We start from the raw sequence: 57,671 nt of genomic DNA, 5'->3' as shown, positions 1-57,671 counted from the left end.
ACCAGCTAAAATTGAATTACCTAATGATAAGGCTTGAATATTCATACCTCTAACAAAGATTGTCAATCCAAGTAATCCGAAAACTACAGAAGGTACACCAGCTAAATTAGAAATACAAACTTTAATAAAATCTGTAAATGGATTTTTCTTAGCATACTCCTCTAGATAAATTGCTGTTCCTACTCCTAAAATAATTGAAAATGGTATGATGGTTAACATGAGCCATAATGTACCAACCAGAGCCCCTTTTATACCCGCTTGAGAGGGTGTTGATGATGAAAAATTAGTAAAGAATGAAGGCGTTAGATGACCCACACCTTTAATTAAGGTATCAATAAGTAATGCTGCTAAAAAAAGCAACCCAATCAACGTACATGCTAAAAATAAAAATTTATTGATTTTATTTTTAGTCATGCGTGTACTAATATTTTTTTCAACTTTAGACTGATCTACTAAAGCTTTTTTGTGTATATTTGTTGATGATGACATATTAATACTCCTCTCTAAAGCGCTTAGAAATCCATTGAGAAAGCAGGTTCATTAGTAACGTAAATATAAATAATGTAAATCCAACAGCATAAATACTGTAATAAACATCTGAGCCATATGTTGCATCCCCAGTCGCAACTTGAACTATATAACCTGTCATTGTTTGAATGGAACCTGTTAAATCTAAGGAAGCAGTTGGTGTACTACCCGCCGCTAGTGAGACAATCATTGTTTCACCAATAGCTCTTGAAATCGCCAAAACGATTGAAGCCAATACACCTGAAATAGCTGCTGGTAACACTACTTTCGTCGCTACTTCAAACTTAGTAGCTCCAAGCCCCAGTGCACCTTCTCGAATTTTATTCGGAACAGACGACATTGCATCTTCACTCATACTCGTAATTAACGGTATAATCATCACACCAACAACCAATCCTGGACTAATTGAATTAAAGCTTCCTAATTCTGGAAAAATAGATCTTAAAATTGGTGTAATGAATGTTAATGCGAAGAAACCAAAAACGATTGTCGGAATCCCAGCTAAAATTTCTAATATTGGCTTAATAATACGTCGCGTTCTATCACTTGCGTATTCACTTAAATAAATGGCTGCACCCAATCCAATAGGTACTGCAAATATTGCTGCGATAAGCGTAATTTTTAACGTCCCTATAACTAAAGCCCAAATGCCATATTTAGGACTAGATGAAAATGGTGCCCATTCTGTAGTGAAAAGAAATTCAGTAATGGATACCCTAGTGAAAAATGTAATTGTTTCTGTTAATAATGTAACTAATATGCCAATCGTAACTAATATAGATATAAATGAAATAACAGCTAGAATCATAGGTACGATTTTATCGCTTTTACCGCCCTTTTTTGCGTTATTCTTGGCAATCAATTCCCTAACATTTGTATTTGAAGCCATACCATACACACTCCGTTTTCTCCCAATTATTAAAAAAGTGGATTGGGAATAGATTCGGTTTAACTCTGAGTTAATCAGTGATGCACGCGTCAATTAACTCATGTTCAACCTACATAAGTGAGTATACGTATTTCATTACGTTTCTATCACTTATTTTATTCCCAACCCAGTTCTATTGATTTATTTATTATTTATCTTTCTTGTCTTTTTTATCTTTATCTTTTTTATCATCTTTTTTGCCATTTTTGTCGATGAATTTATCTAATTGCTTTTGTTCTTTTTTGTAATCATCTTTTGGCAATGCTACATAACCTGCATCTTCTGCAGATTTACCTTCATCTTTAAGAACGAATTTCATAAATTCTTGGAAGCCTTTATTTTCTTCTAATGATTTTTCTTTTGCATAGATGAATAATGGTCTACTTAAAGCGTATGAATTATCTTGTATTGTTTTTTTAGTTGGTTTTGTATCTTTGCCTTTATCGTCTTTAATTTTTACTTCTTTCAATTTATCTTTATTTTGTTGATAGAAGTTATAGCCAAAGTAACCAATACCTTCTTTATTTTTCTCTACAGATTGAACGATAACATTCGTATCTGCATTTTTCTCAGCTTTAATATCACCTTTATCCATTACTTCTTCACTGAAGAAATCATAAGTACCATGTGATTGGTCTGGTGAAAATGCTTTGATTTTTTTATTTGGCCAACTTGAATTTACATCTTTCCAAGTTTTAGCTTCTCCAGAGTAGATTTTTTTCAATTGATCTTTTGATAAAGAATCAACAAAATCGTTATCTTTGTTTACCGTTACTGTTACGCCGTCTTGAGCAATTTTGTATTCTTTATATTTGATATTTTTGTCTTCTAATTTTTTCTTTTCTTCATCTTTAATCGGTCTTGAAGCATTTGAGAAATCTGTTTCTCCAGCGATGAATTTTTCGAAGCCACCGCCAGTACCAGAAGTACCAGATGATACTGTTACATCAGGATAATCTTTAGCAAATTTTTCGTTTAGTTTTTCAACGATAGGACCTACTGTGGATGATCCGTCACCTTTAACTTCTCCGCTAACATCTTTACCATTACCTGAGCCATTTCCGCCACAAGCTCCTAATAAAACCGAAGCGCCCAATACAGTAGTACCAACTAATTGCCACTTTTTCATTAATATATCCTCCTAATATAAATAACCCAAATGTTATATGTATTTCTTACACTTCTAATACTACAGACCCTTTGTTAAATTAAAATAGAGTGAATGTAAATGTTTTGTTAAGTTTAAAACTGCTGATAAATCAAGCTTATATAATCTGTTTTAATGAAGTTTGTATTTAAAAAGAAAATGGTAGCTAGACAAATATAAGTTCAACTTATTGCCTACTACCATTTTTAAATACTGTATTTAGTTATAATCTATGTGGCTAAATTTAATCCTCAACACGGCTCCAGCCTTTTTTCGTCAAAGAAATTTTTCCCGTTTCAATATTAATGATTTTTTGTTTGTATAAATGACCAATAGCTCGTTTAAAAGAACCTTTACTCATATTAAAAACTTCTTTAATGGCTTCTGGACTTGATTTATCCCAAAAAGGAAGTTCACCATTATATTCAACTAATAAATCAAAAATGATTTGTCCATCATCATCTAAGCGTTCATGTGCAAGTGGTAAGAATGACGCATTAAGCTCTCCTTTGTCGTTATGACCAATGACGCGTACATTAACTTTTTCTCCTAGACGCGGCTCTGATTTGCGTTCAGACTCATGTACAAATATTTTGTATCCCTCTTTAGATAGTAAGAAACTACCTACTCTTAATAAACGATATGGTCTTGCTTCTATAATTTCATTTAACATATCATCATCTTGCACTGGCGTGTACATTTTTTCGACAATTGTTTCACTAGCGAGACGAGCAAACATGTGATTGTCACGATCGATACGCAAAGTAACGAGTAAATAATCCCCTGCTACGGGCCATATATCTTTAACTTTTGGTAAATCTTCCCAAGGCACTAGCACTTCTCTAGGTAAACCGATGTCTACATGCGCACCATCACGGTCCGTTTTTAATACTTTAGCAAAATCATATTTATCTTTTGTTATATCAGGCATGTTTTGCGTTGCAAATAAATCCCCAGATCTATTGGGATATATAAAGAAACTATATTCCTCTCCTATTTCTAACTCATCATCATCACTTATTTCAGATTGATTCAATTTAACTTGTTCACCATTCGGGCCTTTTAACAAATAAGTAGAACCTTGTTTGCCTTCGACTTTTAGAAATTCAATTGAACCTACTATATCTTTATCTAATGCCATATTGTTCTCCTTCGAGTAATGTATTCCTATTTATTATAACATGTCTAATGTTTTCTACCATAACAACAATTATTCAGTCGAAAGTCAAGATATTATATGATATAATTCATCCGTTAGAAAAACGTAAAAAAGGAGCAAATGAATGTTACAAGTTACTGATGTTAGTTTACGTTTTGGTGATCGTAAACTATTTGAAGATGTTAATATTAAATTCACTGAAGGTAATTGTTATGGTCTTATTGGTGCTAATGGCGCTGGTAAGTCAACGTTTTTGAAAATTTTATCAGGTGAATTAGACTCACAAACTGGTCACGTTGTCTTAGGCAAAAACGAACGTCTCGCCGTATTAAAACAAGATCACTTTGCCTATGAAGATGAACGTGTACTTGATGTTGTTATTAAAGGACATGAACGTTTATTCGAAGTAATGAAAGAAAAAGATGCCATATATATGAAACCAGATTTTAGCGATGAAGACGGTATTCGCGCTGCCGAACTTGAAGGTGAATTTGCTGAGATGAATGGTTGGAATGCTGAAGCAGATGCTGCTTCTTTACTATCAGGATTAGGTATTTCTACTGATTTACACGACAAAAAAATGGCTGAATTGGAAAATAATCAAAAAGTAAAAGTCTTATTAGCACAAAGTTTATTTGGCGACCCTGATGTATTACTACTTGACGAACCTACCAATGGTCTAGATATTCCAGCAATTAGCTGGTTGGAAGACTTTTTAATTAACTTTGATAATACTGTTATTGTTGTGTCTCATGATCGCCACTTTTTAAATAACGTTTGTACCCATATTGCTGATTTAGATTTTGGAAAAATTAAATTATATGTTGGGAACTATGATTTCTGGTATCAATCAAGTCAATTAGCACAAAAGATGGCTCAGGAACAAAATAAGAAAAAAGAAGAGAAAATGAAAGAGTTACAAGATTTCATCGCACGATTCTCTGCTAATGCTTCTAAATCTAAACAAGCTACAAGTCGAAAGAAACAGTTGGAAAAAATTGAATTAGATGATATTCAACCATCTTCAAGACGTTATCCTTTTGTGAAATTTACACCAGAGCGTGAAATTGGTAACGATTTGTTAGCAGTTGAAAATATCTCTAAAACAATCGATGGTGAAAAAGTCTTAGATAACATTTCTTTTACTATGAATCCTAATGATAAAGCAATTCTAATTGGTGACAGTGAAATTGCCAAAACAACATTATTAAAAATCCTTGCAGGAGAAATGGAACCAGATGAAGGTACTGTTAAGTGGGGAGTTACGACATCATTAAGTTATTTCCCTAAAGATAACTCAGAGTTCTTTGAGGGTGTGAATATGAATTTAGTTGATTGGTTGCGTCAATATGCACCTGAAGATGAGCAAACAGAAACATTTTTACGTGGTTTCTTAGGCCGCATGCTATTCAGTGGTGAAGAAGTTAAGAAAAAAGCCAGCGTTCTTTCAGGTGGAGAAAAAGTCCGTTGTATGTTAAGTAAAATGATGCTTTCAAGTGCCAATGTTCTGTTACTCGATGAACCTACAAATCATCTTGACTTAGAAAGTATCACTGCTGTAAACGATGGTTTGAAGTCATTTAAAGGTTCAATTATCTTTACGTCATATGATTTTGAATTCATCAATACCATTGCCAACCGTGTCATTGATTTAAATCAAGCTGGTGGATTATCAAAAGAATTACCATATGAAGAATATCTAAAAGAAACTGGCGTTCTCTCATAATCTCCCCATCGATTTCTAAACAAACAGGTACATTAAATATAGTTTGCCCTGTTCTCTCAAGTATGTCTTCATCATGCTTCGCACTTAAAAGAACTGTATTTAATCTTAATGTCATTTATTATAAAAATCATTCAGAGCCTAAGACGTAATTATGTTTTAGGCTCTAAAGTATATATTGGCATTGGCAGCAGTCGACTGAATAGAAAAATATGCTTATATCAAGCTTTTTTTCGATTTTAGTCATACATGCCGGTAAGAAATACAAATTCAAAATGAATACTGTCGCGCTTCCTTTCACTTGTCAGAGAGCGTGATGTCTAAACTTATATTTAAATAAACCTGTTTATTATTTTTAAAAATGCATAGCAGCGATATTACTTTTTACATTAACTATGATTAATTAGTCAATTACAGCATTATGAAACCTTTAATTGTCAGTAAATTTTTAAAAATCTAAATTCTTAGTTTACAGATGCTAACCCACCATGTATAATGAAAAACATATCAATTGAATAAGATTTTGATGAGGCGCATCAATCATTAGTAAGAAATAGAGTACTGTCTGCTAACAGCTATTTCTGAAAGGGTGCGATGCCGAAATAATGCAACTAGCAGGTTCGCTTTATTGGACTTTATGGTTAAAAGCCAAAAGTTTGTCATTATTTTTTAATAATGGAGTGCATCACTTGTTATAAAAATCCCGAGCAAGTTCGCGCATTCCGAACTTGCTCTTTTTTAGTAGCATGTGTCTCCTTTAATATTGGAGGTTTAACAATTTGAAACGACGCGTTTTAAAATTTGGCGGTTCATCAGTCGCTGATTTTACAAAAATAAAAAATATCGCAGCGATGCTTAAGCGTCGTGTCGATGAAGGTGAACAATTAATTGTAGTAGTAAGTGCTATGGGTAAAACAACGGACCTGTTAATGGAAAAAGTACAATCATTAACAACAACACCTAGAGATCAAGAACTTGCCCTACTGTTAACTACCGGAGAACAACAAACTGTTTCTTATTTATCAATGGTTCTCAATGATATAGGTGTTGCTTCCCGTTCAATGACAGGTTATCAAGCTGGCATTAAAACAATAGGTCATCATTTGAAAAGCAAAATTGCTGAAATCAATCCTGCAGTATTTGATCAAGCATTTGAGACGTATGATGTTATTGTTGTGGCAGGTTTCCAAGGTATAAATGATAACTATGAATTAACCACGCTTGGTCGTGGGGGTTCAGATACTACAGCCGTTGCACTTGCCGCTAGTAATGCAACCCCATGTGAAATCTACACAGATGTCGATGGTGTTTATGCAACAGACCCTCGTATTTTGAGTCGAGCTAAGAGATTAGATGTCGTCTCTTATGAAGAGATGATGGAAATGAGTGCATTAGGCGCAGGCGTATTAGAGACTCGAAGTGTTGAGTTAGCCAAAAATTATGATATTCCTATCTATTTAGGTCGTACTTTATCAAATGTGAAAGGAACATGGATTATGCCCAATAGTGAAATATTAGAGAAAAAAGCTGTCACTGGTGTAACTTTAGATAAACACATGATGCATATCACAATTAGCTATCCTTTATCTGATGACCGTTTGCTTACACAACTATTTACCGCTTTAGATAAAGGCGCAATTAATGTAGATATGATATCTCAAATTGTCAATCTTGAAGGATTACAATTATCATTTTCTATCAAAGATAGTGATATTCATCAAATCTCAGATATATTAGAAAATCTATCCGTATCTTTTAGTGCATTAGATTATAAGATTAATGAAACATATGTCAAAATTTCACTAATTGGTTCAGGCATGCGCGATATGTCAGGCGTAGCTTCTAAAGCATTTATCACATTGATAAATGCCAAAATCCCTTTTTACCAGACAACCACTTCTGAAATTAGCATTTCTTATGTCATTGATGCACAGAATGGTGACCGAGCCGTACAAACATTGTATGATGCATTTGAAATATAGAATATGTTTCTGGGACATAGCTATATTTTAGGCTCTGAGCCCTATATTGGTAGTATTGACTGGATTGAAAATACGCTGATACAAAGCTTTTTTTCAATCTTAGTCAATCTTTCCGGGGCGGGACTACAAATTCATATTGAATTCTGTCCCAATCCCATAGATACATTTTAAAGATTTTCAAAATTTCAAATAGAATGAATAATGGAGTGACAGACTTATGACAAGATTAGCAGTAGTTGGAGCAACAGGATTAGTTGGAACAAAAATGTTAGAAACTTTAGATAGAAAAGGCATTCCTTTTGATGAATTAGTGCTTTTTTCTTCAGCGCGCTCAGCTGGCAAGAAAATTGATTTCCAAGATCAAATATATATAGTACAAGAATTAACAGAAGCAGCAGCAAGTGAACATTTTGACTATGTCTTAATGAGTGCTGGTGGTGGTACAAGTAAACAATTTGCTCCTATTTTCGAACAAGCAGGTGCAATTGTAATTGATAACTCAAGCCAATGGCGTATGAATAAAGATATAGACTTAGTCGTTCCAGAAGTAAATGAACCCCATTTTAAACGCGGCATTATTGCCAATCCAAACTGCTCAACTATTCAATCAGTAGTTCCACTAAGAGTTTTGCAAGAAAAATTTGGTTTAAAACGTGTTGCATATACAACATATCAAGCCGTTTCAGGTTCTGGTATTAAAGGAAAAAGAGATTTAGCTGAAGGTGCAAATGGTAAAGCACCAGAAGCATATCCTCACCCTATTTATAATAATGTTCTACCTCACATCGATATCTTTTTAGAAGATGGCTATACTAAAGAAGAACAAAAAATGATTGATGAAACACGTAAAATATTAAACGAACCAGACTTACGTGTAACGGCAACATGTGCACGCGTACCAGTACAAGATAGTCATAGCGTTGAAATCGATGTTACGCTTATTGAAGAAGCAACAACTGAAGAAATCAAAGCTTTATTTGACAAAGATCCTCGTGTTGTTCTCATAGATAATCCAGCCAATAATGAATATCCATTAGCCATTAATTCTACGGGCAAAGATGAGGTATTTGTTGGACGTATTAGACGTGATGACTCACTAGACAATACATTCCATGTTTGGTGTACTTCTGATAACTTACTAAAAGGCGCCGCATTAAATGCCGTTCAAGTATTAGAGCAAGTCATTAAATTAAAAGGAGCTAGATAATTATGGCACATTTATTCGAAGGTGTTGGTGTAGCTCTAGCTACCCCATTTACTAATAATGAAGTTGACTATCAAGCACTTGAAAGACATGTAGATTTTTTACTTAAAAATAATGTTAAAGCAATTATTGTCAACGGTACTACTGCAGAAAGCCCTACGCTAACTGACAACGAAAAAGCACAGGTACTCGAAGCCGTTATTAAACAAGTCAATCATCGTGTAACGATCATTGCTGGAACTGGCACAAATAATACTGCAAAATCTATACAGGCATCATTGCGTGCAAAAGAACTAGGCGCTGATGCAATCATGTTAATCACACCTTATTATAATAAAACAAACCAACGCGGCTTAATTAAGCATTTTGAAACGATTGCAAACGAGGTTAAATTGCCTGTAGTACTTTATAATGTACCTTCTCGTACTAATATGACGATTAATCCAGAAACAGTCGAAACGCTAAGTCATAATGATTATATTATAGCTATCAAAGATGCCACTAATGACTTTGCATATTATGAAGAAGTAAAAAAACGTATTAACCAATCGGAGTTTGCATTATATAGTGGTAATGATGACAACGTCGTTGAATTTTATAATCGAGGCGGCAATGGGGTCATTTCAGTCATTGCAAATGTGATACCTCAAGAATTTCAAGCTTTATATGATGCTAAACAAAGAGGAGAAAATATTACAAAAAGTTTCGAACCAATAAGTAAACTATTATCAACTTTATCATGTGATGTAAATCCAATTCCTATTAAAGCTTTAACAAGTCATTTAGGTTTTGGTAATTATGAACTACGTTTACCACTTCTACCGTTAGAAGCTGCAGAAACTAAAGTATTAATTAACGCTTACGAGCAATTTAAAGCAGGTGAACTTTAATGAAGATATTATTAATTGGTTATGGCGCAATGAATCAACGTGTTGCACGACTAGCTGAAGAAAAAGGTCATCAAATCGTTGGTGTCATTGATCGCGAAAATAGCCCAAGCACACCTTACCCACGTTTTTACCATATCAAGGATGCACAAAATGAGGCAGATGTAGCCATTGATTTTTCAAATCCCAAATTATTATTACCATTGCTCGATGAAGACTTTGAATTGCCATTAGTCATTGCTACAACTGGTGAAAAAGAGCAACTTACAGCTAAACTTAAACAACTTAGTAAACGCATGCCAGTTTTCTTCAGTGCAAATATGAGTTATGGTGTTCATGCATTAACTAAAATTTTAGAAGTAGCTGTTCCCCTATTACAAGATTTTGACATCGAATTAACAGAAGCACATCATAACAAAAAAGTCGACGCACCGAGTGGAACACTTGTCAAACTTTATGACGTAATTAAAGAATTACGTGAGAATGTGACACCCGTTTACGATAGACATGAACGTAATGAAAAACGCACTAAAGATGAAATTGGTATCCACGCAGTACGTGGCGGAACGATTGTTGGAGAACATGATATCTTGTTTGCTGGCACTGATGAAACAATAACAATTTCACATAAAGCACAATCAAAAGATATTTTTGCAAATGGTGCCATAGGAGCTGCAACGAAACTCGTTCATAAGAAAAATGGTTTTTATACTTTTGACAATTTATAATTTAAGGAGAGACATCAATTATGGTTCAACATTTATCAGCGCAAGAAATAATTCAATTCATTAGTGATGCAAAAAAATCTACACCACTAAAAATATATATCAACGGGGATTTTAGTAATATATCATTTCCTGATTCATTCAAAGTCTTTGGATCAAATAACTCTAAAATTATTTTCTGTGAAGCAGATGATTGGAAGCCTTTCTATGAGCAATATCAATCTAGTTTAACTGATTTAGAAATTGAAATGGATCGAAGAAATTCAGCTATCCCGCTCAAAGATTTAACAAATACTAATGCGCGTATTGAGCCTGGTGCTTTTATTCGTGAAGGTGCCACAATAGAAGATGGAGCTGTCGTTATGATGGGCGCCACAATTAATATTGGTGCAGTCGTTGGTGAAGGTACAATGATTGATATGAATGCAACTTTAGGCGGACGTGCAACAACTGGAAAAAATGTGCATGTGGGTGCTGGTTCAGTATTAGCAGGCGTTATTGAACCACCAAGTGCGCAACCAGTGGTAATTGAAGATAATGTCTTAATCGGTGCGAATGCTGTTATTCTTGAAGGCGTTCACGTTGGTAAAGGTGCCATTGTAGCTGCAGGTGCCATTGTCACTCAAGATGTACCAGCAGGTGCCGTCGTTGCAGGTACACCTGCAAAGGTTATAAAACAAACATCTGAAGTAGAAGACTCAAAACATGAAATTGTCTCTGCTTTAAGAAAACTAAATGATTAATTACTTTGTTCAATTAAATTAAAGTACTTCGGAGGTTGAGATGTTGCAATTGCTTATCATTTCACCTCCTTAGTTATACTTTTTACAAGCGGTATACTACAAATATTTAAGTTACAATAGATGTATGTATTATATTGATAAAAGAGGATGATAGCATGAATGAATTAGAATTTGTAACAACACATAGACGTCACTTACATCAGCATCCAGAACTTAGCTTACATGAATTCGAAACAACCAAATATATTACTGCGTTTTTAGATGATATCGGTGTATCTTATGAAAGACCCCTTGAAACAGGCGCAATCGCTTATTTAGAAGGCAACAGTGACCATACTATAGCTTTTAGAGCAGATATTGATGCTTTGCCTATTTTTGAGGAAAATGATATCGATTATCGTAGTCAAGTTGATAATGTTATGCATGCCTGTGGTCATGATGGACACACAACTGCATTGATGTTATTCGTAAAACGTTGTAAAGACCAAGCGGATAAAGGACTATTGCCACATAATGTCGTATTTATTTTCCAACCAGCTGAAGAAACTGGTGGCGGCGCCAATCGTTTAATCAAAGCAGGTGCATTTAATAACTACCCTATTGAAGCCATTTTTGGAGTTCATGTAAATCCTTTTGCAGAAGAAGGACAAATCGTTATTCGTGATAATGAGATTACTGCTAGTGCAACTGAATACCGTTTTTATCTGCAAGGATTATCTAGCCATGTTGCCGATAAAGAGCAAGGTCATTCTTGTGGAGAAGCATTGCAACACGTGCTTGCTCAAGTGGGAATGATCCAACAGTTTCATCTTAATGGCTTGAAGCGAAATATTGTCCATATGGGCCACTTTGAAGCTGGAGAAGCTATTAACACAGTGCCAAGCCACGGTTATTTAGAAGGTACAATTCGTACTTATGATGCAAATGATTTAAATAGCGTTAAAACACAGATGCAAAAAATTGCTAAAAGTGTGAGCTTACTTTTCAACGTTGATTGTCAAGTTAAATTTGAAGAAGGCTATCCTGCAACGATGAATAGCCCACAATTACGTAACACAGTTGAACAGGCCATTGTCAATGCTGGCTTAGAAGTTGTTGAGAAACCTTTACCTTTTTTATTTGGAGAAGATTTTAGTTTCTATGGTCAACAACTTGCCCCAGCTTATTTTGCATTTGTTGGAACGCGTAACGAAGCCAAAAATTATATTACTGGATTACACACATCCCATTTAAATTTCGATGAGCGTGTATTAATTTATGTAGCTGATTACTATGAAAATTTATTAAAACAATACGGGGAGGCATAACATAGTGACTGCAACATGGTCCGTAAATTCAGACATATTTTTCAACAATGTCGTAACTGTTAAAAATAACCAACCTATTATGGCTGTAGTAAAAAACAATGCCTATCACTATGGATTAGAGTATGCTGTAAATATGTTTTTAAAGGCAGGTATAAATACTTTTAGCACGACTTCTCTTAAAGAAGCCGTTCGCATTAGAAAACTTGCGCCTAAAGCTACTATCTTTTTAATGAATGCTGTTTATGACTTCGATATTGTGCGTCATAACCGTATTCACATGACGTTGCCATCACTGCAATATTATTATGCTAATAAATCCAATTTGTATGACATTAATGTGCATTTAGAATATGAAAACTTATTACATCGCTCAGGGTTTAAAAATCTTAGCGAACTACGCGAAGTATTAAAAGATCATGAGCAAAATAATCAAACTCATAAAATGCATATCACAGGTTTATGGACTCATTTTGGTTATGCTGATGAGTTTGATGTGCCAGAATACGATACTGAAAAACGTGCTTGGTTAAAGGTTTTAAATACACTATTAGCAGAAGGTTATACTTTTGACATGATTCATGCTCAAAATAGTGCAAGCTTTTATCGTGAGCAACATCAAGTACTTTCCAATCACACACATGCTCGAGTTGGTATTGCATTGTATGGTTCACGCCCATATAGTTCGTTAAAACCTTCTGAAATCAAACAGGCTTTAACCGTTAAAGCAAATGTGATTCAAGTAAGAGAAGTAAATAAAGGGGATTATTGTGGGTACAGCTTTGCATATGAATGTAAGAATCATCATACCCGCCTTGCGGTCGTAGATATAGGCTATGGTGATGGAATTTTAAAATCCAGAGCACAACATGATGTAATCATCAACGGAAAACGTTATCCGATTCGTGCACTAATGATGAGTCATATGTTTGTTGAAGTGGATGAGCTTGTTCATGCAAGAGACGAAGTTGTATTATATAATAATGATATACGCATAGATGAATTTACATTTAAAGGCGTAGGAGCAAATTCAGAACAGCTCAGTGCAATGAACCATGATTCTTTAATAAAGGAGTACAAATAAATGACTGTTAAATATAATGATTATGGTGAACTAACTATGGGAGGTACTAGTCTTAAAACATTAGCTTTAAGCTTTGGTACCCCCACCATCGTATATGATGAAGATCAAATTCGTCATCAAATGAGACGTTATCATTCCGCTTTTAAACAAAGTGGTTTAACATATAATATTTCATATGCTTCAAAAGCCTTTACGTGTTTGCAAATGGTCAAACTTGTTCAAGAAGAAGGTTTACAATTAGATGTTGTATCGGAAGGAGAGTTATATACCGCCCTATCAGCAGGTTTTGATCCACAACAAATTCACTTCCACGGTAATAATAAAACAAAACGTGAGATTCAATATGGATTAGAAAATGGAATTGGCTATTTTGTGGTAGATGCTTTAGAAGAAATAGAATTAATTGATAAATATGCAAGTGATACGGTAAATGTTGTATTACGAGTTAATCCTGGTGTTGAAGCACATACTCATGAGTTTATTCAAACAGGTCAAGAAGATAGTAAATTTGGATTATCAATTAAATATGGTCTAGCACTGGAAGCAATTAATAAAATTAAAGCTTCCAAGCATTTGTATTTAAAAGGTATTCATTTCCATGTTGGCTCACAAATTGAAGGTACAGAAGCCATGATTGAAACAGCAAAAATTGTCTTAAATTGGTTATCTGAACAACAAATTCAAGTCGAGTTGCTAAATTTAGGCGGTGGGTTTGGCATTAAATATGTCGAAGGTGATACAAGCTTTCCAATTGAAGAAGGCATTGCAGAAATCACAACTGCTATCAAAGATATAACAAAAGAATTAAACTACTCAGTTCCTGAGATTGGTATTGAACCAGGACGTTCAATTGTTGGAGAAGCAGGTATAACACTTTATGAAGTAGGTACAATTAAAGACATACCTGGAGTTAACAAGTATGTATCAATTGATGGTGGTATGAGTGACCATATACGAACAGCACTTTATGATGCACAATATGAAGCATTACTTGTTAATCGTCATGAATCCGCAGATGAAACAGTTACAATCTCTGGAAAACTATGTGAATCCGGAGATATAATCATTAGAAATGCCAAATTACCATCATCAGTTCATCGCGGAGATATTTTGGCTATCCTCTCAACTGGAGCTTATCACTATTCAATGTCATCGAATTACAATCAAATGCAAAAACCGTCAGTCTTCTTTTTAAAAGATGGTAAAGCGAGAGAAGTAATTAAACGACAATCACTACGACAACTTATTATTAATGATACAAAATAATTAAAGTACCCCACTAGCGGCTTAATATAATAGGAAGATCTTAGAAAATAGCGAGCCTGGGACATAAATCTTAGAAAATAGCACTCATATGAATTGAATTCAATTTCATATGAGTGCCTCATTTTATTCAATACTTCGCATTGTTGGCTCGCTTTCTTAGGGGACAGCTTTAGCCACCCCAACTTGCTTTGCCAGACGAAATGCTTTTCGCATTTCTCTTTGTTGGGGTCCCGTTTGTCCTGTTCTCTCAAGAGTCTCGCCAAAATATGGCACTTTCGTATAATTTAATAAACACAACTAAACTAAATTAACGAAGTGCCTTATGTATAAAGAATATAACATGACTTAACTTACGCTACCAATGGAAACTTCAGTTCTTATCCCCACACATGACATGTCACGATATGTTAATAACATTATCGAAACAATCCCAGATAATAAATTCGAGGAATTCAAATATCATCGTGGTGCTACATCATATCACCCTAAAATAACGAAGAAAATAGTAATTTCTATCTTTATTTCGCTAGAAATTACCATTTTCTCTTTAATCCGAGATATTTATGTCTCATACTGTCCCTTTTTCATTATTTTTCTTATATTAAGACAAAACCAACTTCTCTTCTAACTTTGTTTGTTATATTTAGATTAGAAAATTTATATTATCACTTAAATAAAATTTAATCATTAGTTCTTTTATTTATCATAATTTGTATATATAACCCTAGAAAAACTTCATCAGGATAATCTAATTCAGAAGTGTTATCTATTTGAATTGTATGTCTTTCACCCCTACTTTTTGTATATTGAATCTTATTTAAATCGAAGAAACTTCTGTGAGCATCAAATATCACTTTGTCATCCTTTACAATTTTAGTGTTCATACTTAAATAAGGATTAATAAATTTATACATTGTGTTCTTATTAGAATAAAACGTATAAGGTAGTTGTTGTTTCATTCCTTTTTCTGTAATCAATTTTTGTCTTTGTAAAATCCCTATATTAGTTTTATCCAGATACACTTTATAATGAGGACGTAAAGACAAAAGTTTTATTCGTTTTATTTTTAAAATATGATTATCTGATTTTAAAAATATTCCAAAAAGAGGAAAAAAACCAATTATACTCATCCACTTTTGAATTACATTATTAAAATCCGTTGTATAGTATATATTTTTATTGCCGTATATTGGAATATATTGTTTATCAATCGTTATTAATGGTGCTTGATAAAAATATTCTCCATTAGCAAAAATTTTAAATTCGTTATTCTTTGCATCTTTTATAATTTTAGCAAACTGTTTTTGTGTATATCTTCTATATAGTAAAAAAGCTATAATTACAAAAAACAAAATGATCCAAAGTACAATGAAAATCCATAAATTTTCTAAAGGAAATGTTTCACCTTTTATAACAACATTTCCTGTTACTAAAATTAAAAATATTGTTAAAAATAGCCATATTATGAAAACACAAGCTATACTCATTATTCCACTCATCCTCACTATTGAATTTTCACATAACAATCGTTATATTCTAATAGATTTACAAGCAAAATATTACCTATTTATTCTATACTTTGACTTTCATACTCTTGTTAATATTTCTTTCTTAATGCCACTCATATTTTGTGATAGTGATTTATTTTATTCTTAATACGTATATTCAATGTAATTTGTTTTAATCTAATTCTATAAAACAATTAAATTTGTATACTTTTTGAAAAAGAATAATACATTTTTGCAAGCAATTTAATCTTATCATATTTTGCAACTATTTGTTTATATTGATGAGTTTAAGCGTCTTTATCATGCATCTATAACACATAATTTTCGTTTTCATAATCTAATAAAAAAACACCTTACATCTTGGTAAGGTGTGGTGAAGTCAATTATCTACAATATATTTATTATAGTTTAACAACGTTTGCAGCTTGAGGTCCGCGGTCGCCTTCAACTACTTCAAATTCTACTGATTGACCTTCTTCTAATGATTTGTAACCATCTTGGTTAATAGCTGAGAAGTGTACGAATACGTCGTTTTCTCCTTCAACTTCGATAAAACCAAAACCTTTTTCAGCATTAAACCATTTTACTGTACCTTGTTTCATAACTGTGAAACCTCCAAGACTAAAATTCATACAATATGCGTTATTCGCATATTACAAAAAATACATGTATGTATTATGTATAACTAATTAATAATTATGTATAAAACTTCAGATATTCTTTGCAATATGGAATAAAACTACTGCTTAGTTGTTATTATATGTTAGATTACGCCAAAATGCAATATAAATGTAGAAAACTATTGTTTATTCAAATTTTGGCATATTTAAATAAACCTCATTATTATTTAATACAATAAAGCTATAAAATATTTGTAAGTCCTCTTCACAATCTTCACAATAATTCATATCACAATTGTTATAAAAAGCATGTATATTAAACTTACCTACAACATAGTTATCATAGTCTTTTTTACTTTGTTTAATAAGTGCTTTATAAGCATCAAGCATTTCAGTGTATGTCGAAAATGAACTTTGTTTCACAATTTTATCAGTCCAGTCACTAAATAGCCACCAGCCCTCATAATCAGCCCTTATTTTTGCCACTGTCCACATTTAAGTTTCCCCCCTGAATGCTATACCTATAATCAATATTTTAGCTTTTTAGTTTATAAATTCAAGCATTCCGACTCATACTTTTGACGGATGCCCTTTGCGATAGCTGTAGCAATTATTAGGTTTTTAGTTTAAAAGTTCGTATAATATAAACAAGGGGTGATGTTATGCAACGCAAACATATTAAGGTCTATGGCATCGTACAAGGCGTGGGCTTTAGATTTTATACGCAAAGAATTGCACATAAATTAAAAATAACTGGGACAGTACAAAATATTGAAGATTATGTAGATATATATGCTCAAGGGAATGAAGAACAATTAAATCAGTTTATTGCAAGTGTAACAACAGGTGCATCACCTGCATCACATGTTGATGACTATGAAATCGAAACACTTGAAATTGATAACCAACTTAAAGAATTTAAAACTATTTAACAAAGGAAGATGACCGTGAGGTACACTATTTCTCGAATTTTCGGTGTTCTAGTGGGCACGCCAATCGCGATAATATCATGTATTGTGAGTATTTTCGTATTAGATATTTCTTTTCTGTTAGATGCTTTAATTGGGTTATCGATGTTTTTTGTTTCCTACCTACCGACACAGCGTCTTACCTCTCGCAAATATTTAATTGATATTGGCTTATCAAGAAGAGACTATCGTTTTGTCAGACAGCAATTAAGTATTTCTCACAAAAAAATCCGAAGTATTATAAAATCCTTTATCAATATTAGATCTATACAAGATTTTAGACAAATAAATGATATTTATCGTATTGCAAAGTCCATACATTTTAGCGTAAAACAACGACCACGTATGTTTTTTAAGGTGGAAAGCTTTTTTTATTCACACATAGACAACGCTTTAAATCTTGTGGAATCTTATACTCACTTAGCACGAATGCCTAAAAAATCGAAAGCAGAAAAACAAAAACTACAGCAAACGCGTATTACATTGGATGAAATTAAACGCACACTTATTGCCGATTTGAAGCGACTAAATGAAGAAGACTATGAACGACTAGATACTGAGATAGAACTAAATAAAATCGAACAGCAACGAAAGCGATTATAAACTAGCACTGGAGTGAATAACGAAATGAGCAATGAGAAACAATCTTTTAAGTCACATCCTCTAGACGAATATATCAATGGTCAAACTTCTCATTCTCAAAATAAAGAGAATAACTCACAAATCCAAAAGCTAACACCTGAAGAAACTCGTAGAATTGAAGAAATATGTGAAACGATTAAACCATTAGACAATGAAAGTCTACTAGCTTTTGGTGCAAATTTACAACAAAAGATGTCTCAATTTTCTCATCATATGTTAGATGAAGTAAAAAGTAAAGATGTTGGCCCTGTAGGCGATACTCTAAATCAATTAATGTCGAAATTAAAAGCAGTTAACCCGGATGATTTGAGTCCTGAGAAGCAATCTAAATTGAAACGATTATTTAGACGCACAAAAGCTTCTATAAATGAAATGTTTTCTAGAATGCAATCTGTCAGTTCACAAATTGACCGTATTACTATCCAATTGAATCAACACAAAGATCATTTATCACGTGATATTGCGTTATTAGACGAACTTTATGAATTAAATAAAAATTACTTTGATGACATTTCATTATATATTTTAGCAGCTCAACAAAAGAAAGAAGCAATACAAACAGAGACATTGCCTCGTATGCGCGAACATACACAACAAAATAACAATCAAATGGCTATTCAAGATATCGCCGATATGGAACAATTCGTTGACCGATTAGACAAAAGAATTTATGATTTACAACTCTCACGTCAAATTGCACTACAAACTGCACCTCAAATTCGAATGATTCAAAATGTTAACCAAGCTTTAGCTGAGAAAATTCAAAGTTCTATTTTAACTAGTATCCCCCTTTGGAAAAACCAAATGGCTATTGCACTGACACTATTAAGACAAAGACACGCTGTTAGATCACAACGTGCCGTTACCGATACTACAAATGATCTACTTACACAAAATGCATCAATGTTAAAACAAAATGCGCTTGAAACAGCAACCGAAAATGAACGTGGTATTGTAGGCATAGACACACTTAAAGCAACTCAAAGTGATATTATTCAAACGATAGAACAAACACTTGAAATTCAACAACAAGGCCGACAAAAACGTCAGCAAGCCGAAAAAGAACTTAATCAACTTGAAACTGAACTAAAGACACATTTAAACAATATGCGACACAATAAATAAATTCAACCGAATATTAAATAAATGCGCTAGGAGCAGATAACCCTAGCGCATTTATTCATTCTTTCTGATATATAATATGTTCTTGCTTAATAAATATTGACACGATATAACCTATTACAGTAGCTATCACTGCGATAGGTAGCCATTCTAATGAATATTGTTTTAAAGGTAAATGCGCAATGAATGGCATTTTTATCCAACCACTCGTACTCATCACACTTAGCACTGATACAATACTAACTACAACAATAGGTATTTGTTGGGCAATTCGTTTTGTTGGTATAAAACGTGCTAATAATATAAGTAGCACTACTGTAATAGCAACTGGATAGATGATACTTAGTACAGGTACTGACATTGCTATAACGTTGTTTAATCCCAAATTTGCCAATAGAAAACTCACAAACGTAAAGAAAACAACATACATTTTATATGGAATTTTTGGCAAAATACTATTAAAATACTGACTTACAGCCACTATCAAACCACAAGCTGTCGTTAAACATGCCAAAGCCACAATTATTCCCAATAAATATTTCCCCAATAATCCAAAACCTGTTGAAGCAATCAATGTAAGCAGATATGTTCCTACATTTTGATTATGAGAAACTAATAAATCTAACTTGTCCTGCGAGATAGCCATACGATTACCTAAAAATCCTAAAGAAATGTAGATAAATACTAAAGCACTTGCAGCAATTAGACCAGCTAATGCAGTTTGCTTAAAAATTTGATCAGCATGGTTTACCCCTGTTAGTTTAACAGCATTGACAACAATCATTGAAAATGCAATTGCTGCTATCGCATCCATCGTCAAATAACCTTCCGTAAAGCCTTTTGTAAAAGCACCAAAATGAGATTGATATAAATCTAAATTACCATGAGACGGCGGATTGCTTCCAAAGTCTATAAATCCTTTAACTATCATTGCTAAAATTGTAATTAATAACAATGGTGTTAACAATGAGCCTATACGTTCAACCATTTTATTCGGATTGATACACAGATATAAAACTATTAGAAAATAGATTAATGTGAAAATTAATAATGCTACGTTACCATTCGTATGTGCAATTGGTGTAATTGTCATCTCAAATGCTGTCGATGCAGTTCTAGGAATTGCAAATAACGGTCCAATAGTTAAATAAATGATAACAAGAAATACTACTGAAAATTTAGGTGAAATTTTATTAAATGAGCCAATGTATCCATTTTTATCAAGAGCACCTACCATGACACCTAATAAAGGTAAACCGATTCCTGTTAATGAAAAAGCGATGATTGCTGGCCAAAAAAAGCGGCCACTATCTTGTCCAAGATTAGGTGGAAATATCAGATTTCCTGCTCCAAAAAACATAGCAAATAAAGTGAAACCGATTATCCAAGTATTCTTATTCATGCTACTGCTCCTTTTTATCTGTAAAATTGCAATAATTTAAATTCTAGCATAAAAAGGATTTAAAAGTCTAGTTAATTTCAGAAAATTTAAAAATCAAATTAATATTACTTATTAAATAACATTAATTTATAGGGATTTTAACAGTAGTTTTTTTAATAGTGGTGACAAGTGACTCGGTAAATTTTCTACACCTTCAACAAAGATGGCATATTGACCATAAATATTATGAATTGTTTGTTCTATCTCTTCAGTAATTGGATCTTGACTTAAAAAGACATTAAATACTTCAATACCGTATTTTCTTGACATCTCAACAGCTTCATAAGTATCTAAGATACCATCTTGACTATAATTATATGCAGATGGTTCACCATCTGAAAAGACAATTAAAAATCGTTGGTTATGACTACGTCTCAATAATCGTTCACTACCAATTCTAATAGCTACGCCATCCCTATTATCATCTTGTGGATGGAGTGACATAATGCGAGGTGCACTACGTTCTAATGTAGAATAATCATAGTTGATAATTTCATCTATAATATTAGGTTGACGTGTTTCATCCGAATCAAAAGCATCTTCGTTAAATGCTAATATCTCATGTTTTACATTCAACGATTTTAATGTTTCATGGAACAAGACGACACCTTTTATTGTTTCTTCCATCTTGTCAAACATGCTTGCTGAAGCATCTACAAGTAGTGTAAAAGTTGCATCAAATGACTTACTCAAGTCCTGCTTCTTGTAGAATAATTTATATTGATCATCTATGAACCAATTGGTTAAATTTCGCTGCAAACGTCCCTTAGTTAAATTGTGACGCTCATCTTGATGCTCACGCTCAATTGTTTTTTTTATAATTTGTATTAAATCTTTTGTTTCAAATTGGACATCTGATTTAACGGTTTGATACTGCATCAAATATTCTGGTAAGATATCAGGAATTTGCCATTTAATTTCAACATTTTCATTGATACCTTTTAGTGCAAACGAAGCATTTTGACCAATGGCACCACCTTCTTGGTTATCCAGCGTACTTTCAGAGCCACGTCCTTTTTTAGTCATCATATCTGTCATATCGTCAGATGAATCTCCTTCACGTGCTGTATCATTGTCACTCATGACATCACTGTTTTCGCCTTCGTGAAGTTCCATTTCTAGATAAGCGCCACCTTCTGACTTACTATCTTCCGCATTTGTATCGGCTTCAGCAGACTCAGAATCGGTTTCTTCATTTGTATTATCATGTCCATCTACATTAGCTGCATCAGTACGTTTTAACTCTTCAAATGTCATTTCTTGTATTGCTTCATATACCTTTTTAGGTAAATGATAATATTCATTCAGCATATCTTCCTTTAGTATATCATCCACTTGAAACATAATACGTTGTGCGAGGTACATATTATCTTCAGAAGATCTATTTTGGAAGAAGTTAGGCAAATATTGGAACATATGATTTAATATATCATCTATTTGTGCATGAATTGTTGGAATCTCAAAGAAATTTTGAGTTAAAAATGCGCGTTCTAAATATAAAAATAGCAAATCTGTATACACGGTTTTAGTCTTATAAAATTTAATTTGTGATTCAGTATAAGACAAACGCGTTTGCAGACGTAAATCTATAATCTTAGCAGTACTAGGTCGATCGTTACGTATATGATTAAATACTCGTGAATCTTCTAATAATCGAAAAATTTGCTGATAAAATTTAGGATGTTTAAATGCTTTGTCGTGAATAACCTCATTAACTATTTTTTCGTCCATCAATTTGTAACCGTAAGCTGCGAGCATGACGTCTGTTTTTAAACCTGCACGTTCAATTTGTTTAGGTCGATGAGACCAAAACCAGCTTGTAATCAATGTATTATTCATTGGATCATAATAAGGGAATTTTTGAATTTTAACGGTTGTCTGTTCGTTTTTTAAGAGCAAGCGTGCTAAATCTTGCAACATCATCACTTGTTTAGCATCTAGTTGCTCATCATTAAATTTTATAAAACGATCGCTCATAATCAACTATCCCTTTCTAAAAGTTTAATTCGATTGCATTTTTAATTGCCTGTTGTTCACGTTCATCTTCTAGTTTATCGATAATTGTTCGCTGTATGGCACGTTCAATAGGCATAACTGTAATTAAATCACTTAAATCTATTAAAGCACGTATACTAGCTGCTTCTTCAGAAATTTGGCCTTGTTTTGACATGGTTCTTAAGTCTTCATTAAATTTGATGATTTGCGCAATAATTTTATCGTCTTGCAAACGACTTTGCTCTTTAATCACATTACTTAATATGTCCCCATCAATATAGTCTACTTGAATAACAACAAAACGATTTTTAAGCGCTTCATTCATTGGTAATGTCCCTACATATCCTTCATTTATCGCTGCAATAACATTAAATCCAGGAGCTGCTTCAATTACTTCACCAGTAAAGGGATTTGTTAATTTGCGTCGGTAATCAAGTACACCATTTAATATTGGCAATGTTTCGGGTTTGGCCATATTGATTTCATCAATATATAAAATATGACCTTCTTTCATAGCACGAATGACTGGTCCGTCAATGAAAACAATTTCCTGATCACCTTGGTCATTTGTTTTAATCGTTTTGAACCCCAATAAGCTCTCTGCATCTAAATCAACAGAACAGTTTACTTGGTGCATTGGAATATGAACGACTTCACTTAAAGTTTCTGCTAATTTTGTTTTACCAGATCCTGTAGGGCCTTTTAATAAAATATTTTTATTCAATTCAAATAGCGCCTTCGCATCATTAAAAACCGATTCATCTGAATTTTTATATTGATTTTGTACCATTAATTTATGAACTCCTTTAGTTAATTAAATGAAAATAAGACCTAGGAAAGGAACAATTATCACTGTACTCAGACTAGATCCTATATTTATTATTAAGTTATTGTACAATTACATTAAACTTATTTTCTATACTTCTTTAAAGTACGTTTTATAATAACCACCAACTAATCCAGAATTATCAATAATTTGATAATATTCTTCTGTTTCATTAATAACATCATATCGTTGTCCTATAGTTAACATATCGGATACTGTAAATTTTTTAGCATCTGTATTAACCACTTCAACTTGTTTAATTGGTGTTTTTGTTTTCCATGTTTCGTGTAGCATATTACATGACCTTCCTTTGTACAATTTATATGAATTTTAATTTTCTAATGTATAAATAAATGAAATACCACTATTTTCAGTGATGCGTATCGATTTAACATCACCTTGATTTAGTGTTTGATAAGGTACCCCTATTTCTTTAAGATCAGACAAGGCTTGATTAAATTGTTGTACATCTTGAGTAGCAAATTCTACTTGTTCTACAACACCCTCTTCAGTCATTTCGATTTGTGGTTCTGCTTGATATAAATGTATTTCCCCACCTAAACCACCATCTCCAATTTTAAATACTTGGATTTTTTTATTTTCGAATTCTGAGGATTCATATTCTGCAAAATGATGCAATCCAAAGACATGTGTAAGCAATGATGTCGTCACAGATAACTCATTCACTTGAAGGATTACCGGTCCTAGCCCTTGAACCTGATGCAAAGGATTAACTGAGCTATCAAAATCAGGCATACCTAATTGAATACCAACATTATGTTCATTTGAATAAATATCAAAAATTTGTTGGTTTTTATCCATAAAATTAAAATGTTTATGTCCATTTAATTCAGACATATCACCAAAAGTAATATTATGGCTCTTAAATATTTCCTGATATTCTATCAAACCTTCATCAGTAGGTGTACGAAATCCAACACTAGCAATATGTTGATTACGATAATCACTATGCGGTACTTCAACAAAATGTAATCGTGTACCTGGACTTAAATTTGCATCGCCAAAGCGCAATGCGTTGTTTTTATCAACAATATTCATACCAACTATATCTTTAAATAAAGCCTTTGTACTCATCATATCACTTGTCCCAATCGTGACACTTCTCAGTCCGCTCATAAAAGACACCCCTATTTTATTCATTTCATTGTCATTATAACTTATTTCTTAAATGATTTATATGATGAGGTTCTGAAGTACGCCATTCATTTTTTCGCTTCTCCCCAACCAGCAAATTATTTTGAGCTGTTTCATTTTAAAAGAACTAACACTATTCATGCAAGATAACGATTCAATTACATTTATAACTAATCTTTATATTTTAAATTAGTACTAAAAATAAATAGAGCAGGCCATCAAATGACAAACCTGCTCTTATAAAGATATATCATATTAGTTAATGCGTAATTATGATTCTAATAATAAATCTTCTGGATTTTCAATGAGATCTTTAATTGTTTTCAAGAAACCTACTGCTTCTTTACCATCAATAATTCTGTGATCATAGCTTAAAGCAATATACATCATTGGTCGATTTTCAATTGTATCTTTATCAATTGCAATTGGACGTGTCATAATTGAATGCATACCTAATATTGCTGCTTGACTACCATTGATGATTGGCGTACTCATCATTGAACCGAAGATACCACCGTTAGTAATTGTAAATGATCCATTTACCATGTCGTCTAAGCCTAATTTTTTATCACGCGCTTTAACTGCTAAATTAGCAATTTCTTGTTCGATTTCTGCAAAATTCTTCTTATCACAGTCCCTTACAAATGGAACTAATAAACCATCATCTGTTGATACAGCTATACCAATATCATAATATTGTTTCTTGATCATGTCATCTCCATCAATTTCAGCATTGACTTCTGGATATTTTTTCAACGCGGCTACTGCTGCTTTTGTGAAGAATGACATAAATCCTAATTTTGTACCATCATGATCTTGCATAAATTTTTCTTTTTTACGTTTACGTAATTCCATCACATTCGTCATATCAACTTCATTAAATGTCGTTAACATTGCTGTATTATTTGATACTTCAAGCAATTTATTAGCTGCTGTTTTCTTACGACGAGACATTTTTTCACGAATAACTGGTTTGTTTGGTGTCGAAGATGATGATGTTTCTGGCGCTTTTCTTTGTGCCGTTTCTGCTTTTTTATTTGATGACTGTTGTTGACGTTGATCAATATCTTCTTTTCTTACGACATCATTAGATTTACCTGCTACTTCAGCAAGGTCTACACCTTGTTTTAAAGCATGACGACGTGCTGAAGGTGTGGCATTTACACGTTGAGTATGTTTTTTTACTTCGTCAGAACGATCTGCTTTTTCAGCTTCATCTTGTCGCTGTTCATGATCACGAGTTGTGTCTTCGTTAGCTGTATCTGTAGTTGTTTCTGACTCCGACTCACCTTTAGATTCAGCCTTAGCGTCAGATTTTGAAGCTTCTGCTGATTTCGCTTCAGCACTACCTTCTCCAACAATGGCAATGGCTTGTCCTACTTCAACAGTATCACCTTCATTAGCAAGTTGTTCTTGAATCACACCTGCATCTTCTGATACAACTTCCACATTAACTTTATCTGTTTCTAATTCTAAAATTGCTTCTCCTTTTTCAACAGAATCGCCAACATTTTTAAGCCATTCTGCAATGGTCCCCTCTGTAATTGATTCTGCTAATTCCGGAACTTTAACCTCTGGCATAAATAATTTCCCCCTAGTTTCGTTTTAAGACACTTTTAATAATGTTACTTTGCACAAGTTTATGAATTTCGCCATCGCCTTCAGCCGGAGCTGCGCGTTTAATTCTTCCATGATAGTTTAAATTAATTTGTTCTGGTGTGATAGATTTAAGATGTGGATATGCATATAACCATGCACCTTGATTTTGAGGTTCTTCTTGTACCCAACATACACTTTCGATATGCGGTAATGTATCAAATATTGCCTTTATCTCATCTTCTGGGAATGGATATAAACGTTCAACAGCAATTAATAATATTTGTTCATCTGGATTCTTAACCAAATATTCTTTCAAATCGACAAACATTTTTCCAGAAGCCAGTACAACTTTTTTCACTTTTTTAGGATTATAAGTCTCGGTAAGAATTGGTTGGAACTGCCCTTCAGTAAATTTATCAATAGGTTGTGCTACTGTTTTATTGCGCAATAAACTTTTTGGTGACATTACAACCAATGGTCTCATGGCTTGTGTTCCTAAGCTTGCTGCTTGAGCACGTAATAAATGGAAATAATTACTTGCGCTTGATAGGTTAACGACAGTGCTATTATTTTCTGCAGCTAATTGTAAAAAACGTTCTAGCCGTGCTGATGAATGTTCTGGTCCTTGTCCTTCAAAAGCATGTGGTAAAAATAATGTTAGGCCACTTCGTTCTCCCCACTTTGCTCGTGCGCTTGACATAAAATTATCAAACATCATTTGTGCCATGTTTGAAAAGTCTCCATATTGTGCTTCCCAAATATTAAAACTTTCTTTATTTTCAACATTATAGCCATATTCAAATCCAACTACTGCTGCTTCAGAAAGTGGCGAATTATGGACTTCAAACGTCGCCTTTTGATGTGGCACATGATGTAATGGCGTGTATGTGTCTCCAGTTTCTTCATCATGTAATACAGCATGGCGATGACTGAACGTACCACGCTCACTATCTTGTCCAGTTAAACGTATTGAAGTCCCATCTTGCAGTATTGTCGCAAATGCAAGTTGCTCTGCTTGAGCCCAATCAACTAATCCTTCCTCTTTCTCAAATGGTTCTCGACGCTTTTCTAATACTTTATTTAATTTTTTTAATATATGAAATCCCTCTGGATAAGATAACATCGCATCGTTGATTTCTTTTAACTTTTCAACTGAAAATGATGCTGTTTTACTTTCTAATGGCGCTTGTAGTGCACTTGGTCTAGCCATTTCAGGGTCATCCATTTTATCTGTTTTATCGATCTTATCTTGTGCTGCACGCATCTCTTTATGCACACGTTCAATTGTTTCATTCATATAATCTTCAGAGATAACACCTTCATCAATTAATTGTTTGCCATATAATAATTCCACTGAGTCATGCTGACGAATATTATGATAAGGCACTGGATTCGTAATTGATGGTTCGTCCATTTCATTATGTCCGTAGCGACGATAACCGACTAAATCAATAACAACGTCTTTATGAAATTCCTTTCTAAATTCAAGCGCAATATCAATAGCTTCAATAGTTGCTTCCACATCGTCCGCATTAACATGTAAAATAGGAACGTCATAACCTTTCGCTACGTCACTTGAATATGTTGTAGATCGTCCATCAATCGGTTCTGTTGTAAAGCCAATTCTATTATTTGTAATAATGTGCAATGTGCCACCAGTGGAATAACCGTGAAGATTGCTTAAGTTCATTGTTTCAAAGTTAATACCTTGACCTGGGTAAGCAGCATCACCATGAATAATAATAGGCATAGATTGATGATAGTCTGTCGTAGGTTTTCCTACGCCATGTGTGTTATCTTGTGCTGCTCTCGTTTTTCCAATAACTACCGGTGCTACAATTTCTAAATGACTTGGATTATTCGCTAATGAAATACGTTGCTGAATACCATACGTATCCGTTGTTTTGACTCCGCCTAAATGATATTTCACATCACTTGTCCATCCAGCAGTTAATTCTAAGCTACCATCTTCAGGTAAGAACTTCATTGGATCAGTATGCATAAACTCCGATATCATCATTTCATATGGCTTTTCCAGCACATGTGTTAAAACATTTAATCTACCTCGATGTGCCATGCCAATTTGAATATTCTGAATTTCTTCTTCAGCCGCTCGTCTCAATGTATGCTGCAACATGGGCACTAATGTATCCACGCCTTCAATAGAAAATCGTTTTGCACCAACAAAGTTTTTATGCAAATATTTTTCAAAACCTTCAACGTGTGCGAGAGTATTAAATAAATGCCTTTTTTGATCATGATTTAATGTAGCTTTATACGGCGTTTCAATTCGACGTTTTAGCCACGTACGTTCTTTATTATTATTTATATGATTGTATTCAAAAGCAATTGGCCCCTTATAACGTTGTTCCATACGTTTAATTGCTTCATAGGCATTATCATATATATCTTTAAAATGATCTGAAACAATGCCTGCTGTTATACCTTCTAGAGTTTGTTTATCTAAATTAAAATCCTCGATTGTTAATTTAGGTAAATGTGTTCTTTTAGGAGGATTTATCGGATATATATCTGCTAATAAATGGCCATACTGCCTAATATTATCAATCAAGCGCATTACTCGCTTAATTGTGCTATCATCCGTTAAGTCACCACTCCCATCTGTGGCTGGCTGAGCTATAGTATGAGCTTCACCATTTTTTATTGTTCCGAATAACACTTGTAAATCATCAGGCACAGATGATGGATCTTGCAAATAATCATCATACAAATCAAGCATTAAACCAAGATTTGCGCCAAAGTTTACAGGTGCTTCTGTAACATCTGTCTTATCCTTTGTCATATGATACCCTCCACATAATAGTTAAACGCTTACACGTTAATAATAGCATTAATTTATGCATTGATAAAGTACATATATGGATTAAAAAATAAAAAGCAGAACCCATTCAAAATGTGATTCTGCTAACCTTTTCAGGCATTTAATTTTGTTGTTTATAAATAAAGAAAATGCATAATTCACCATTTCTTATACGATTATGCAAGGTTGGCGTCTTTTTCAAATTGAATAGTAAATGTAGTATATTGGTTAACTTCACTATCAACAGTGATATATCCACCATTTGCAGTCGCTAATTTTTCAGCAATAGACAACCCCAACCCATTTCCACCTTGACTACGGGCACGAGATTTATCAACACGGTAAAAACGGTCAAATATGAATTCTTGATCTGCTTTTGGTATACCTTGACCATGATCCGTGATTTTAATGGTAATTAATTTATTGCGTAATTGTGTTTCAACTTTAATTTTCTTACGCTTTGTATCATACTTCATAGCGTTATCTAAAAAAATAAGCAATAATTGTTCAAATTGATGACGGTTCATATATAGAAGTAATTGTTTGGGTGATAAATTAAGTTCAAAGTTGTAATCAGGATGCAATTGCTCTAAAGATTTAATACGCGTTCTTATTTCTATGTTTATATCAACTGGTTCATGTTCATTGGCTGAATGTGTAACATTATCTTTTGACAATAACAACAACTCTTCAACTAACTTTGTAATTCGATTCATTTCCTCAATGGAAATGTTGAGTGATTCTTCTAACACTGCTGGATCTTTTTTACCCCAGCGCTGAATTAAATTAAGATGGCCTTGAATAATTTGAAGTGGTGTACGCAATTCATGCGAAGCATCTTCTACAAATTGCCGCTGTTGATTAAATGACTCTTCGATTTGTAGCATCATATCATTAAATGTATCAATAAGGTTGTCTGTTTCTTCATAATTAGTTGTTAATTCTAATTTTTTCTGAAAACCATCACGCCGGATTTGAATCATTTTGTTTGACATAGTCACAATTGGTTTTGTGATTTGTGATGAAAATATGTAACTAATGCCTGCTGTAATGATAGTTGCAATAATACAAAATACTAAAGCAACAACATATATTGAACCTACAGTATTATTAAATTTTTGTAGGGAATGCACTAATACTGTATAACCATGAAAGCTTGGCGTATCAATTGTTTCAGTCAACACAATATAGTCTTCACCATTTCTGCTCATAATTTTTATGCGGTCATGATTATCCTTATCGAAAGCAGGATAAAAGTGTGTAGCATTATTGTTCGCAGTTTGAAATAGTTTTTTTCCATTATGATCATAGATTAATACTTCTTGAAAATTCTCCAGCGATGCACTAATGTCTAATGGAGAAATTGTATCAATAGGTTTAGACTCCAATAAATTAGCTATATCTTTTGAGCTTCTTTCAGCTTCATCTAATTCACCATCTTTTAAGGTATCTTTCAAGAAAAAGATAATCACTAGACAGAATAACAAGATTGTTAAGAACATAATCAAAGTTGTAATAATCATCCATTTATATTTTAGTTTACGTTGTTTTATCATCGTATCACATATCCTACGCCTCGGACTGTTTCAATCGTTCTTTCTTTATTAAAAGGCTTTAACTTATTTCTTAAATATCTGATGTAAACATCTACAACATTCGTTTCAACTTCACTATCATATCCCCATACATGATCAAGTATTTGTTCGCGTTGCAAGACATGATTCCTATTTTCTGCAAGAACATACAAAAGATCATATTCTGTTTTAGTTAAATCTAGTTGTGTCCCGTCCACGGTTACTTCAAAAGCATTTTTATCAATAATAATACCATTAATATCGATAACATCTTTCTGGGGTTGTCTGCGTAAAATCGCTCGTATTCGAGCAAATAATTCTTCAATTTCAAATGGTTTTACAATATAATCATCTGCCCCATAATCCAAGCCAGTTACTTTATCCATCGTTTCACTCTTTGCTGTAATAATAATGATGGGTGTCGTGTATTGCTGACGAATTCTTCTACAGATTTCTAAACCATTAATATGAGGCAACATTATATCTAATATAATCAAGTCATATGTTTTGGTTAACGCTTTATCTAAACCACTTTGCCCATCATTCTCTATGTCCACTTTATAATTTTCATGCGTTAATTCCAGCTCTAGAAAACGAGCTAAATTTTGTTCATCTTCGACAATTAAAATATTTGCCATTTCTCCACCTCTTTTGCATTACACTCTTTATTTCACTACCTGACTTTTCTATTTTATTATAATACAAAATATTTAACCACCAACCATAGTCTAAGATTTATGATTAACTTTCAAAAATTTATCATAAAAATTTCAGTTTTCTAATTGACAATCATTATCAATGATGTATAATAATAATTGAAAATGATTATCAATACCAAATAGAACTCCCCCCACATATTCGTTCTTATGGATTGATCATTTTCGAATTCCCCTTTTATATGCCCTTAAAAGACTAACGTAAAGCTTACAATAACGCTAAACGTGTACATAAAAGCAGCTCCCTAATGGTAGCTGCTTTTAATCTATATTTTGACACTGACATTCCTAATCGTATAACTCGGAATGTTAAGAAAAAATTGGAATATAAATTCCAAAAAATAGCACAAAGGTGATGTGAAATAAATCATCTTTGTGCTTCTTTATATTGAATACTTTATATTGTTGGCTCACTTGCTAAGGGGATAGCTTTAGGTACCCCAACCTGCTTTGCTTGTTGAATTTCTTCTCGAAATTCTCTCTGTTGGGGCCCCGCACCCCAACTTGCTTTGTTTGGTGAAATGCGCTTCGCATTTCTCTCTGTTGGGGCCCCAGTCAAAGATATTTTGTCCTGGCTGATTAGTTTTGGCTATTTAAAATGATAGTTAATGATTTAACTTGCATTGATTTTTTAATTTGTAATGTTATAGAGTTTTTTTCTTAAAATTAGCGTTGATAAAACAATACAAAATACCCCACCAATGATACCGGCAACAATATCTGTAGGATAATGAACTCCTAAATAAACTCTAGAGATGGATACCATCAAAATCATTAATGCACATAAGCCAATAATAATACCTTTATCAGCGCCAGACATTTTACGGTTAATAATAAACATCACGCTTCCAAAGAATGCGGTCGAACCCATAGCATGTCCACTTGGAAAACTAAATCCAGTGATATCAATTAATCGCAATAAAGTTGGTCTTTCACGGTCAAATATATTTTTTAACACCGGATTGAGTATACTTGATAGTCCCATAACTAGTACAAAAAAGAGTGCTTCTATTTTACAACGTTTAAGCATGAGATAGGCAATCAGCATTAGAGAAAGTGACAACATGGCCCACACTTCACCAATTTTGGTTGCACCTAATAATATAGATGTCGTGATAAAACTTTCTGAAGCATAAATAAATTCGTAAACCTCATTATCAATCCACTTTCCCAAACGAGACTCATGAAAGAAAGCTATTATTCCAAACACTAATGTAAAAATAATGAGCAATGAAATGCGCTTCGTGCGGTTCACAAAATTTCCCCCTCTTAATGACTGAGTGCATCATCGATGATTTTATTTAATAAATCTTCTTTGGTATAACTTTCTTGATAGTCTGACATATGATTCATTATACTATCTCGTGATGCTTCAATATCTCCTAGCTGCTCTAATAGCTTAGTTGATGATAGTTCTTCTTCTAAAACGACACGCCCGTAACCTTTTGATTCGAAATATTTTGCATTATCAATCTGGTCACCACGTGATTGGTCTAAACCTAAAGGAATTAATAACATTGGCAGTCGCAGCGTTAAAAATTCGTATATTGCATTTGATCCAGCTCGACTAACTACAGTATCTGTAATAGCTAACAGATCCGTCAATTCTTCTTTCACAAATTCATATTGTATGTAACCTTCTTTTTGAATCGAGCCATCAATAAGTCCTTTACCTGTTAGATGGATAATTTGGTAATCTTCGAGCAGTGCCTCTAAATTTTCACGAATAACACTATTTAATTTTTTACTTCCTAGACTACCTCCCATTACTAATAAGACTTTTTTATCTTTATCAAATTGAGTTAATTCATACCCTCTTGAAGCATGACCATGCTTTAAATCTTCACGTATGGTTGCACCAATAAAATCAGCCTTTGATTTTGGTAAGTAGTTCAGTGTATCTTCAAATGTTGTATAAATCTTTTTCGCAAATTTTAGACTAATTTTATTCGCTAATCCTGGTGTTAAATCAGACTCATGAATAATAGTGGGTATGTTTAAAGTACGAGCAGCAATAACCACTGGAACTGAGACAAATCCGCCTTTAGAAAACAACAAATCAGGTTTTTCTTTTTTAAGTATGCGGCGAGCATCCCATATTCCCTTTACCACTTTAAAAATATCTTTAGCATTTTCAACAGAAATATAGCGACGTAATTTACCACTTGAAATAGCATGGTATTCAATATCAGGTAATTGAGATTCTATCATTTCTTTCTCAATTCCTGCTTTTGAACCAATATAAAATGCACTATATCCATGATTTAACGCAGTGGGTATCAAACTTAAGTTTACTGATACATGACCCACTGTTCCGCCTCCTGTAAATGCAATTTTAGTCATAATTATAACCTCTATTCTTAAATGTTTTTATAATAGGCATAAAATGGCGCACCTCTATCAAATGGATGATAGTCGATTTCAGCTTCTCCAACTTTTGTAAAACCAAATTTTTCAAATAAACCTTGTGCAGGTTTATTCAATGCAAATGTATCTGTCAAAATAACATGTATACCGTGATCTGTTGCTAAATTAACAGCAAATTTAAATAATTCAGTTGCAGCACCTTTATATTCAGGATTTCCAGCTAAGCGATGAATAACATATGCGCCTTCCCGTTTAACTGGCCAGTCAAGTTTATCATACCATTCTGATTGTTGTTGGTCGACAACAATAAAGCCTTGGATTTCATCATTGTCCTCTAGTACATATAATGTTTGATTCGCAATATCTTCTTCAAAGTGTTCTCGCGCAGGATATTTGTCATCCCATTGATTATTATTAAATTCTTTCATTATTTCTTTGGCAGTTTCTACTAATGCTTCAATGTATGGCAAATCATTCTTAATTGCTAATCTAATCATGTTAAGAACACCTCTTTATTTTAATTTTTTTAAAAGTTCATTTAGAACTTTGTCTTCTTTATTTGCTTTTTCAACCAATTGTACTGTGAACTTATCATTTGTTTCCTTATCAAATTGTCCATTTACAGTTAAGTTATTATCTTGTTGAAATGCTTTAATTGCTTGTTCTAAGTTGTCGTCAAAGTCTTTAGATTCATTATCTACTTTATATCCTAATGCTGTTAGACCAATCTTCATAGCTTTCACATGTTTATTATTGTCTCCTTTATGATAGCTTGTATCATTCGGAATGACATTTAATGATTGGTATTTAGGCGTATCTAATTTGATATCTGGTTGAATACCTTTACCATGAATATAATGGTCCTTAGGTGTTAACCACTTCATTTGTGTATATTTTAGTAAAGAACCATCTTTAAATTCTTTTGTTGTTTGAACAATCCCTTTACCAAATGTTTTTGAACCATATACCTTAGCTATACCATAATCTTTTAATGCGCCAGTAAATACTTCAGATGCACTTGCCGAACCTTCATTCACTAAAATCGAAAATTTCATATCTTTCGCTTCTTTTAATGAGTCATTTGAAGTATCGATTGTTTCTTTGTCATTTCCTTTTTCTAATTTAACTACGGGTTTACCTTTATCTATAAAAATATTCGCCATTTTCACGGCTTCATCTAATAAGCCACCTGGATTATTTCGTAAATCCAATATGACATTGTGTACACCTTGTTTATGTGCATCTAAAATTGCTGATTTTAATTCTCCAGAAGTGTTTTCTTGGAAGCGATTTATGGTAATAACTCCAATTTGTCCTTTTTTCTTATATTCCACACTCTTAACATGAATTTTATCTCGTTTAATTTTTATGTCTTTTTCTTCAGAACCGCGTTTGATCGTTAAAGTTACAGTTGTGCCTCTTTTACCTCTAACCATTTTCACTACTTGATCTAATCTTTGCTTTTCAACAGATTTACCATTAACTTTAGTTACTATATCTTTAGGTCGTAAACCTGCTTTCTCAGCCGGAGATGATTTCATTGGACTTGTTACCATAATCTGATTGTTTTTTTGCTGCATTTCAGCACCGATACCAACAAAATCACCAGAAACTCCCTCATTAAATGACTCTGTTTTTTCTTTAGTCATATATTCAGAATATGGATCTTTCAACTCTTTGACCATACCGTCAATTGCAGCTTCAGTTAATTTATTAGGACTTTGTTTTTTATAATAATCATTGTTTAATGTCTTATATACAAATTGAATTTTATTCATCGCTTGTCGCTCATCTTTTGTGAGCCCACTCACTTTATGACTGATAGCTAAAGTAATGCAAACTGTAATTGCTATCGTAGCTAAAATTATAACGAGTTGTAGTACTACAAATTTCCAAAATCTGAATTTCACACTTTTATGCTCATCCATTTCGTCGATTTGTTGATGTTCAGTTTCTTGACTCACTTTAACACTTCCCTCTATGTAACTATTCCCTCATGACCTTCTTAAGGCTTTTTGGATATTATCAGTATGTCGTTTCTCGTCAATAAACGCAAATAAAAAAGTAGAGGTTGGGAGCATAAAAATACGATGCGTCTCAACCTCTATAATTAAATATTATAGAAATTTAGATTAAAATTTTAGCCACTCAGAGTATTCTTCATATAAATCGTCAAACACATACATTGGAATCGTAAATTCACTTTGCGTTTCTATATATTCTGATAGTTTATTAAAATCATTTTCATGCTTTGGAAATGATAAATCATTAAAAATTTGTTCAGCTAATTTTCCTTTGTCACCTTTACGTCCACGTGCTGTTAAGGCAAAATGATAGAATGAATAATCTTTCATTATTTCATTGTCACATCAACTACTTTTGTTTCACCTTTGACAATAGCGTTGACATCATTGATATTGATAGCGCTTGTTTGATCAGTATTTGTAATAATAACTGGAGATATTACAGACTTAGCATTATTGCTAATATACTCTAAGTTAAATTTCACTAAAGGATCTCCAACTTGAACAGTGTCACCGCTATTTACTAATACTTCAAAGCCCTCTCCATCTAGCTGAACTGTATCTAAACCAATGTGGACTAATAGTTCTAAACCATTATCCGCTTTTAATCCGATTGCGTGTTTTGTTGGGAATACGTTATCAACCTTCCCTTCGATTGGAGAAACCACTTCGCCTTCAGTTGGATTAATACCAAAGCCTTCACCCATCATTTTTTGTGCAAATACAGGATCTGGAATATCCTCAATTTTTACGTATTCACCAGTTAATGGTGCATAAATTTCAATATTTTTATTAACTTCTTTGCCTTTACCAAATAGCTTTTTAAACATTTTAGGTCACTCCTATTTTTCAAAATGAGGGATTAAATCCCCATAGCCTAACTCTTGTAATTTGTCATATGGAATAAATTGAATGGCTGCAGAATTGATACAATATCTTAATCCACCTTGATCTTTAGGACCATCATTAAAAACATGCCCTAAATGACTATTAGCTTGTTCTGAACGTACTTCAGTTCTCACCATACCAAATGTTTTATCAACTAATTCCACAATTTCATCATCATTCAAAGCTTTTGAAAAGCTCGGCCAACCACAACTCGATTCAAATTTTTCTTCTGATGTAAAAAGTGGTTGCCCAGAAATTTTATCAACATAAATCCCTTTTTCAAAATGATTCCAGTATTCATTTTCAAAAGGAGGCTCTGTTCCATTTTCTTGTGTAACAAGATATTCCATTTCGTTTAAGTCATCTTTACTCTTTTTAATCATTATGTCCTCCCCAATGTGATTCTATAAAACCTTTACGTCCCGAACCTTGTTGATACCGTTCGTAATGCTGTGGATTCTTTTTATAGTAATCTTGGTGATATGTTTCGGCAGGATAAAAGTTTTTGTATTCAATAATTGGTGTAATCACTGGTTTTTTAAAGATGCCTTGTTCATTTAATTGTTGAATTTTTAATTCAGCAGCTTTTTTCTGTGCTATATCATGATAAAAAATTGCTGGTTCATAGCTTTCGCCTCGATCAAAAAATTGGCCTTTATTATCAGTGGGATCAAAGGTTTTAAAATAGACATCTAATATGTTCTCAAAAGATGTAATATCAGGATTATACGTGATTTGTACGGCTTCTCTATGGCCTGTTTGATTAGTACAAACTTGTTCATAAGTAGGGTTTTCAATATGCCCTCCACTGTATCCAGAAACAACATCTTCAATACCAGGATATGAGGTGAAAGGTTTTACCATACACCAAAAACAACCACCAGCCAACGTTGCATATGCCATATCATTGCCTCCTTAATTATCTCATAATTCACGCTAATTTTTAGCTATTAATAATTTACATTTACGATTTATGTTTTAACTCAGAATATTCCACTTAGTCTCTCAAAACAACCAAGCCTATAGCACCTTGGCCTGTGTGTGTTGAAACTACAGGTGTTGTTACATTAACATCATAATTTTCAAAGTCAAATGACTCTGTAAATTGATGTTTTACTTTATCAACAAATTCAATAACATTAGCATGTGCAATACCAATGGACTTTATTTTGTGATTTTCAACAAATTCTGCGATTTCTTTTTTTAAAAATTTAATACTCGCATTTTGCGTTCTTGAATTATGCACAATTTCAAGGCTGCCATCTACTAACGTACCAACTGGTTTAATTTTCATAATATTACCAATTAAGCCCTTCGTTTTACTAATTCTACCGCCTCTAATTAGTTGATTCAACTGCCCAATAACAACAAATAATTTAATATTTTGTTGCATATCTTTCACTTTTTGAACAATTTCATCAGTGCTATAACCTTTATTAATAATTTCAGATAAATATTTTATTTGATAACCTAAACCAAATGAAATAGATTTTGAATCAATAACTGTAACATCAGCCTCAACCATATGGCTGGCCTGAACTGCTGTTTGATACGTACCACTTAATCCAGATGACATGTGTATACTAATAATTTGAACACCTTGTTGACCCAATTCTTCATATTTATTGATAAATTTTCCAATAGAAGGTTGGCTCGTTTTAACATCAGCCTCATCTTCAATTCTGTTTATATATTCTTCCGACGAAATATCAACCTGGTCTACGTATGATTTACCATCAATCGTTAAATTGAGCGGTACAACATGGATTTGATGCTCTGCTAAGTATTGATGTGTTAAATCTGAAGTTGAGTCGGTAACAATAACCTGTTGTTTCATAAAGTCCTTCCCCCAAAAAATGATATATTTCGTATAATTTTAGACTATAACTTTACGTTTCAGTCATTAATAACTTCAATGGAGAATAGCATATTACGTATTTTAAAGTCTATTTGTTAGTTATTATAAGCTGACAAAAGTACATTTTTCACTATTGCACTTTTTATTTATTTTAAACATTTAACTAATTATTCATGTTTGTGACACAAAATCTAACCCAAATTTGCATCTTTATTACTTAGGATTAATTATTTAAACATAACACTCACGTTGTTACTTTAGTTAGCATCATACTAACATTATTTATAAAGTACAACTGATTTATATTACAAATACGCATTAATGACGTTTATAGCTTAAGTCAAACTGAATTCTAAAATTATATTTAGCGAGCGATCGACTTTATGCCTTCAGCATAGAGAAAATACTAAAAAGCATTTCATCAAGCTTTGCGAGCTGTGAATTGGGGCTCCACGCCATTAGCTCTAATTTTTCTTACGTCTAACTAAATGTAAAAAAGTATGAGGAATTGTATTCTTTTCATCCAAAACACCTTCTTCTGAAGATGCAACTTCCCACTCTTCAAAAGTATATGGCGGAAAGAACGTATCACCTTTAAATTTCCCTTCTAACACAGTAATATACATATCATCTACTTTATCAATCATTTTGTCGAAAAGACTTTGCCCACCAAAAATAAATACATGACCTGGCAAATTATATATTTCATCAATAGAATGGATAACATCAACACCATCATGTTGAAAATTTTGATTATGTGTTAATACAACATTACGTCGATTAGGTAGAGGTTTACCAATGGATTCAAAAGTTCCTCTACCCATGACTAACGTATTGCCTGTTGACAATTTTTTCACATGCTTTAAATCATTAGGTAAATGCCATGGTAAATCGTTATTATAGCCAATCACGCGTTGTTGATCATGTGCTACTAATATTGATAATGTCATAATTGCACTCCTTTACTATTAGTTGTTAAATGCTTGTTTATCAAACAGCTATAGGCGCTTTAATCGCTGCATGTGATTGATAATTTATCAATTCGATATCCTCATAACTAATATCAAAAATAGATTTATCCGTATTAATACGAATGGTTGGTGGTTCAAAACTACTGCGACTCAGTTGTGTATGAACTGCATCTATATGATTAGAATAAATATGTGCATCGCCAAATGTATGGATAAATTCACCAACTTCTAAATCACATTCTTTCGCCACCAAATGGGTCAATAAAGCATAACTTGCTATGTTAAAAGGTACACCTAAAAAGATATCAGCACTTCGCTGATATAATTGACAACTTAATTTGCCATTTTGTACATAAAATTGAAACATAGTATGACATGGTGGTAAAGCCATTGTATCAACTTCTGCAGGATTCCAAGCTGAAACAATATGACGTCTAGAGTTAGGATGGGTTTTTATCTGTTCAATGACCGTCTTTAACTGATCAAAGTGATTGCCGTATTGGTCCACCCAATCGCGCCATTGTTTTCCGTATACATTTCCTAAATCTCCATATTTTCTAGCAAATGCATCATCGGTGAGAATATTTTCTTTAAATCGTGTCATTTCTTCTTTATATTGTGCTTTGAAATGATCATCAACCAATGAGCGATGACCAAAATTAGTCATATCTGGCCCATGATAATCAGAGGATTTAATATATTTTTCAAAAGCCCATTCATTCCAGATATTATTATTGTGTTGTAATAAATATCTAATATTCGTATCACCTTTAATAAACCACAGTAACTCTGTAGCCACCAATTTAAAAGACACTTTTTTTGTTGTTAGCAATGGGAATCCTTTGGTTAAATCAAAGCGCAACTGATGTCCAAACTTGGAAACTGTTCCTGTTTGCGTACGATCATCTTTATTTTTACCGATAGCTAATATATCTTCACATAAGTCATGATATGCAGCATCAAATGGATTTAACATTATTTAATCTCCTTTCTTAAATAAAATGTGTTAAATATTAGTTTTATTATACTAGAAAACTTAAAAGACTAAAAAGAAAATCTCCAGCGCTAAGTGAGAAATAGTACAATATTAGAATGATTACGCACATTTTTATATTTATTTAAAAAAGTCTAAATTGAAGTTTATTTCACTTCAACTTAGACTGTAGATTTTAGTTGCAATACTCATCAAAAGCATCTTTAATATCCATGCAAATATCTTGAATATCTCGTCCTTCGATATGTTCACGAGGAATAAAATGTTTTAATTCAGTTCCTTTAAACAAGGCGTAAGATGGGCTTGACGGTACTTGTTGAATATACGCTCTCATAGTTTGTGTAGCTTCTTTATCCTGACCAGCAAAAACAGTTATCTTGTGTGTTGGCTTTTTATCATTTTGATCTGCTACTGCTACCGCCGCTGGACGTGCTAAACCAGCTGCACAACCACATGTAGAATTGATTACTACAAAAGTAGTATCGTTTTCCCCAACTTGATTCATATATTGTGAAACTGCATCACTTGTTTCTAAACTTTCAAATCCATTTTCTGTAAGTTCAGCTTTCATTTGTTGTGCAAGCTCCCGCATATATTGTTCATATGGATTCATGATATTTCCCCCTCATAGTTTTCTTCTTTCAACATTACAATTTATTTCAAAACAAAGGTAACCCTTCAGCTCCGTTTTGAATATATAAAATTGTCATCTTAATTTATAATTTAACTTCATATACTAACGATCAGCCTATGACTTTAATACTTCTAATTTATTAAACAGCAACTTAATTAGATATAACAGTACGTCGTCAGACATATTATAAATCAATTTTTAACCGGTACTTTTATGCATTAAACTTTTCTTGGATTTTAGGAATTAATTCATCCCAATCTTTATCATTTTCCTTGTCGACTGAAATAAAATCCATCACATAAAAGATAGAGGTTACACCTTCTATATCAAATAAGCGATTAATAAATTCAGGTTGTCCATCTGCAGCATGCGTGTAAGTATCTGATTTATTATCACTTCTTTTTTCTGACAGCGTAATTTTTATTGTATTTTGATTCGGTGTTTCGCTAATTGCTTCAATTTGCATAATTTACCTCCTATTGCAGTTCATTTCCAATTTGTTTAATTTGCTTACCCACTGAACATTCATTAATGCAAAAATGATGCGCTTGGGTCTTACCTTCTGTCTTTCTTATATGTGATTTCAACAAACAATGTTCACAATACGTGTTCATTAAATCATCTATCTTATGAATTGCATTCTGCTCGGAATGTGTAAGTATATCAGACACTCCTTTTAAGTCATTTTAGGCTTAATAGCACCTAATTTTAAATACATGTTAACATTATAGCTTAATTTATTATAATTTTGAATTATTCTATTTCTCATTACCACGAGCTTTTACTTATTATTCGTTATAAATGTGGTTATATTTAAATTGCATATTCGAATTTTTTGAAGTAAAATGTATAAGTTGTTTTTAGCGGTTTCTAAACACCCGCATTATCAAAATTTAGGAGGATTTCTATGTTTAATGAGATATTTGGGGCAGCAAGTTTTTTAGTTACTTTTATTTTAATGGTACTTATGTTTCGAGCTTTTGGCAAACAAGGCCTTATTGTTTGGATTGCTATAGGTACAATCATTGCCAATATCCAGGTCATAAAAACAATTCATATTTTTGGCATCTCAGCAACTCTTGGTAATGTCATGTTTGCTTCGATTTATCTAGCAACTGACATACTAAATGATATTTATGGTCGAAAGATAGCTAAAAGAGCAGTTTGGCTCGGGTTTTCTTCAACTTTAATTATGATTATTGTTATGCAAATGTCATTGCATTTCATTCCAGCACCTGAAGACATTGCGCAAAGTGGCATGGAAACGATTTTCAATCTTATACCAAGAATCGCACTAGGTTCTATCATAGCTTATATTATTGGTCAACATGTTGATGTGTTTATTTTTAGTATGATTAAAAAGATATTCAGTTCGGATAAAACATTTATTATTCGTGCTTATGGTAGTACAGCTTTAAGCTCAATTATAGATACTGCACTATTCGTGGCTATCGCATTTATAGGCACATTACCTGGTATGGCCGTGTTTGAAATTTTTATTACTACGTACCTATTAAAACTTTTATCTACAATACTAAACGTACCTTTTGGTTACATTGCTAAATCCATGTATCGTAAAGGTAAAATAGCTAACCTAGATAAAGATTACTAATATTCATTTAATATTATTGACTACACTTAAATAAACTAACTTGTTGATTATACCTAACAGTTATAGACATGAGCGGAATATGAGGTCACATATGACTTTATTCCGCTCTTTTTCTATATCATCTATAAATTTTCAATTGCTATAAACAAAGTTATTTCTTAAAATAAATTTGTATTATAAATTTAAAGTATTGCAGGTGTTGTTTCAATGGCTAAAATATTTTTTGATGCTGCAACCAATGGTAATCCCGGTGAAAGCTGTTGCGCCATTATTATAAAAGACGATAACAATCATCATATTTATACGCATTATATCGGCCTTTTAGATAATCATAGTGCAGAATGGGCAGCTTTTATTCGCGCTCTAGAATATGCACGTGAGCTTAATGTGACAAATGCTTTATTATATACAGATTCTAAACTTATCGAAGATGCTATGTTAAAAGATAATGTAAAAAATATAAAATTTAAACCGTATTTGGACCAAGTCAAAATATTAGAACCTAGTTTTGATTTATTATTTGTCAAATGGATTCCTCGAGAACAAAATAAAGAAGCAAATCATCATGCTAAACAAGCGCTTTACCAATATATTAAAAATAAAGATTGATCTAGAATAAGCCGTGTTTAATATAGGCAGCCGACTTCAATAATACCGATGCGTCAGATGCGTAATAAGGATAAATATCTATTTTAAAGTAGAATATGATTGGTTTCACATAATTTTGCTAAATGCTTTTTAAGCACTTTATGATATGAGCCAGAGATATCTTCTGCACTGATTAAAACTATCTACTCATCCAGCGATTGACCATCACCCATTATCCCCATTTCTAAGGCCCTATACTTCAATCATATATTCTGAGATTGAAGCATTAGCATCATAGCCTATTGCTTCATTATTAAAAATGTAAAATTGTGTTATATGTTGTAGCATCATTGTGTTTTAATTTTTTGAGTAACCCAATAATCATCGTTACACTTGACTTATCATTCAGATGTCTTGATTTAATAAACCCCGTTTTTGGAATTTGTGTCCTTGAATCAAAACTCATAAAGTTCCCCCACTTCTATACATAAATCTCTAGTTTATTGTGCTGATTATGTCCTCTTATCAATGCGCACTTCCATATATTTATCATCTTTAGAACGTTTATTGCTGTCTTTATAAACATGAACACTTGTTTCATGTATACATATTGTTCCTGTAAATGTGCCTCCTGATTCAGTTTAAATTTCACATTTCTCATCTTCTATTAAGTTAAATCCACTAATAAAATCAATGTTCAAACGGCTATCTTCCTTAATTTCTTTAACCATTCAAGCTATTGTATCTACATGTTCATATATATAGCTTTGCTTCACATTGTGCTCGCCTTCTAAAGTAATGCACCTTTATTAGTTATCTGTGTCGGATAAGCTAACTGTTCAGCGTGCGCTTTGATATATGAAGTTGTATCTAGCATGAACCCTCTTAAAAGTTATAAAAATTCCCCATCCGTCCGATTTATTATACAACCTAACTCACTTACTTATTTGGTTATTTTAGGATTAATGTTATTGATATTTTTTAATTTATATAGGTAAAAACCAAAGAATTATTAACTTGGTCAACTAACACTTGTTAAGGAATAAAGTAAAGAATGTTTTGTTATAAATAAGTCATACTAAAAATATATATAAAATTAGTGTTCATAATTCAAAAATCAAATGTCATGTTTAATTATAAATTTCATGCGATATTTTTATTTATACCTTTAACAAAACAATTAAATATTAAAAAACTATATTTGTACACTCTTGTGTGTACAAATTGGTCTTACATGTAAGCGGATTCATTTATATAATAATTCTTGTAAATCAATGCATTATAGGTTTAATACTACGGAGGTTATAAATATGGAATATATACCAATAATCTTAAATTGGTTTTCGCAGAATATCTTACAAAAACCAGCTTTCTTTGTTGGTTTGTTAGTAATGCTCGGTTACGCTTTACTTAAAAAACCGTACTATGCTGTTTTTGCTGGAGCTGTAAAAGCAACTGTAGGCTACATGATTTTAGATATTGCTGCTGGCGGATTAGTCACAACATTTCGGCCTATTCTGGCAGCTCTTAATTACAAATTCAGTATTGGTGCTGCTGTTATCGACCCTTATTTTGGATTAACTGCAGCAAATGACAAAATCGCTAATAACTTTCCAGAATTTGTAGGTATTGCGACATCTGCACTTTTAGTAGGATTTTTTGTGAATATCTTTTTAGTAGCATTACGCAAAATCACGAAAGTCAGAACGTTGTTTATTACTGGACATATTATGGTACAACAAGCTGCAACAATTACGGTAATGATTTTACTGATTCCAACATTCCGTGAAAGTCCATTACTTGCTACGTTTGGTATTGGTACAATATGCGGATTATATTGGGCAGTAAGTTCAAATTTAACTGTTGAACCTACACAACGTTTAACAAACAATGGTGGATTTGCGATTGGTCACCAACAACAATTTGCGATTTGGTTTACAGACAAAGTCGCATCAAAATTGGGTAACAAAGATAAAAATTTAGATAACTTAAAATTGCCAAAATTTCTAAGTATTTTTCATGACACAGTAGTTGCATCAGCTACTTTAATGTTAGTTTTCTTTGGAACCATTTTATTCATCTTAGGTCCAGATATTTTATCAAATGCTAAAGTCATCACAAGTGGTACTTTATACGTGCCAGAAAAACAATCATTCTTTATGTTCGTTATTCAAACGGCATTCACGTTCTCTGTTTACTTATTTATGTTAATGCAAGGTGTAAGAATGTTCGTTGGAGAATTAACAAATGCATTCCAAGGTATTTCTAACAAATTACTTCCTGGTTCATTCCCAGCAGTAGACGTAGCAGCTTCATTTGGTTTTGGTTCTCCAAATGCTGTACTGTTTGGTTTCGTGAGTGGTTTAATTGGACAAGTCATTATGATTGTCTTATTAATCGTATTCAAAAACCCAGTACTTATTATTACGGGGTTTGTACCTGTATTCTTCGATAACGCAGCTATTGCTGTATACGCAGATAAACGTGGTGGTTGGAGAGCAGCAATAATATTGTCATTTATTTCAGGAATAATACAAGTTACATTCGGCGCTTTAGCAGTATTATTACTTAGCCTTTCAGGTGGATATCATGGAAATATCGATTTAGACATTCCATGGGTACCATTTGCTTATATGTTTAAATATTTAGGTATTGCTGGTTATATTTTGGTTTGTGCATTCTTTTTACTTATCCCTCAATTACAGTTTAGACGCGCTAAAAATAAAGAAGCTTATTATTCAGGGATTCATCAATAACAAAAACAATAATTAATTATATTTAGGAGGAATTTTTATGATTAAAGTACTTACAGCATGTGGAAACGGAATGGGTTCATCAATGGTTATCAAAATGAAAGTTGAAAACGCATTAAGAGAATTAAATGTATTAAATGTTGAATCTGCATCTTGCTCAGTAGGAGAAGCTAAAGGAATTGCTAGTAATTATGATATAGTCATCGTTTCTAACCATTTAATTGCAGAGATGAAAGACTATACAAAATGCAAACTCATAGGCTTAGACAACTTAATGGATGACAATGAAATTAAAACTAAATTAAAAGAAGCTTTAAAATAATTTTTAGTTAGGAGCACAATACTTATGAATTTAAAACAAGCTTTGATTGATAACGATTCAATTCAGTTAGGTTTGACTGCGAAAGATTGGAAAGAAGCTGTTAAGTTATCTGTACAACCACTCATCGATAGTGGTGCTGTTAAACCTGAATATTACGATGCAATTATTGAATCGACGGAACATTATGGTCCATATTATATATTAACTCCTGGAATGGCTATGCCCCATGCTCGTCCTGAAGCAGGTGTAATAAGAGATGCATTCTCATTAATTATTCTTAACGAACCCGTAAAGTTCTCAGACGGAAAAGAAGTCAGTATTCTTCTTACATTGGCTGCAACGAGCTCGAAAATTCATAATTCAATTGCTATACCTCAAATTGTTGCACTTTTTGATTTAAAAGATGCAATTAGACGTTTAAATGATTGTCAAACTAAAGATGAAGTCCTTTCTATAATTGAAGAAACTAAAGATAGCCCTTATCTTGAAGGAATTAAATTTTAAAATTTATTTATAAATAATATTAAATTTAATTAGAAAGTAGGAAAAGAAATGACAAAGAAATTACCTAAATTGCAAGTAGCATTAGATCATTCAACAATGTCTGATGCGGTTAAAGCTGCTTCACTCGTTGGAAATGAAGTTGATATCATTGAGGCTGGAACAGTTTGTCTTTTACAGGTAGGAAGTGAACTAGTAGAAATACTAAGTAAACTATTTCCTAATAAAACAATTGTCGCTGACACTAAATGTGCAGATGCTGGCGGAACAGTAGCTTTAAACAACGCCAAAAAAGGAGCTGACTGGATGACATGTATATGCTCAGCAACTATACCAACAATGAAAGCTGCACTTAAAGCTATTAAAGAAGAACGAGGTGATCAAGGAGAAATACAAGTTGAATTATATGGAGATTGGACTTTTGAAGAAGCTCAAAAGTGGCTCGATATTGGTATTGAACAAGCAATATATCATCAGTCGCGCGATGCTCTATTAGATGGCGAAAGTTGGGGGGAAAAAGATCTTTCAAAAGTGAAAAAATTAATCGATATGGGCTTCCGTGTATCTGTTACGGGTGGTTTATCTGTAGAAACACTTAAACTTTTTAAAGGTATAGATGTTTATACATTTATTGCTGGTCGTAGTCTTACAGAAGCTGAAGACCCACTATCTGCTGCACGTGAATTTAAAGATGAAATCAAGCGTATTTGGGGGTAAGATTATGTCTCGTCCAATTGGTATTTATGAAAAAGCATTGCCAAAACATTATACGTGGATAGAAAAACTTAAATTCGCTAAAGAACTCGGTTTTGATTTTGTCGAACTATCTATTGACGAATCAGATACTCGTTTAGCAAGATTAGACTGGTCTAAAGAACAAAGACTAGAACTTGTAAAAGCTATTTTCGAAACAGGCATACGTATACCTACGATTACTTTCAGTGGTCATAGGCGTTTCCCAATGGGGTCAAATGATTTTAATACTGAAGAAAAATCTATGGAATTAATGAAAAAATGTATAGAATTTGCGCAAGATATCGGTGTGCGAAATATTCAATTAGCTGGTTATGATGTTTATTATGAAGAAAAATCCATAGATACTCACAAACGATTTATAAAGAATCTTCGACAAGCTTGTACGTGGGCAGAAGAAGCTCAAGTCATTCTTTCAATCGAAACAATGGATGATCCATACATTAATTCAATTAAAAAATATCTTGCCATTGAAAAAGAAATTAATTCCCCTTTTCTATACGTCTATCCAGACATAGGTAATATATCTGCATGGAACAATAACCTTTTAGATGAATTTTATAAAGGGAGACAATCTATTGCCTCTATACACTTAAAAGACACATACGCAGTAACAGAAGATTCAAATGGACAATTCAGAGATGTACCATTTGGAGAAGGTTGTGTAGAATGGGAAAAGTTTTTTAAAATATTAAAGGATATTCATTATAATGGCCCATTCCTGATTGAAATGTGGTCAGAAAATTATGATACTGTTGAAGAAACACGTTACGCTATAAAAACTGCACAATCTTTTCTTTATCCATTAATTGAGAAAGTGGGGTTAAAATAGTATGTCAGAAACATTAACACAAATGCGTCAGAACGTATATCATGGAAACATAGAACTTCCTAAATACAAACTTGTTAAATTCACCTGGGGCAATGTATCAGAAATCAATCGTGATTTAGGAATTGTGGTCATTAAGCCTTCTGGCGTAGATTATGAAAAACTCACACCGGAAAATATGGTCGTCACAGATCTTGAAGGAAACGTATTAGAAGGATCATTTAACCCTTCTTCTGATCTTCAAACACATCTTGAATTATATAAGGCATGGCCAGAAATTGGCGGGATTGTACACACACATTCTACAGAAGCAGTTGGATGGGCACAATCAGGATTAGACATTCCATTCTTAGGTACAACTCATGCAGATTATTTTCATGGTCCTATACCATGTACACGTTCATTGACATATAATGAAGTTGAAGATGCCTATGAAAAAGAAACAGGAAAAGTCATTGTCGAAACTTTTAAAGAACGAAAACTTGATCCAACGTCTATTCCTGGTGTTATCGTTAGTAATCATGGTCCGTTTACATGGGGTAAAAATGCTTCACAAGCTATCTATCATTCTGTTGTCCTTGAAGAAGTCGCCAAGATGAACAGATATACGAAACAAATTAATCCGTGTGTGGAAAATGCACCAAGTTATATTATGGATAAACACTATTTAAGAAAACATGGCACTAACGCTTATTACGGTCAGCAATAACATTAAAATACTAAATAAAAAGGTGATAGTTTATGATACTCAGCTTAGATAAAACAAGTCATACTCTACTAGACTACTTAATTCAAATTGAACAACCAGAAACAATTACTGAAATCTCAAAAAATCTTTGTCAATCTAGACGTAAAGTATACTATCACCTTAAAAAAATAAATCAGTCATTACCAGACGATACAAAGAAAATAATAAACTACCCACATATTGGTATTTTATTAAACGATGATCAAAAACGCGCCTGTATAGAATTATTAAGTAAATCTGATACAACGCAATATGTTATGAGCATAGAAGAACGCCAATGGCTAATCATCATATATATTTGTATCTCAAATGAATTCATTACAATCAACAAACTTATGGAACTTGTTGATGTCTCACATAATACGATTCTAAATGATCTCAATAATATTCGAGAACTTATAGAATTTGAACAATTTAATATTCATCTACGTGTAAAAAAGTTTGGAGGATATTATATTGAATGCCATCTGTTATCTAAAATTCAATTTATATATAAAATACTGCATGAAATTCATAAATCATCATCTGAAGCTTTTAAATCTTTGATTCATGAGAAACTTTTATCTAATACAAGCTTTAGTCACTATCACTCATTAGAAAAAACGGATTTTTTAAAGACCTTATTAAAAGAAATAAGTAATGATTTAGGTAAAATACTTAATCGAAAAGATAGTGAGTTTATGTTACAAATACTACCCTATTTGTTAATGGTTTCTTATAACAGTGGGATTAATGCTTACAATTATGAATTGATAAGAAAAGATTTCATACTTGTTCAAGAGCGCATTGAATATAAAGTGTCTGAAAAGCTTGTATCCTCTTTAGAGTCTGAATTTAATGTTTCTTTTGATCAAATGGCAAAAAATATTATAGCCCTTTTACTTTTATCATTGCGTAAAGATAGTGATATTCATAATGTTAGTAATGATTATGATGATATGCGTGAGACTTTAGAATTATTTTTATCGCTTTTTGAGCATGAATATAATATAAATATTTCAAAACGAAATATGTTGTTGAATCAACTTCTAACACACTGTAAATCTTTACTTTATCAAAAGACTTACAATATTCCTTCAGATACACAATTTACAAATAATATTAAAGAAAAGTTCAACTATCTATTCATGGTTACAAAGCGTTGTATTACATTACTTGAAGAAGCTTGGCTAATACACATGACTGATGATGACATAGCTTATATAGCCATACATCTTGGTGGTGCAATTCACAATAATCCAAATAGTGAAATACCAGTTAAAAAAATTACACTTATATGCGATGAAGGTATTGGCATGAGAAAATTCTTCTTAAAACAATGCCAGTCCTATATATCTAATGCATATATTGATACTGTATTTACTTTAGAAGAATTCGATAGTGTTAAAGAAATTTTAAATTCAGATATTATCATTTCTACAAGTGATGCTATCGAAACGGATATTCCCGTAATATTTGTTAATCCAATTCTCACAAATGAAGATATTATACGTATCGTTTCTTATAGATATTCAAGTAATGAAATAAATTTTTATAATTTTTCTAATCAACTAGATTTAATATTGAAACATTATATTAGAGATGAAAGTGAACAATATAACTTACGAAATCAAATCGAAAAGTTATTTCTCAAAGAATTAATCCAAACTTTAGAAACTAAAAATTTTTAAAATTTCATTTGCATAAAGAAAGTAGATTCATTGAAATACTTAAATAACAATAATGATATAAGGAGATTCAATAATGAAAAATGTTAAAGATATTACAAGAGAGTCATGGATTCTATCTACCTTTCCAGAATGGGGAACTTGGCTTAATGAAGAAATAGAAAATGAAGTTGTTAATGAAGGTAATTTTGCAATGTGGTGGTTAGGCAATTGTGGTATCTGGATCAAAACGCCAGAAGGTGCAAATATCGTTATGGACTTATGGTCAAACAGAGGCAAATCTACTAAAAAAGTTAAAGATATGGTTCGAGGACATCAAATGGCCAATATGGCAGGCGTTCGTAAACTACAACCAAATCTTCGTGTACAGCCAATGGTTATTGATCCATTTGCGATAAACGAATTAGATTATTACCTAGTTTCTCATTACCATAGTGATCATATTGATATTAATACAGCTGCGGCAATCTTCAACAATCCAAAATTAAACCATGTTAAATTTGTGGGGCCGCATGAATGTGCCCGCATCTGGAAAGAATGGGGTGTTTCAGAAGATCGTATTATCACAATAAAGCCAGGTGAAAGCTTCGAATTTAAAGATGTAAAAGTAACAGCGGTAGAATCATTCGATAGAACTTGTCTTGTTACATTGCCAGTTGAAGGCAGCGAAGAAAATGACAACAATTTAAAAGGACTTCCAGTAACTGACGAAGAAATGGCTCGAAAATCAGTCAATTATGTATTTGAAACTCCAGGTGGTACGATTTACCATGGTGCTGACTCACATTTTTCAAATTACTTTGCCAAGCACGGTAAAGACTTCAAAATAGATGTTGTACTCAATAACTATGGTGACAATCCTGTAGGTATTCAAGATAAAATGACATCGATTGATCTTTTACGTATGGCAGAAAACTTAAATGCGAAAGTAATTATTCCAGTACATTATGATATTTGGTCTAATTTCATGGCATCTACAAATGAAATTATAGAACTCTGGAAAATGCGCAAAGATCGCTTACAGTATCAATTCCATCCTTTCATATGGGAAGTTGGTGGTAAATATACTTATCCAGAAGACAAAGATAAAATAGAATACCATCACCCACGCGGTTTTGATGATGCTTTTGAACAACCTTCAAATATTCAATTTAAAGCATTATTATAATTGAATTAGAAAGCAATAAATAAAAAAACACTTATCAAACGGTTATCACAGCGTGTCGGCAAAACCTGAAATTTTGCTGGCACGCTTTAATAAACTCTAATTTTGTAATTTTTGTCCTTGAATCAAAACTCATACATCCCCCACTTCTATACCTAAATCTCTAGTTTCTTATGCTGATTGTGTTCTCTCACCAATGCGCACTTCCATATGTTTATCGTCTATAGAGACTGTTTATTGCTGTCTTTATAAACATGAACATTTGTTTCATGTAAAATATATTATTCCTATAAAGATTTCTCCTGATTCAGTTTGAATTTCACAGTTCTCCCTTTTACTATTATAAGTAATGCAGCTTTATTAATTATCCGTGTCGAATAAACTAACTGTTAATGATATTGCTTCTGTCGCATTTCTTGTTGGACTACCAATTTCAATTAGTGTCTGGATTGTTTCTAAAGTATTTTCAGTCACGCATATATCCCTTTTTTAAATTACAGATTACTATACCTTTTACTCCCCTAATTATATTTGATTAATTACTCCATCTACTTTACAATGTTTTTATTCTGAAAATTTTGAATAAGGTGATTCTTAATGCACAATATTGTTTTTATTGGACTAGGCTTAATTGGCGGTAGCTTGGCAAGTAATTTAAAGTATTATCACAGTAATCTTCATATCTCTGCATATGATTCAGATATTTCTCAGTTAGAAAAAGCATATTCTATGGGTATTATTGATACTAAAATAACCGATTATCGCATTGCCGTTGAACAAGCAGATGTTTTAATTTTTGCAACGCCTGTTCAACAAACGATTCGTTATTTAGCTCAATTACATCTATTTAACACTCAGGCTAACCTAATTGTTACTGATACTGGGAGTACAAAAACAAACGTTTTAGAATTTGAAAATCGACTATTGCATCATAATATACACCTTGTAGGTGGCCATCCAATGGCCGGTAGTCATAAGTCTGGGGTGTTAAATGCTAAAAAGCATTTATTTGAAAATGCATATTACGTTCTCGTTTATAATTCAACTAAAAATCGCGATGCTGCTCAATATTTGAAACAATTATTTAGCTCTACTTCAGCTAAATTTATTGAAACAACAGCAAAAGAACATGATATTGTCACTGCAGCTGTTAGCCATGTACCCCATATTATTGCAGCTAGTTTGGTGCATTTAAATGCAAATCAATCTACAAAACATAAATTAGTTAAACAACTTGCTGCTGGTGGTTTTCGCGATATTACTCGCATAGCTAGTAGTAATGCAGAAATGTGGCGCGATATTACAATTAGTAATAAAACAGCCATTCTAAACTTAATACAAGATATGCAACAACAATTAGTAGCATTATCTTCAATAATTCAAAACGATAAAATCGAAGAAATTCAAGCGTTTTTTGCTAACGCTAAAACATATCGTGATGCTTTACCCCTTAAACAACAAGGCGCATTAAATACAGCGTATGATCTATTTGTAGATATTCCGGATAAACCGGGTATGATTAACCAAGTTACTTATATTCTAAGTTTACATAACATTTCTATAAGCAACTTAAAAATTTTAGAAGTCCGTGAAGATATTCTTGGTGCACTTCAAATCAGTTTTAAAACACCCGAAGATCGTGATAAAGGTATTAAAGCTTTGCATGAATTTGATACCTATGTACCATAAGTCAGTAGTTGATTGGATTGAAAATACGCTGGTACCATTTTTTCAATCCTAGTCAACCTTGCCGGGGCGAGACTACGAATTCACCATGAATTCTGTCCCACTCCCAATGTAATTATTACATCTTATGTCCTGCCATTAATCCTAAACGTCCGTGCTTAGTACCTGAATCAGTATAAGATATAGCTTTAGATACAATGCCTTTACCATATTTCATGTGTAAATTATCAATCGTTTTAGCTAATTTTTCATCTCGTTTACGTTCGTATTCATCAAAAAATAAATTCAATTGCCGTTGATCTTCAGGTACAAGTTGTGTTAAAGATACACTTAATGTACGGTATAATACTTTTTTATCGCATAAATGATTAGCATAGTAGTTTACTACTTTAAATATTTCTTTTTCTAAGTTAGTAGGATCTTCAAGTGTATATTGCTTATGCACGCCACCACCTTTGCTATAGCCAAATGAAAAGTGAATCGTTCTTGCCATTTGTTTTCGCGCTCTCACCCTGCTTGCCACATCTTCTATTAATTCTTGCATAACTACTTTAGATTCCTCAAAGGTGTAATCTCGCATTAAAATTTGGCTCTTACAAATTGAAGGATTTGTAATATGATGCTTATCTCGTAACTTACTTTGATCTATTCCATTCGCATGTAAATGTAAATCAGTACCTAATATTCCAAATGCTTTCTTTAATTGGTTATGTGGGTATTTTGCTAAATCTCCCACAGTAAAAATCCCACGTTTATTTAATTTAACTTCTGTCCGTTTATTAATTCCCCAAAATTCTCTCAAAGGTTGTATATTCCATAATTTATTCGGAACATCATGATAACGCCATTCTGCTATACCATTTATAGTATGTTTAGCTTCAGTATCCATTGCTACTTTACTTAACAGCATATTTGAGCCAATACCTACTGTACACATAATTCCTGTTTCTTCATATATTTCCTTTTTTAAGCGTTCACAAAAAGCAGTAACAGTAGAATTAAAGCGATAATAACTATCTGTTACATCCATAAAAAATTCATCAATACTGTATTGATGTAAATCTTCAGCTGGAACATAACGTAATGCTATTTTTGAAATAGCTATAGATACGTTTAAATACTTCCTCATACTAGGATTAATAATATAAATGTCATTACGATGTGGAATTTCGAATAGTCTTGAACCTGTTTTAATACCTAATTCTTTTAATTTTGGTGTTGCTGCAAGTACCACTGAGCCTTGTCGTTTAGTATCTGCTACTACTGCTAACTTTGTTGTTTTTGGATTTAAACCTTTCTCTATACATGAAACACTTGCAAAAAAGCTTTTTTGATCAATACATAAGACATCCCTATCGTCTAATAAATTGTAATCATACATTCCCACTACCTCCCTGTAGATATTTTAATTATATACGAACAAATGTTCTTTTTCAATACTTATAAGAACAAATGTTCTATAAAATATTGTTCTAAACATAAAGGTTTCATGCTATACTAAAATAGACTTAAATTTTAAAGGAGGCGCTATTTATGCCAATCATAAATGTAAAATTAATAGAAGGTCGCTCTGATGAACAATTGAAAGCATTAGTATCAGAAGTCACTAATGCAGTAGAAAAAACAACAGGCGCTAATCGTGATGCAATTCATGTGATTATTGAAGAAATGAAGAAAAATCATTATGGTGTAGGCGGAATAAGAAAATCTGATCAATAAAACCCTTTAAAATCGATAAAAACGCCAGCTACATGCGTAGTTGGCGTTTTTACTATACTTAGTTATCATCATCTAAAAACTGCTTGATAGCTTCTTTATTTTTTTGTTTATCAATATCTAAGGCACTTCCATCATTATTCGTATTGATATTTTGGTATGAATTTTTCACTGGTATAGTCAGAGACTGTACATCTTTATCTCCACGAATACCAAAACTTATACCTGTTTGGAAAATCGCTGAATCGGGCATATCTGTGTTAATATAACCTCTTAAAATACCTGCAACACGTGGCAATTTAAAAACTGTGCTAGGTGTTACTAATTCTTGCTTTAATGTTTGCATCACTTGCTGTTGACGACGTACACGACCAAAATCACCTTCAGCATCATGACGGAATCTAGCATATCCTAATAGCTCTTTACCATTAAGTCGATGGTGTCCTTTTTTTAATGACACGCCAATATTTTTGGACATATCTTTTTCAACATCTATAGGCACCCCATTAGGCGCTAACTCATCAATCATTTTCTCAAAACCTGTAAAATCAATAACTGCATAATATTCAGGATTAATTCCTAAATTCTTATTCAAAGTTTGTCTTAATAACTCTGGACCACCTAATGTATAAGCTGCATTAAGCTTATAGCTATTATATCCAGGAATATCTGCATAAATATCACGCATCACAGACATCATTTTCATTTTTTTGTGTAAATAATCGTATTGTACAATCATCATAGAATCTGTTCTAGATTTTCCAGACTGTGCTTTATCTGCACCTAGCACTAACACTGAAATTTTCCCATCATTTTTTATAGGGCCATTAAATTTATGAATTTTAACATCCTTTGCATGTTCTTCAGCATATTTAATTCCATTTTGATAGCTCACTGTAATATAGACAATCAAGCTCACAAGTAAAATCAAAACAATTAATATTGCGATGGGTAATTTTTTTATACGTTTTTTAGTTTTTTTAGTTGAAGTAGTAGTCCCATTACTTCTTCTGTATTTGGTTTGTTCCTTCTCTTCTGCCATGGCTACCTACCTTAATTTTAATTTCTTCAAAATACGCTATCTATGTATTATAATATACATTAAAGTTATAGAAAATAGCTAAAAAAATCAAGATATTTATGAAAAAATGGTACTAAGGTCTAATGAGAGGATGGTATAAATGAATATAAATACCGCATATTTTGCCGGAGGTTGCTTTTGGTGTATGACAAAGCCTTTCGATACTTTTGAAGGTATTGAAAAAGTAACATCAGGCTATATGGGAGGAACGACTGACAATCCAACTTATGAAGATGTTAAAAAAGGTACAACAGGTCATTATGAAACAGTTAAAATTGAATACGATGTTGCACTTTTTTCATATCATAAACTACTTGAAATTTTCTTTTCAGTGATTGATCCATTAGATGATGCAGGCCAGTTTCAAGATAGAGGTTCCCAGTATAAAACAGCTATTTTTTATACGAACGATGATCAAAAGAAAATTGCCGAAAACTACATTCAGCAATTACAACATACCATATATTCTGACAAAGCTATTGCCACAAAGATTTTACCTGCTTCAACTTTTTATAAAGCAGAGGAATATCACCAAGACTTTTATAAAAAGAATCCTGAGCGCTATGCCAAAGAACAACAAGATCGTGCTAATTATCAAGCAGATTTACATTAATGTTACTTTATCTAAAATCAATCTGTGATATAGATAAAATAGATTAAAATTAAAATCCCAAAATCTTTTCTTCGAGTATCGTTTCAATAATATCATTAATATGATGAGAGATATCGTTTGAAAGTATTAATACTAAATGGCATATGTTGCGTCATGTTATCGCTTTATACATAAGGTACCTCGTTAATTTAGTTTAGTGAAGTTTAGTGAAGTTTATTAAATTATACGAAAGTG

The 57,671-nt window shown here is 32.6% G+C and carries 59 protein-coding genes, 1 pseudogene and 1 riboswitch (1 of these 61 only partly in view); of the genes and pseudogenes, 25 read left to right on the top strand and 35 right to left on the bottom strand.

Annotated features, from left to right (window positions below; translation table 11 throughout):
- The 4 genes from pstA to cvfB all read right to left on the bottom strand — a co-directional run.
- Window positions 1-489, bottom strand: partial view of a phosphate ABC transporter permease PstA gene (gene pstA / locus HMPREF3267_RS02270; RefSeq protein ID WP_002459124.1) — the 5' portion only. It extends 432 nt beyond the left edge of the window; only the first 489 of its 921 coding nucleotides appear in the window; the start codon lies at window positions 487-489; the stop codon falls past the left edge of the window.
- A 1-nt stretch (window position 490) separates the two neighbouring features.
- Window positions 491-1,417, bottom strand: coding sequence for a phosphate ABC transporter permease subunit PstC (gene pstC, locus HMPREF3267_RS02265; RefSeq protein WP_002478202.1), 927 nt, complete (start codon window positions 1,415-1,417; stop codon window positions 491-493).
- A 187-nt stretch (window positions 1,418-1,604) separates the two neighbouring features.
- Complete coding sequence (locus tag HMPREF3267_RS02260; protein ID WP_002459126.1) at window positions 1,605-2,585, bottom strand: PstS family phosphate ABC transporter substrate-binding protein; 981 nt, start codon at window positions 2,583-2,585, stop codon at window positions 1,605-1,607.
- A gap of 262 nt (window positions 2,586-2,847) precedes the next feature.
- The gene (cvfB, locus tag HMPREF3267_RS02255) at window positions 2,848-3,744 is read right to left on the bottom strand and encodes an RNA-binding virulence regulatory protein CvfB (RefSeq protein WP_002459127.1); all 897 of its coding nucleotides are present in this window, start codon (window positions 3,742-3,744) and stop codon (window positions 2,848-2,850) included.
- A gap of 142 nt (window positions 3,745-3,886) precedes the next feature.
- Between cvfB and HMPREF3267_RS02250 the strand changes: the two genes are divergently transcribed.
- The 9 genes from HMPREF3267_RS02250 to lysA all read left to right on the top strand — a co-directional run bounded on the left by HMPREF3267_RS02250 (window position 3,887) and on the right by lysA (window position 14,680).
- Window positions 3,887-5,488, top strand: coding sequence for an ABC-F family ATP-binding cassette domain-containing protein (locus tag HMPREF3267_RS02250; RefSeq protein ID WP_002459128.1), 1,602 nt, complete (start codon window positions 3,887-3,889; stop codon window positions 5,486-5,488).
- A 515-nt stretch (window positions 5,489-6,003) separates the two neighbouring features.
- A riboswitch (Lysine riboswitch) is annotated at window positions 6,004-6,179 on the top strand.
- Between the two features lie 85 nt (window positions 6,180-6,264).
- Window positions 6,265-7,467 (top strand): aspartate kinase, encoded by a 1,203-nt coding sequence (locus HMPREF3267_RS02245; RefSeq protein WP_062077632.1) that lies wholly within the window; start codon window positions 6,265-6,267, stop codon window positions 7,465-7,467.
- A 217-nt stretch (window positions 7,468-7,684) separates the two neighbouring features.
- The gene (locus HMPREF3267_RS02240) at window positions 7,685-8,674 is read left to right on the top strand and encodes an aspartate-semialdehyde dehydrogenase (RefSeq protein ID WP_062077631.1); all 990 of its coding nucleotides are present in this window, start codon (window positions 7,685-7,687) and stop codon (window positions 8,672-8,674) included.
- A gap of 2 nt (window positions 8,675-8,676) precedes the next feature.
- Complete coding sequence (dapA, locus tag HMPREF3267_RS02235) at window positions 8,677-9,561, top strand: 4-hydroxy-tetrahydrodipicolinate synthase (protein WP_062077630.1); 885 nt, start codon at window positions 8,677-8,679, stop codon at window positions 9,559-9,561.
- Window positions 9,561-10,286 (top strand): 4-hydroxy-tetrahydrodipicolinate reductase, encoded by a 726-nt coding sequence (gene dapB, locus HMPREF3267_RS02230; protein WP_062077629.1) that lies wholly within the window; start codon window positions 9,561-9,563, stop codon window positions 10,284-10,286. The genes dapA and dapB overlap by 1 nt, the downstream gene beginning before the upstream one ends.
- Window positions 10,287-10,306: 20 nt before the next feature.
- A complete protein-coding gene (gene dapD / locus HMPREF3267_RS02225; RefSeq protein WP_002478209.1) occupies window positions 10,307-11,026 on the top strand; it encodes a 2,3,4,5-tetrahydropyridine-2,6-dicarboxylate N-acetyltransferase in 720 nt (239 codons plus the stop codon).
- Between the two features lie 155 nt (window positions 11,027-11,181).
- Window positions 11,182-12,333 (top strand): amidohydrolase, encoded by a 1,152-nt coding sequence (locus tag HMPREF3267_RS02220; protein ID WP_002459134.1) that lies wholly within the window; start codon window positions 11,182-11,184, stop codon window positions 12,331-12,333.
- A 4-nt stretch (window positions 12,334-12,337) separates the two neighbouring features.
- The gene (locus HMPREF3267_RS02215) at window positions 12,338-13,414 is read left to right on the top strand and encodes an alanine racemase (protein WP_062077627.1); all 1,077 of its coding nucleotides are present in this window, start codon (window positions 12,338-12,340) and stop codon (window positions 13,412-13,414) included.
- Window positions 13,415-14,680, top strand: a complete 1,266-nt coding sequence (gene lysA / locus HMPREF3267_RS02210; RefSeq protein WP_062077625.1) for a diaminopimelate decarboxylase — start codon at window positions 13,415-13,417, stop codon at window positions 14,678-14,680.
- A 680-nt stretch (window positions 14,681-15,360) separates the two neighbouring features.
- On the opposite strand, the gene HMPREF3267_RS02205 is transcribed toward lysA, so the two are convergent.
- From HMPREF3267_RS02205 to msaA, 3 genes are all read right to left on the bottom strand, one after another.
- Entirely contained in the window at window positions 15,361-16,167 is an 807-nt protein-coding gene (locus HMPREF3267_RS02205) for a hypothetical protein (RefSeq protein ID WP_062077622.1), read from the bottom strand.
- A 422-nt stretch (window positions 16,168-16,589) separates the two neighbouring features.
- Window positions 16,590-16,790: a cold shock protein CspA gene (cspA, locus tag HMPREF3267_RS02200; protein WP_002433901.1), complete on the bottom strand. Its 201-nt coding sequence runs from the start codon at window positions 16,788-16,790 to the stop codon at window positions 16,590-16,592.
- Between the two features lie 204 nt (window positions 16,791-16,994).
- On the bottom strand, window positions 16,995-17,303 hold the full coding sequence (gene msaA / locus HMPREF3267_RS02195; RefSeq protein WP_002459141.1) for a regulatory protein MsaA: 309 nt from the start codon (window positions 17,301-17,303) through the stop codon (window positions 16,995-16,997).
- A gap of 167 nt (window positions 17,304-17,470) precedes the next feature.
- Here msaA and HMPREF3267_RS02190 point away from each other — a divergent pair, with 167 nt between their 5' ends.
- From HMPREF3267_RS02190 to HMPREF3267_RS02180, 3 genes are read left to right on the top strand one after another with little or no spacing between them, the layout of a single operon-like run.
- On the top strand, window positions 17,471-17,740 hold the full coding sequence (locus HMPREF3267_RS02190; RefSeq protein ID WP_062077620.1) for an acylphosphatase: 270 nt from the start codon (window positions 17,471-17,473) through the stop codon (window positions 17,738-17,740).
- Window positions 17,741-17,755: 15 nt separating this feature from the next.
- On the top strand, window positions 17,756-18,379 hold the full coding sequence (locus HMPREF3267_RS02185; protein ID WP_002478214.1) for a 5-bromo-4-chloroindolyl phosphate hydrolysis family protein: 624 nt from the start codon (window positions 17,756-17,758) through the stop codon (window positions 18,377-18,379).
- A gap of 24 nt (window positions 18,380-18,403) precedes the next feature.
- On the top strand, window positions 18,404-19,543 hold the full coding sequence (locus tag HMPREF3267_RS02180; protein WP_062077618.1) for a toxic anion resistance protein: 1,140 nt from the start codon (window positions 18,404-18,406) through the stop codon (window positions 19,541-19,543).
- A 55-nt stretch (window positions 19,544-19,598) separates the two neighbouring features.
- Here HMPREF3267_RS02180 and brnQ read toward each other — a convergent pair whose 3' ends face one another.
- The 25 genes and pseudogenes from brnQ to HMPREF3267_RS12230 form a co-directional block, all read right to left on the bottom strand.
- Window positions 19,599-20,942, bottom strand: a complete 1,344-nt coding sequence (brnQ, locus tag HMPREF3267_RS02175) for a branched-chain amino acid-like transporter carrier protein BrnQ3 (RefSeq protein WP_002459145.1) — start codon at window positions 20,940-20,942, stop codon at window positions 19,599-19,601.
- Window positions 20,943-21,068: 126 nt separating this feature from the next.
- On the bottom strand, window positions 21,069-22,958 hold the full coding sequence (locus HMPREF3267_RS02170) for a vWA domain-containing protein (RefSeq protein ID WP_002459146.1): 1,890 nt from the start codon (window positions 22,956-22,958) through the stop codon (window positions 21,069-21,071).
- 16 nt (window positions 22,959-22,974) lie between these two features.
- Window positions 22,975-23,766 carry an ATP-binding protein gene (locus HMPREF3267_RS02165; protein WP_002478216.1) on the bottom strand — a complete coding sequence of 264 codons (792 nt, stop codon included), beginning with the start codon at window positions 23,764-23,766 and terminating at the stop codon, window positions 22,975-22,977.
- Window positions 23,767-23,892: 126 nt separating this feature from the next.
- Window positions 23,893-24,096 carry a DUF6501 family protein gene (locus HMPREF3267_RS02160; protein WP_002459148.1) on the bottom strand — a complete coding sequence of 68 codons (204 nt, stop codon included), beginning with the start codon at window positions 24,094-24,096 and terminating at the stop codon, window positions 23,893-23,895.
- Between the two features lie 36 nt (window positions 24,097-24,132).
- On the bottom strand, window positions 24,133-24,939 hold the full coding sequence (locus HMPREF3267_RS02155; protein ID WP_062077615.1) for a VOC family protein: 807 nt from the start codon (window positions 24,937-24,939) through the stop codon (window positions 24,133-24,135).
- Between the two features lie 288 nt (window positions 24,940-25,227).
- Window positions 25,228-26,538, bottom strand: a complete 1,311-nt coding sequence (odhB, locus tag HMPREF3267_RS02150) for a 2-oxoglutarate dehydrogenase complex dihydrolipoyllysine-residue succinyltransferase (protein ID WP_062077613.1) — start codon at window positions 26,536-26,538, stop codon at window positions 25,228-25,230.
- A 13-nt stretch (window positions 26,539-26,551) separates the two neighbouring features.
- Window positions 26,552-29,359 (bottom strand): 2-oxoglutarate dehydrogenase E1 component, encoded by a 2,808-nt coding sequence (locus HMPREF3267_RS02145; protein ID WP_062077611.1) that lies wholly within the window; start codon window positions 29,357-29,359, stop codon window positions 26,552-26,554.
- Between the two features lie 194 nt (window positions 29,360-29,553).
- On the bottom strand, window positions 29,554-30,933 hold the full coding sequence (locus tag HMPREF3267_RS02140) for a HAMP domain-containing sensor histidine kinase (RefSeq protein ID WP_002478220.1): 1,380 nt from the start codon (window positions 30,931-30,933) through the stop codon (window positions 29,554-29,556).
- Window positions 30,930-31,589, bottom strand: coding sequence for a response regulator transcription factor (locus tag HMPREF3267_RS02135; protein WP_002459153.1), 660 nt, complete (start codon window positions 31,587-31,589; stop codon window positions 30,930-30,932). The genes HMPREF3267_RS02140 and HMPREF3267_RS02135 overlap by 4 nt, the downstream gene beginning before the upstream one ends.
- 135 nt (window positions 31,590-31,724) lie before the next feature.
- Window positions 31,725-31,823: pseudogene (locus HMPREF3267_RS12710) on the bottom strand (hypothetical protein); the annotation flags it as partial.
- 241 nt (window positions 31,824-32,064) lie between these two features.
- Window positions 32,065-32,226 carry a hypothetical protein gene (locus HMPREF3267_RS12570; protein ID WP_172952945.1) on the bottom strand — a complete coding sequence of 54 codons (162 nt, stop codon included), beginning with the start codon at window positions 32,224-32,226 and terminating at the stop codon, window positions 32,065-32,067.
- Between the two features lie 72 nt (window positions 32,227-32,298).
- Window positions 32,299-32,922, bottom strand: coding sequence for a phosphatase PAP2 family protein (locus HMPREF3267_RS02130; RefSeq protein ID WP_002459155.1), 624 nt, complete (start codon window positions 32,920-32,922; stop codon window positions 32,299-32,301).
- Window positions 32,923-32,936: 14 nt separating this feature from the next.
- On the bottom strand, window positions 32,937-34,010 hold the full coding sequence (locus tag HMPREF3267_RS02125; protein ID WP_002459156.1) for an undecaprenyldiphospho-muramoylpentapeptide beta-N-acetylglucosaminyltransferase: 1,074 nt from the start codon (window positions 34,008-34,010) through the stop codon (window positions 32,937-32,939).
- A gap of 17 nt (window positions 34,011-34,027) precedes the next feature.
- Window positions 34,028-34,531, bottom strand: coding sequence for a GNAT family N-acetyltransferase (locus HMPREF3267_RS02120; protein WP_002459157.1), 504 nt, complete (start codon window positions 34,529-34,531; stop codon window positions 34,028-34,030).
- Between the two features lie 15 nt (window positions 34,532-34,546).
- Window positions 34,547-35,962 carry a S41 family peptidase gene (locus tag HMPREF3267_RS02115; protein WP_207754615.1) on the bottom strand — a complete coding sequence of 472 codons (1,416 nt, stop codon included), beginning with the start codon at window positions 35,960-35,962 and terminating at the stop codon, window positions 34,547-34,549.
- 204 nt (window positions 35,963-36,166) lie between these two features.
- A complete protein-coding gene (locus HMPREF3267_RS02110) occupies window positions 36,167-36,388 on the bottom strand; it encodes a YozE family protein (RefSeq protein WP_002492786.1) in 222 nt (73 codons plus the stop codon).
- A complete protein-coding gene (locus HMPREF3267_RS02105; protein WP_002492789.1) occupies window positions 36,388-36,888 on the bottom strand; it encodes a PTS sugar transporter subunit IIA in 501 nt (166 codons plus the stop codon). The genes HMPREF3267_RS02110 and HMPREF3267_RS02105 overlap by 1 nt, the downstream gene beginning before the upstream one ends.
- Before the next feature lie 12 nt (window positions 36,889-36,900).
- Window positions 36,901-37,329 carry a peptide-methionine (R)-S-oxide reductase MsrB gene (msrB, locus tag HMPREF3267_RS02100; protein WP_002459161.1) on the bottom strand — a complete coding sequence of 143 codons (429 nt, stop codon included), beginning with the start codon at window positions 37,327-37,329 and terminating at the stop codon, window positions 36,901-36,903.
- Window positions 37,322-37,849: a peptide-methionine (S)-S-oxide reductase MsrA gene (gene msrA, locus HMPREF3267_RS02095; protein ID WP_062077609.1), complete on the bottom strand. Its 528-nt coding sequence runs from the start codon at window positions 37,847-37,849 to the stop codon at window positions 37,322-37,324. Before msrA (HMPREF3267_RS02095) ends, msrB begins: the two co-directional genes overlap by 8 nt.
- 94 nt (window positions 37,850-37,943) lie before the next feature.
- Window positions 37,944-38,783 (bottom strand): DegV family protein, encoded by an 840-nt coding sequence (locus HMPREF3267_RS02090; protein ID WP_002459163.1) that lies wholly within the window; start codon window positions 38,781-38,783, stop codon window positions 37,944-37,946.
- A gap of 485 nt (window positions 38,784-39,268) precedes the next feature.
- Complete coding sequence (locus HMPREF3267_RS02085; protein ID WP_002459164.1) at window positions 39,269-39,754, bottom strand: dihydrofolate reductase; 486 nt, start codon at window positions 39,752-39,754, stop codon at window positions 39,269-39,271.
- 40 nt (window positions 39,755-39,794) lie between these two features.
- Window positions 39,795-40,751: a thymidylate synthase gene (locus tag HMPREF3267_RS02080; protein WP_002478224.1), complete on the bottom strand. Its 957-nt coding sequence runs from the start codon at window positions 40,749-40,751 to the stop codon at window positions 39,795-39,797.
- A gap of 193 nt (window positions 40,752-40,944) precedes the next feature.
- A complete protein-coding gene (brxA, locus tag HMPREF3267_RS02075) occupies window positions 40,945-41,382 on the bottom strand; it encodes a bacilliredoxin BrxA (protein ID WP_062077608.1) in 438 nt (145 codons plus the stop codon).
- A 232-nt stretch (window positions 41,383-41,614) separates the two neighbouring features.
- Window positions 41,615-41,869: a NifU N-terminal domain-containing protein gene (locus HMPREF3267_RS02070; protein ID WP_002459167.1), complete on the bottom strand. Its 255-nt coding sequence runs from the start codon at window positions 41,867-41,869 to the stop codon at window positions 41,615-41,617.
- A gap of 10 nt (window positions 41,870-41,879) precedes the next feature.
- On the bottom strand, window positions 41,880-42,074 hold the full coding sequence (locus tag HMPREF3267_RS12230; RefSeq protein WP_080606578.1) for a zinc-finger domain-containing protein: 195 nt from the start codon (window positions 42,072-42,074) through the stop codon (window positions 41,880-41,882).
- Between the two features lie 236 nt (window positions 42,075-42,310).
- Here HMPREF3267_RS12230 and HMPREF3267_RS02065 point away from each other — a divergent pair, with 236 nt between their 5' ends.
- Together HMPREF3267_RS02065 and HMPREF3267_RS02060 are read left to right on the top strand one after the other, a co-directional pair.
- Entirely contained in the window at window positions 42,311-43,015 is a 705-nt protein-coding gene (locus HMPREF3267_RS02065; protein ID WP_002492666.1) for a queuosine precursor transporter, read from the top strand.
- Between the two features lie 207 nt (window positions 43,016-43,222).
- Entirely contained in the window at window positions 43,223-43,624 is a 402-nt protein-coding gene (locus tag HMPREF3267_RS02060; RefSeq protein WP_002492661.1) for a ribonuclease HI family protein, read from the top strand.
- A gap of 292 nt (window positions 43,625-43,916) precedes the next feature.
- Here HMPREF3267_RS02060 and HMPREF3267_RS12705 read toward each other — a convergent pair whose 3' ends face one another.
- The gene (locus HMPREF3267_RS12705) at window positions 43,917-44,069 is read right to left on the bottom strand and encodes a peptidase M42 (protein WP_062077604.1); all 153 of its coding nucleotides are present in this window, start codon (window positions 44,067-44,069) and stop codon (window positions 43,917-43,919) included.
- An 844-nt stretch (window positions 44,070-44,913) separates the two neighbouring features.
- Between HMPREF3267_RS12705 and HMPREF3267_RS02045 the strand changes: the two genes are divergently transcribed.
- From HMPREF3267_RS02045 to HMPREF3267_RS02005, 9 genes are all read left to right on the top strand, one after another.
- Complete coding sequence (locus HMPREF3267_RS02045; RefSeq protein ID WP_002478227.1) at window positions 44,914-46,359, top strand: PTS ascorbate transporter subunit IIC; 1,446 nt, start codon at window positions 44,914-44,916, stop codon at window positions 46,357-46,359.
- 37 nt (window positions 46,360-46,396) lie between these two features.
- Window positions 46,397-46,678: a PTS sugar transporter subunit IIB gene (locus HMPREF3267_RS02040; RefSeq protein WP_002459174.1), complete on the top strand. Its 282-nt coding sequence runs from the start codon at window positions 46,397-46,399 to the stop codon at window positions 46,676-46,678.
- Window positions 46,679-46,702: 24 nt separating this feature from the next.
- Window positions 46,703-47,182, top strand: coding sequence for a PTS sugar transporter subunit IIA (locus HMPREF3267_RS02035; protein ID WP_002459175.1), 480 nt, complete (start codon window positions 46,703-46,705; stop codon window positions 47,180-47,182).
- Between the two features lie 48 nt (window positions 47,183-47,230).
- The gene (locus tag HMPREF3267_RS02030) at window positions 47,231-47,896 is read left to right on the top strand and encodes a 3-keto-L-gulonate-6-phosphate decarboxylase UlaD (RefSeq protein ID WP_002459176.1); all 666 of its coding nucleotides are present in this window, start codon (window positions 47,231-47,233) and stop codon (window positions 47,894-47,896) included.
- A 4-nt stretch (window positions 47,897-47,900) separates the two neighbouring features.
- Window positions 47,901-48,764 carry an L-ribulose-5-phosphate 3-epimerase gene (locus HMPREF3267_RS02025; RefSeq protein ID WP_002478230.1) on the top strand — a complete coding sequence of 288 codons (864 nt, stop codon included), beginning with the start codon at window positions 47,901-47,903 and terminating at the stop codon, window positions 48,762-48,764.
- Between the two features lies 1 nt (window position 48,765).
- Window positions 48,766-49,470 carry an L-ribulose-5-phosphate 4-epimerase gene (locus tag HMPREF3267_RS02020; protein ID WP_002459178.1) on the top strand — a complete coding sequence of 235 codons (705 nt, stop codon included), beginning with the start codon at window positions 48,766-48,768 and terminating at the stop codon, window positions 49,468-49,470.
- 32 nt (window positions 49,471-49,502) lie between these two features.
- A complete protein-coding gene (locus HMPREF3267_RS02015) occupies window positions 49,503-51,179 on the top strand; it encodes a BglG family transcription antiterminator (RefSeq protein WP_002459179.1) in 1,677 nt (558 codons plus the stop codon).
- 73 nt (window positions 51,180-51,252) lie between these two features.
- Window positions 51,253-52,344 (top strand): L-ascorbate 6-phosphate lactonase, encoded by a 1,092-nt coding sequence (gene ulaG / locus HMPREF3267_RS02010; RefSeq protein ID WP_002459180.1) that lies wholly within the window; start codon window positions 51,253-51,255, stop codon window positions 52,342-52,344.
- Window positions 52,345-52,938: 594 nt separating this feature from the next.
- Window positions 52,939-54,030: a prephenate dehydrogenase gene (locus tag HMPREF3267_RS02005; protein WP_002459181.1), complete on the top strand. Its 1,092-nt coding sequence runs from the start codon at window positions 52,939-52,941 to the stop codon at window positions 54,028-54,030.
- 115 nt (window positions 54,031-54,145) lie between these two features.
- Here the strand turns inward: HMPREF3267_RS02005 and HMPREF3267_RS02000 are convergent, their stop codons facing one another.
- Window positions 54,146-55,408, bottom strand: a complete 1,263-nt coding sequence (locus HMPREF3267_RS02000) for a Y-family DNA polymerase (RefSeq protein ID WP_062077602.1) — start codon at window positions 55,406-55,408, stop codon at window positions 54,146-54,148.
- 152 nt (window positions 55,409-55,560) lie between these two features.
- Between HMPREF3267_RS02000 and HMPREF3267_RS01995 the strand changes: the two genes are divergently transcribed.
- Complete coding sequence (locus HMPREF3267_RS01995) at window positions 55,561-55,746, top strand: 2-hydroxymuconate tautomerase (RefSeq protein WP_002459183.1); 186 nt, start codon at window positions 55,561-55,563, stop codon at window positions 55,744-55,746.
- A 58-nt stretch (window positions 55,747-55,804) separates the two neighbouring features.
- Here HMPREF3267_RS01995 and HMPREF3267_RS01990 read toward each other — a convergent pair whose 3' ends face one another.
- Complete coding sequence (locus tag HMPREF3267_RS01990; RefSeq protein ID WP_062077600.1) at window positions 55,805-56,785, bottom strand: LCP family protein; 981 nt, start codon at window positions 56,783-56,785, stop codon at window positions 55,805-55,807.
- Between the two features lie 139 nt (window positions 56,786-56,924).
- Between HMPREF3267_RS01990 and msrA (HMPREF3267_RS01985) the strand changes: the two genes are divergently transcribed.
- The gene (msrA, locus tag HMPREF3267_RS01985) at window positions 56,925-57,437 is read left to right on the top strand and encodes a peptide-methionine (S)-S-oxide reductase MsrA (protein ID WP_002459185.1); all 513 of its coding nucleotides are present in this window, start codon (window positions 56,925-56,927) and stop codon (window positions 57,435-57,437) included.
- Window positions 57,438-57,671 lie beyond the last annotated feature (234 nt).

Origin of the sequence: Staphylococcus sp. HMSC62D11, from assembly GCF_001839145.1 — a bacterium.
Taxonomy (GTDB): Bacteria; Bacillota; Bacilli; order Staphylococcales; family Staphylococcaceae; genus Staphylococcus; species Staphylococcus lugdunensis.
This window is presented reverse-complemented; position numbering and strand designations above follow the sequence as displayed.

Coding starts and splice junctions, on each gene's coding strand:
- pstC (WP_002478202.1), bottom strand. CDS start 1,417: ATGGCTTCAAATACAAATGTTAGGGAATTGATTGCCAAGAATAACGCA.
- HMPREF3267_RS02260 (WP_002459126.1), bottom strand. CDS start 2,585: ATGAAAAAGTGGCAATTAGTTGGTACTACTGTATTGGGCGCTTCGGTT.
- cvfB (WP_002459127.1), bottom strand. CDS start 3,744: ATGGCATTAGATAAAGATATAGTAGGTTCAATTGAATTTCTAAAAGTC.
- HMPREF3267_RS02250 (WP_002459128.1), top strand. CDS start 3,887: ATGTTACAAGTTACTGATGTTAGTTTACGTTTTGGTGATCGTAAACTA.
- HMPREF3267_RS02240 (WP_062077631.1), top strand. CDS start 7,685: ATGACAAGATTAGCAGTAGTTGGAGCAACAGGATTAGTTGGAACAAAA.
- dapA (WP_062077630.1), top strand. CDS start 8,677: ATGGCACATTTATTCGAAGGTGTTGGTGTAGCTCTAGCTACCCCATTT.
- dapB (WP_062077629.1), top strand. CDS start 9,561: ATGAAGATATTATTAATTGGTTATGGCGCAATGAATCAACGTGTTGCA.
- dapD (WP_002478209.1), top strand. CDS start 10,307: ATGGTTCAACATTTATCAGCGCAAGAAATAATTCAATTCATTAGTGAT.
- HMPREF3267_RS02220 (WP_002459134.1), top strand. CDS start 11,182: ATGAATGAATTAGAATTTGTAACAACACATAGACGTCACTTACATCAG.
- lysA (WP_062077625.1), top strand. CDS start 13,415: ATGACTGTTAAATATAATGATTATGGTGAACTAACTATGGGAGGTACT.
- HMPREF3267_RS02205 (WP_062077622.1), bottom strand. CDS start 16,167: ATGAGTATAGCTTGTGTTTTCATAATATGGCTATTTTTAACAATATTT.
- cspA (WP_002433901.1), bottom strand. CDS start 16,790: ATGAAACAAGGTACAGTAAAATGGTTTAATGCTGAAAAAGGTTTTGGT.
- msaA (WP_002459141.1), bottom strand. CDS start 17,303: ATGTGGACAGTGGCAAAAATAAGGGCTGATTATGAGGGCTGGTGGCTA.
- HMPREF3267_RS02190 (WP_062077620.1), top strand. CDS start 17,471: ATGCAACGCAAACATATTAAGGTCTATGGCATCGTACAAGGCGTGGGC.
- HMPREF3267_RS02180 (WP_062077618.1), top strand. CDS start 18,404: ATGAGCAATGAGAAACAATCTTTTAAGTCACATCCTCTAGACGAATAT.
- brnQ (WP_002459145.1), bottom strand. CDS start 20,942: ATGAATAAGAATACTTGGATAATCGGTTTCACTTTATTTGCTATGTTT.
- HMPREF3267_RS02170 (WP_002459146.1), bottom strand. CDS start 22,958: ATGAGCGATCGTTTTATAAAATTTAATGATGAGCAACTAGATGCTAAA.
- HMPREF3267_RS02165 (WP_002478216.1), bottom strand. CDS start 23,766: ATGGTACAAAATCAATATAAAAATTCAGATGAATCGGTTTTTAATGAT.
- HMPREF3267_RS02160 (WP_002459148.1), bottom strand. CDS start 24,096: ATGCTACACGAAACATGGAAAACAAAAACACCAATTAAACAAGTTGAA.
- HMPREF3267_RS02155 (WP_062077615.1), bottom strand. CDS start 24,939: ATGAGCGGACTGAGAAGTGTCACGATTGGGACAAGTGATATGATGAGT.
- odhB (WP_062077613.1), bottom strand. CDS start 26,538: ATGCCAGAGGTTAAAGTTCCGGAATTAGCAGAATCAATTACAGAGGGG.
- HMPREF3267_RS02145 (WP_062077611.1), bottom strand. CDS start 29,359: ATGACAAAGGATAAGACAGATGTTACAGAAGCACCTGTAAACTTTGGC.
- HMPREF3267_RS02140 (WP_002478220.1), bottom strand. CDS start 30,933: ATGATAAAACAACGTAAACTAAAATATAAATGGATGATTATTACAACT.
- HMPREF3267_RS02135 (WP_002459153.1), bottom strand. CDS start 31,589: ATGGCAAATATTTTAATTGTCGAAGATGAACAAAATTTAGCTCGTTTT.
- HMPREF3267_RS02125 (WP_002459156.1), bottom strand. CDS start 34,010: ATGACTAAAATTGCATTTACAGGAGGCGGAACAGTGGGTCATGTATCA.
- HMPREF3267_RS02120 (WP_002459157.1), bottom strand. CDS start 34,531: ATGATTAGATTAGCAATTAAGAATGATTTGCCATACATTGAAGCATTA.
- HMPREF3267_RS02115 (WP_207754615.1), bottom strand. CDS start 35,962: ATGGATGAGCATAAAAGTGTGAAATTCAGATTTTGGAAATTTGTAGTA.
- HMPREF3267_RS02110 (WP_002492786.1), bottom strand. CDS start 36,388: ATGAAAGATTATTCATTCTATCATTTTGCCTTAACAGCACGTGGACGT.
- HMPREF3267_RS02105 (WP_002492789.1), bottom strand. CDS start 36,888: ATGTTTAAAAAGCTATTTGGTAAAGGCAAAGAAGTTAATAAAAATATT.
- msrB (WP_002459161.1), bottom strand. CDS start 37,329: ATGATTAAAAAGAGTAAAGATGACTTAAACGAAATGGAATATCTTGTT.
- msrA (WP_062077609.1), bottom strand. CDS start 37,849: ATGGCATATGCAACGTTGGCTGGTGGTTGTTTTTGGTGTATGGTAAAA.
- HMPREF3267_RS02090 (WP_002459163.1), bottom strand. CDS start 38,783: ATGAAACAACAGGTTATTGTTACCGACTCAACTTCAGATTTAACACAT.
- HMPREF3267_RS02085 (WP_002459164.1), bottom strand. CDS start 39,754: ATGACATTATCAATATTAGTAGCACATGATCAACAACGCGTGATTGGC.
- HMPREF3267_RS02080 (WP_002478224.1), bottom strand. CDS start 40,751: ATGTTAAATCCATTTGATGCTGCATATCATGACTTATGTGAAGATATA.
- brxA (WP_062077608.1), bottom strand. CDS start 41,382: ATGAATCCATATGAACAATATATGCGGGAGCTTGCACAACAAATGAAA.
- HMPREF3267_RS02070 (WP_002459167.1), bottom strand. CDS start 41,869: ATGCAAATTGAAGCAATTAGCGAAACACCGAATCAAAATACAATAAAA.
- HMPREF3267_RS02065 (WP_002492666.1), top strand. CDS start 42,311: ATGTTTAATGAGATATTTGGGGCAGCAAGTTTTTTAGTTACTTTTATT.
- HMPREF3267_RS02060 (WP_002492661.1), top strand. CDS start 43,223: ATGGCTAAAATATTTTTTGATGCTGCAACCAATGGTAATCCCGGTGAA.
- HMPREF3267_RS12705 (WP_062077604.1), bottom strand. CDS start 44,069: ATGAGTTTTGATTCAAGGACACAAATTCCAAAAACGGGGTTTATTAAA.
- HMPREF3267_RS02045 (WP_002478227.1), top strand. CDS start 44,914: ATGGAATATATACCAATAATCTTAAATTGGTTTTCGCAGAATATCTTA.
- HMPREF3267_RS02040 (WP_002459174.1), top strand. CDS start 46,397: ATGATTAAAGTACTTACAGCATGTGGAAACGGAATGGGTTCATCAATG.
- HMPREF3267_RS02035 (WP_002459175.1), top strand. CDS start 46,703: ATGAATTTAAAACAAGCTTTGATTGATAACGATTCAATTCAGTTAGGT.
- HMPREF3267_RS02030 (WP_002459176.1), top strand. CDS start 47,231: ATGACAAAGAAATTACCTAAATTGCAAGTAGCATTAGATCATTCAACA.
- HMPREF3267_RS02025 (WP_002478230.1), top strand. CDS start 47,901: ATGTCTCGTCCAATTGGTATTTATGAAAAAGCATTGCCAAAACATTAT.
- HMPREF3267_RS02020 (WP_002459178.1), top strand. CDS start 48,766: ATGTCAGAAACATTAACACAAATGCGTCAGAACGTATATCATGGAAAC.
- HMPREF3267_RS02015 (WP_002459179.1), top strand. CDS start 49,503: ATGATACTCAGCTTAGATAAAACAAGTCATACTCTACTAGACTACTTA.
- ulaG (WP_002459180.1), top strand. CDS start 51,253: ATGAAAAATGTTAAAGATATTACAAGAGAGTCATGGATTCTATCTACC.
- HMPREF3267_RS02005 (WP_002459181.1), top strand. CDS start 52,939: ATGCACAATATTGTTTTTATTGGACTAGGCTTAATTGGCGGTAGCTTG.
- HMPREF3267_RS02000 (WP_062077602.1), bottom strand. CDS start 55,408: ATGTATGATTACAATTTATTAGACGATAGGGATGTCTTATGTATTGAT.
- HMPREF3267_RS01995 (WP_002459183.1), top strand. CDS start 55,561: ATGCCAATCATAAATGTAAAATTAATAGAAGGTCGCTCTGATGAACAA.
- HMPREF3267_RS01990 (WP_062077600.1), bottom strand. CDS start 56,785: ATGGCAGAAGAGAAGGAACAAACCAAATACAGAAGAAGTAATGGGACT.
- msrA (WP_002459185.1), top strand. CDS start 56,925: ATGAATATAAATACCGCATATTTTGCCGGAGGTTGCTTTTGGTGTATG.